Below are 57,671 nucleotides of genomic sequence, written 5' to 3' on the forward strand. Positions count from 1 at the left end.
CGCTACCAGTGGATCTTCATTGATGAATGCCAGGACCTCAGCAAAGCGCAGTTTGCCATCGCGGCCAAGTACGGCAAGAAGGGCAGCCGCATCCTGGCCGTTGGAGACCCACGCCAAAGTATCTACGGGTTTACGGGCGCTGACGCGGAGAGCTTTGACCGGATCAAGCGGATGACCAAAGCGACCCAACTACCCCTTACGCTCTCCTTCCGCTGCCCTAAGGCCGTGATTGAATTAGCCCAGACCATCCGGCCAGACATACGGGGTTCCAAACGGCGAAAGGGAAAGGTGAGTGAGATCCTACGCTCCAACATTCTGCGCCACCTGAAGCAGGAGGATATGGTGATCAGCCGTTTGCGGGCACCGCTATTACTGTTGGCCTTCGACCTCATCGACAAAAACGCCCGCGTACAACTGGCGCCAGATGAAGTCAACGAAGTGATGAGCGAACTCAAGAGCCTGTTCAAACCCGCTGAACGACAGGCGACCATCAAAAGGCAGTACAAGTCCTTCAAGGCCTTCGCCGAGCAGGTAGAAAGCCGCAACCTCTGGGTAATCCGCCAGGACGGTGGCCAAATGCCCAACCCGGACGCCCGGGAAAAGTACCTGGAAGCCGAAGCCGAATACCTCAAACGGCGGCTTGAGTTTTTGGGTAGAAAGTACCGGCAGTGGTCCGCCGAATGCCGTAGCATCGATGCGGTACTGGACCGGATCAAGGAATACCTCTCTTCAAAAAAAGACGCCATTCGGCTATCGACCATCCACCGGGCGAAAGGCCTGGAAGAGAAGCGGGTCTTTATTTTGGACTACGACAAGATGCCCCTGCACCGCCACGGGCAGAAAGATTGGGAGATGGTGCAGGAAGAGAATCTGCAGTACGTGGCCATTACGCGCGCGGAAGAATCGCTTTACCTGGTGCTGTCCACCGAAGCGGAGGAGGAACTCATTAAGGAGGGACAGGCCAAATAACGGACCACCAACAAATCGCACAATAGGGACTCCCCCCGAACAACCTTACTTTTGCGCGTTCGTTACTTTACAGCAGGTTCCATTCTAGGGCCTCGCCCTAAAATCGTCTATGGATCTTTTAGTCACAATCGGCCAGCTCGTTCTCAGTTTGTCCATCCTCATCGTGCTGCACGAATTTGGCCATTTCCTGCCCGCCCGGCTTTTCGGGACGCGGGTAGAGAAGTTCTACCTTTTCTTCGACCCCTACTTCAGTCTCTTCAAGAAGCAGATTGGTGAGACGGAGTACGGCATCGGCTGGTTACCCCTCGGTGGATACGTCAAGATCAGCGGCATGATCGACGAGAGCTTCGATAAGGAGCAGATGGCGCAAGAACCCCAACCCTGGGAGTTTCGCAGCAAACCGGCGTGGCAACGGCTCATCATCATGCTGGGTGGGGTGACGGTCAACTTCATCCTCGGCTTCCTCCTCTTTGCGATGACGCTCTTCGTCTGGGGGGAGCAGTACCTACCCAATGAAAACGTGACGGCGGGCATCTACGCCGATTCCCTCGGCCGCGATATGGGGCTGCAAACGGGAGATAAGATCCTCTACGTCGGCGACCGTGAACTAGAACGGTTCAGTGACCGGGAACTGCTGCGGGATATCGCCATCAACAACGTGCGTGAGGTGACCGTCGAACGCAACGGTGCCCAACAGAAGATAGAGATTGGTAACGAGTGGGCGGATATCCTTACCCGCCGGGAGAACAAGAAACGGCGCATTTTTACCGCCAGGCTTCCCTTCGTCGTCAGCACCGTCGTGGAAGAGAGCCCCGCCGAGGAGGCCGGTTTGAAAGTATTTGATCAGATCGTCAGCGTAGATGGTACCCCGACGCCCTACTACGACCAGTTTGTTGAGGCCGTCGACGGTAAGAATGCCACCGAGATTACGCTGGGGGTTAAGAGCAAGGATTCCGAAGCTGTACGGCCAGTAAAGCTCACTACTTCGGATAAAGGGAAGATCGGTGTACTGGCTGCTCCGGCTGATTACTTCTACGATATGGAGACCATTGAGTACGGGTTTGCGGAGGCCTTCCCCGCCGGCATCAAAAAAGGTACCGGTTTCATCAGCGATCAGCTTAGTGCCTTTGGAGAGATTGGCAAGGGTAATATCTCCTTCAAGGAAAGCATTGGCGGCTTCGGTAGCATTGCTGGCATGTACGGTACCACCTGGATCTGGGAGCGTTTCTGGATCATGACGGCATCCCTTTCCCTGATTCTGGCGATCATGAACCTCTTGCCCATCCCCGCACTGGACGGAGGCCACGTCATGTTCTTACTCTACGAAGTCATCACGGGCAACAAACCTAGCGATGCATTCATGGAGAAGGCCACCATGGTTGGCTTCGTACTCGTACTTGGCTTACTCCTCACCGCTAATGGCCTGGATGCCTGGTACTGGTTGAAGGGGCTCTTCGGCGGCTAGGGCGACGGAATGGCGTAAGGATTTTCTTCCGCTATTGACATCAAACGATTTACTACCCAAGCTTTAAGCATTTACCCGTGCAGAACTATTTCGACTTCTTCGGCCTTCCCGTTTCTCCCAGCGTCGACCGCGCGCAACTTAAGCGGACCTTTCTGGCTAACAGTAAACGCTTTCACCCAGACTTCCACACGCTGAGTGATGAAGCAACCCAGGAAGACGCTCTGGAACAGAGTACAACGAATAACCGGGGCTACAAGGTCCTCAACAACGAAGACCAACGCCTGAAGCACTTTCTGGACGTCCACGGCGCCCTGGGTGAGGAAGGCACGAATACCGTTCCTCAAGACTTCCTGATGGAGATCATGGAAGTCAACGAAGCCCTGATGGAATTGGAGTTTGACGATGACCCGATGGCCCGCCTGAAAGTGGAAGGCCTCATTGCCCAACTGGAGAAAGATTTGCAAGGCGAAGTGGCGCCGGTGTTAGCTGCCTACGACCCCGAACAGCCCGACGAAAGCTCCATCAATGCACTCCGGGATTATTATTTAAAACAGCGCTACCTGATGCGTCTACGCCAAAAGATTTAACCCATGCTCCTGCTATTATCCCCTGCCAAAACGCTGGATATGCAACCGCAGCCGCGTAAGTCGACCCAACCCCGGTTGCAAAATGACACGGCTGAATTGGCCACCCTACTGCGAGGCAAATCAAGTGCGGACCTACAAAAACTCATGCACATCAGCGAAAAGCTGGGTGATCTCAACTTCCAGCGCTTTCAGGATTACAAGACACCCTTTACGCCGGAGAATGCTGCCGCCGCTGGATTCGCCTTCCGGGGTGACGTCTACCAAGACCTAGACTATTCCAGCTTAACGGAAACGCAGAAAGACTTGGCCGACCAGCAGATCCGTATCCTCAGTGGATTCTACGGCCTCCTGCGCCCCAGTGACCTCATGCAGGCCTACCGGTTGGAGATGGGTACCCGCCTGGAGAATGAGCGGGGCAAGAACCTCTACGAGTTTTGGGGCGATCGCATTACGGGCCTCATCAACGAAGACCTGGCGGAAACGGATGACGACACTATCGTCAACCTCGCCAGCCAGGAATACTTCAAGAGCGTCAAAGCGGACCAATTAGAGGGCCGGCTCCTCAACGTACATTTTAAGGAAGAACGGAACGGTAAACTGAAAGTGATCGCCTTCAACGCTAAAAAGGCCCGTGGCCGGCTCGCTCGCCTGGCTATAATTGAAAACCTCACCTCACCCGCAGGCATGAAGGAATTGGTCGTAAATGACTACATCTACAATGATACGTTGAGTACGGAGACGGATTGGTACTGGATCAAGGAATAACAAACAATCGGTAACCGCTGGTGCTATCCGTAGCAAAGACTAAGTGCTGATTAAGCAGTCTTGATCTTTCGCTTTAGCCGTACTGAGCCCGGAATACAAGCACCGTAGGCACTCTCGCCCCACCAGGGGCCGGTAAGCACCATCCCCTCCGCGGTGTACTCCGCGCGGAGTTCGTACTCCTTCATGCACCAGGATAGATCGTTCGGCTTCTGGCTACGCAGGATCTCAGTTTCCGTAATTACGATAACTCCATTCTCTTTTTGGTACCCGCTGAAACGCATCTCAGCCCAGATGCCTTGGTGGCTAACGTAGGAAGTGCCCCGCACAAAAATGCCGTTGTGGGCGATCTCCATCGTGAAGGCAAATTCCGGTGCAATCCCTCCTTCGTTTTGTAATAACTTCCCCGTCCAGGTACCACTAACGTTGGGTTGCGGGATAAACTGTGCCTGAGCATCTAAGGTCCTAACACCATCAGTCTGCCGTTCATGAATAGCTTCCACCGTCCCCTGCGCCCGGCTCTCTGCCTCAGTGCGGGCGACGGATGTAGCTATAGCAACGGCCAACAAAGCAGTCGTCAGTAAGCTGAGCGCCGAGGCGTAGTGCTGGATTTGAGATAAGGTGTCAGAAAGGGTTTTAGGCATGGCGTAAAGATAATTGGGAAATCAGTCAAAATATTTCGTCAAGCGGGCCACGAATTTTTCCCGGCGAGTATCTAGTGGGTGTATTGAGTTGATTTCAGAGCGATTAATCTTCAAACGCCCGGCCCGCACTTCGCGGACCGGGCGTTTTTTCTTTAACGAAAACGCCCCTCCGTACCGATTGTACGAAGGGGCGTTTGTCCATCACCGCGAAGGGTGGTCAGTCATTTGACTTAGTAACCACGACGGTTGGAGGAACCGGCGGGGGCACCATCTTCGCGGGCACCAGCCTCAGCGGAAAGGAACTCGACGCGGCGGTTCACTACGGAACGATCTTGCGGTACGAGGTTTTCGTCTTCGCCACGGTACTGAAGGATCAGGCGATCGCGGCTGATACCGTGCTGGTTTACCAGGTGAGAAATCACGTTGCTGGCGCGGCGGTAAGATAGCTCCCGGTTGTAAGAATCGGAACCTACTTTATCGGTGTAACCGCGGACGATCAAGCGCATGTCGGGGTTACCCTTCATTACGCGCGCTACGCTGGAGAGCGTACCGTAGTCAGCGTACTTCACGGTAGCCTGGTTGAGGGGGAAGTAGATGATCGGCAGGTACATCTCACCGCGGTTAGTGACTACCGTAGTGGAAGTTGGGCCGAGGTCAGCCTTGATCTTCGAGATTGAAGCGTCGATCATTTCTTGAATGCGGTCTTCCGTTATGGGCTTGTCGATGCGGTTGGTTACTACACCATTAGCGTCAACTGTTTCACCGGCGCGGGGTGGGAAGAAAGGCTCGAGGTCTTTATAATCAGCTACACCGTCACCGTCAGAGTCCAACAGGCGACCTTTCGTATCTACCGGCGCACCCATGGGGGTGTTAGCTTCCTGATCGATGGCATCCACTACACCGTCGCCGTCAGCGTCGTTGGTAGCGGCGTTCACCTTACCGTCCATATCTACGAGGTCTTTCTTGACGCCGTTGAAGGGGTTCTCCCAGTAACGTGGCTCCATCTGCGTGGCGGCGTTACCAATGTTGAAGTTGAGCGAGAGGGAAGCAGCGTTCTGTACGTCGCGGAAGTTGGAAGCTTTGTAACCGTCGATGAGGTCAGCCCGCTTACCCAGAGGGATCAAGGCCTGGTACTCCAAACCGACGTTGAAGCGGGAGCTGATGCGGAAAGCGACACCGGCACCGGCGGCCCAGTGGGCACCGAATTCGCGATCGAGGATGTCGTTACGCTCGTTGTCCAGCGGCTCGTCCTCGGCGAAGTTATCGGCGTTGGCTTTTTGAGAGGCTACTTTAAAGGTGTTACCACCGGCACCACCCATCAGGTAGATATTGGTGTTGCGCTGGCCACCTTCGTACTTCAGGTTGTTCAGCGTAGCGACGGCGAACACAGTACCGCTCGTCCAACGGGATTCAAAGCGGCGGTTGCCACGGCGGCCGGACTCATTATCACCACTGGTCGCGGCGTAGAGACCGTCAAGGCGGACGGAGAAGATGTGGTCGAAAGCCTTGCGGGCGTGGATGCCGAGGCCGTAGCCACCGGTTGCGTCCACGTCACCGGCTACCCAACTGTAGGTAGGGCGGAGGCCGAACTCAAACATGGAGCCGGTCTTCTTGCCTTCCATAGCAGCAACGTCGGCGAGTTCTTCGATGGTCATGTCCGTAGTCTCCATCTTGGAGTCATCGGTAGCGGGAACGGGCGTTCCCTGGGCTTGAACGCCGTAGCTGAGGGGTAACAGGACAGCCAGGCTAAGAGTGTGCAATAATTTCATAAGTCGATGTGAGAATGTTGTGAATGAAAACTAGGGATCAGTTCTTTAGGGTGGCCAAAGGCGAGCGCCATTCAGCCGCAATTTCTGCTGCCAACCAGCGTAGAAACGTCAGGGCGCCGTTGGTTTAAGAGGCGCTGAAAGACAAACGTTTACGAGGTTGGGGAGGGAAGACTGCAGGCGCAAAGGTAGACCTTCTTAGTAATACGTGCTACTTCTGCCCCCTGGTAACTGATTTTTTAGTCTTTACTTCGGGTGGTTGGGGAGGATTAGTTGGTTAGAATTAGTGTTAGTATTTGGCCAGGCATTAACTTACCAGGTGTAAATCGGTCCGGCAGTGGTCCGGCTAGGACAATATTTTGTTCCAGCAAGCGCACCAGGCTATCACCGCTCCAGAAAATAGTTGATCTTCGCAGCGATGACCGGACCGTTAACGCGGTAAACCCATTGATTATGTACGAGAATTGGTTAAAACCTGCTAAAATTTCTACGGAGGATTGCGTTCCGTACCAATTGGGAAGCCATTTGAAGAAGAACCCGCGCAAGTGCCCGGTTGTCATTATTGGGCTGGATGAACGCGTGGCTAACGAAACCAGGAAGGCACTTTACAAAACCGCTTTCGATTTTGATCAGCTTAACATTGCCGACCTGGGAGACATCCGTAAATCAACGGCAGCTTCCCTTATTCCGCTGCTCCGTGAGCTTTATACGTCCGGTATAACTCCAATATTGCTGGGATGTTCGACGAAGCTCTTTGAGGCACAGTACCTGGCCTTCAACGAAATTCGCCGCCAGGTAAGTCTGCTGAATATTGATAGTGAGGTGGAACTCGACGTAACGGACGAAGGAAATTACTCCCTCAATGCCGCCGTCCACCGCAAGGGGAAACGGCAGTTCCACCTTACCCACATCGGCAGCCAACAACACTTGGTAGACCCCGCCATCTGGAAACTTTTCGACGGTGCTGGTTACGAAGCCGTCCGCCTGGGCATCGCTCGCAAGGACGTTACCGAGTTGGAGCCACAGATCCGCGACGCTGATCTCGTTGGTTTAAACATCCGGGCCATTAACCACATCGACGCACCCGCTCGGCCGCAACGCCAACCCAGTGGCCTCGACCTGCAGGAGGCCAGCCAATTGGCCTACTACGCCGGGAACAGCGATAAGCTGAGCAGTTTTGGCCTCTTCGGCTTCAACCCGGAAGGTGCTTCCCCTCAGGATGTGGAACTTACCGGAGCAACCTACGCCCAACTTATTTGGTACTTCCTCCAGGGGTTCGCCCGCCGCGCCGGCGACTTCCCGGCCGCCAAGGAAGAAATGCAGAGTTACGTAGTAGCCATTGATGGGAGCCCCGACCTTACTTTCCGCCGCTCAAAGATCACCAACCGGTGGTGGGTAGAAATGACTTCCCCCGTCTCCCGGGGGAGCGAACGCCACCGCCTCATCGCCTGCTCCTACCAAGATTACAAAAATGCCCGCCACGAACAGATCGTGCCCGACCGATTGATCCTGGCCTTTAAGCGGTTTACGCAGTAGGGTAAATTTAAAACCTCACGAGCGCCACCTCTGCGGGCAATCACTTTTTCTTCTTCGTCGTCCACGCAGGAATCACGGTAATGACTGCCGGCACCTCGTCGTCCGCATCACGGATATCCACTTCGATGACAACCTCTCCCTTCGGTTCGGTTTGGATCTGATGCAGTTGCTCATCCGTCAGGCGGGCAATGGCGCGAATGCGGCCACTGGAACGGCGGACAAATTGGGCGTTTACGCTTTTTACTAGTGGGAGACGGTCCGCCGGCAAGTTCATCGCCATCATGGTAACGGCTACGGATTCCGCCAGCGTCATCATCGCACCAGCGTGGACTTGCTGCAGGTGGTTATGTACTTCAGGCTCGTTCGGCACGTGGGCGATCCACTCCTGGCTCGTCACCTTTTCGTAGTGCACCTTACTCGTCGCTACGAAAGGCACCGCCATTTGGAAGGCCATATTCGTTGCCGCGTTCTGGCTTTCTTCGGGCATTTCGGCGATCTGCCGGAGGGCCTCCGCAATAATGTTTGCCATGATCTTTATCGTTTTTAATCGGGAGAATTGCCCCGCGATTAGTCTTTAATCTTTCGTTGTGGTCTGACCGCTAGATTACCACCAGCCGTTACTCTTCCGGCTACGGCTGCGGGATTTGATCCCTAACATTCCAAGGAGCCCCCGTGTGAGTTCCCGGGCCACCGTATTACCAATCTGCCGCGTAGTGGTACTGTTCAGGACCTTATCGAAGGTCGATTTCTCTTTGCTGGAACGGCGGCGCGTACTGGTTTTCTTCCCCTTCTCCCGCTGGGCTTCCATCTCCGCCTGGTGCTCGGCCTCGTTGGCCGCTTTGATCTTTTCTTCCAGGATCTCGTAAGCGCTCTCCCGGTCCACCACCTTATTGTACTTCTTAGCCAGCGGGCTGCGCGCTACGATGGATTTGATCTCCTTATCCGTCAGCACGTCCATGCGGCTGGCGGGTGCGCGGAGGAGGGTACGAACGAGTGCCGTCGGTCTACCCTTCCGGTCCAGGGCCGTGACGAAGGCTTCACCGGTGCCCAGTTCGGTAAGGGTTTGGTCGATATCGTAGTAATCCGAAAGCGGATAATTTTCGCTGGCTAGTTTGATGGCCTTGCGGTCCTTCGCCGTAAAGGCACGGAGGGCGTGCTGCACCTTCAAACCAAGCTGGCCCAGGATGTCACTGGGAATGTCCGCTGGGTTCTGGGTAACGAAGAAGATGCCGACGCCCTTCGAACGAATCAGCTTGATGATGGCTTCCAGTTGGTCCAATAGCGCATCGGTGGCCTCCTCGAAAATGAGGTGAGCCTCATCGATAAAGATGACCAACTTCGGCCGGTCCAGATCACCCTCTTCGGGGAAGGTGGCGTAGATCTCGGCCAGCATCTGCAGCATGAAGGTGCTGAACAACTTGGGCCGGTCCTGCACGTCCGTCAGTCGTAGGATGGATACGATGCCGCGGCCGAGTTCATCCAGTCGGGTGAGGTCGTTCACGTCGAAGCTGACCTCGCCGAAAAAGGCTTCCGCGCCCTGGGTTTCCAGCTCCACGATCCGGCGCATGATCGCACCCGTGCTCGCCGTAGAGATGCGGCCATATTCCTTGCTCACTTCTGCTTTCCCTTCGCCGGTCATGTACTGAAGGATCTTCCGGAAATCCTTCAGGTCCAGTAGCGGTAACGCGTTTTGTTCGGCGTAGCGGAAGGCGACGGCGACGATCCCCGACTGCGCGTCGTTCAACGCCAGCATCTTGGAGAAGAGCACCGGGCCAAACTCCAACACCGTGGCGCGGAGGCGGGCGCCGGGTTCATCGCTCAGGGAAAGCAATTCCACGGGGCTACCGGTCGCTTCGAAGGGGATACCGATTGCGGCGTGGCGCTCATCAATTTTGGGGTGGCCGGGGCTCGGCATCGCAATGCCGGAGAGGTCACCCTTAATGTCCATCAACAAACTCGGCACGCCTTCCTGACTGAGTTGCTCAGCGATGATCTGCAGCGTCTTCGTCTTACCCGTACCGGTGGCTCCGGCGATGAGGCCGTGGCGGTTCAGCGTGCCGAGAGGGAGCTTTACGAGGGCATCCGACACGGCTTCGTCGCCAAGCATGGCGCCGCCGAGCACGAAACTCGGGCCCTTGAATGTATAGGCTTCGTTGATGTGTTCGCGAAAAGCATCAGTCGTTGACATTATTCCAATTTTTAATGCGCTTATCAAATTTTTTCTTGCTGAAGGGCCACAGATCGGGGTTCCCGATGGACTCCAGGGCGGCCTCTACGTCGGCGGCCATAAGCTCGGGAAAAAAGTCGATACCGGCGATGGCTTCCACTTCATCGATACTCATGGCGTACTTCGGCAGGGGTTCGAAGCTGATCTCGTTGGGGATCACAAAGCCAATTCCTTTTTGTTCCGGGTCGTCGAGATCCAGCAACACCTTATAGTAGGCCGTCGGGATGGCCACCTTGTTTTTGCGGCCAATCGTTCCTTTCGGGTCGCTCGTCATCACCGGGCCGGTTACAACGTACAAGCGTTTGAAGCGTTTTGCCCAGTCCCTCGTCAGTTCTTCCAGTTCCCGCCACACGCCCTGGTTAAATTGCCGGGCCTGGGGGCTGATGTTGCTCATGTAAAAAGTTTCACGCGCCAAGTCGGCGTTCCAGGCGAAGTCCGCAAAGGGGGCCAGGTGGCCGCGGTCGTAGCCGGAGCCCCGGTAATCGTAGTCGTCCGCGCTGCCGGTCCGGACGTCTGGATCGGGCCCAAAACGGTCGTTGCGTTTGCTCCATTTCTGGTTCAGGTTGTCGCGTTCCAGCGTGTAGGCGACCCAGTTCGCTTGCTCCCATTCTTCGTTGTAGGAGAGGGTGAAACCTCCGTGTCGCACGATCTCCCCGTCTCCGGCGGCGGGTAAGAATCCGCCCGGTTCAGTAGCCGTTGCGGTCGGTCCGTCCGTCCCCACCTCTGCATCTACGTAAGCGCCAAACAGGTAAACGAGGGCGGCGAGAATGGCTCCGAAAATACTGATCTTGGTGATGGCGCCCCCGGAGACACCGGTGCCTTTGGAAACGTGATTGCGGCGGAGTTTGGCCATGAAGAAGAGAGAGATTTAAAGACGTTTCATGCGGAAGACCAAGGTATAACCAAAACGGTCGTCGATGGAGATTTCCCCGCCAAGTCTTGCGGCGCGCATCTTCATATTATCACGGCCCTGCCCGGTTTTTTCCCGCCGGACGCGCTGCCGTTGCTGGGCGCTGTCGCTGGTGCCGGGTAATGGGTCCGGGGTCTCCTCTTTCTTTTCGCCGTTATCCCGGATGAAGAGTTGGAACTGGTTAGCCGTTTGGGTGAGCTCAATGTCAACGTGGGTGGCGTTGGAATGGCGCGCAATGTTGTTGATGGCTTCTTTATAAATGAAGTACAGATCCTGGCGGATGTTGCCAGAAAGCTCGTTCTCCTCGTCCAGCCCCACGGCCTTGAATTGGTAACGAATCTCGATGGGTAACAGCACCTCATCCGCGTGCTCCTGCATCCGTTGGAGGAGATTGCCAATGGTATCCCGCCGGGAATCGATGCTCCAGATGACGTCGCTCATCTTGGAGAGGGCAGTGCGGCCGGCCTCCCCCACCCGGTCGAGTTTGCCCTGCATTACCTCGTCTTCGGTGCGCCCCTTCAGCAGTTCAGCCTGGAGGGTAATACCGGCGAGCAAGCCGGAAACTTCGTCGTGGATGTCACTACTGAGCTGGGTCCGCAGTTGCTCATTACGAAGCCGCTCCTTCAACTTGGATTGCAGGATGACCAGGACGAGGGACGCAAAACAGAAAAGCACGAGCGCCTGAAACCACAATTTCTCGTAGAGGTACTGACGGACGTTGATGCGTAGGGTGGTTTCCTCCGTACCAAAGTTCCCGTTGGCGCCCGCGCCCTGGATGCGCAGGGTATACTTCCCCGAGCCGAGATTGTTGAAGCGAATGGTCCGTTCATTCGTGAGGGGTACCCAGTCGTCATTGAACCCTTCCAGACGGTAACGGAATTGGGTGGAACTCGGCAAATGACCGGCGGGCAGTGCGAAGGAAATGGCCACTGATTTTTCAGCGGCGAAGACAGTCACCTGCCGCAACTCATCGAGGTTGGTATTGATGATACGCACGTCGTTCCGCCCGTAGACGGTTACTTCGGTGATCATCACCCGGCCTTCGTAGGCCTGGGTACTGAAGTCGCCTTCCCGAAAGACTGTGAGGCCATTCGTTCCCCCGAAGAAGAATCGCCCGTCGGTTGCGCGGTGGTGGCTGAGGGGCGTGAATACGTCGCCGGCCAGCCCGTCCTCCCGGTAGAATCGGCGGAAGTCGTCCGGGTTGAAGGACCGGGTGAGGTGGGTCAACCCGTTATTGCTGGAGAGCCACAGGCCGCCGCTCGTATCCGGCGTGATGCCAACGATCTGGTTGCTACTCAGCCCGTCCACCCGGGAATAATCTTTGAGGGATTTTCCATCCAAGCCGTACGTTTTCAGGCCGGATGTCGTGGCCAGGTAGTAAACGTTGTTGAGCTCAAGGATGCTGGTGATGGGTTCGGAAAAAGCACCAAGGGCGACCTCTTCCGGAGAGGAGGTGAGGTAGGTGAGGTTTCGCGTTTCCGGCTCGAATCGCAGTAGGCCCCGATCCGCCGTTCCGAGTAGAAGTTCTCCCTTCGCCGCGCGGGTGAGCGACTCAATGGCGAAGCCGCTGATGGGCTTGGGGGCGTCTTCCCCCTTCGCTTCCACTACGGTGAACAAATTGGTGGTCTCGTTAAATTCCAGCAACATGCCGACTTCACTTGCGTCGGAGGCGGCGATGTACGTCTTTCCCCTGGCATCCTGCGCCAGCGCCCCTAATGGATAAAGACTGGGGAATACTTGTGCACGTAGGGTTGCCAAATCGACTTGGATGAGAATACCGCCCTTCTTGCGGTCGGCGGATTTGGCCGTGGCCCAAAGGGCGTTGTATTCCGGGTCGTAGAGCAGGCCGTAACCGGCGCGAAAATTGAGCAGTTCCGTAGTGTCCGCGGCGAGGGTAATTTGTAAGGTATCGGGTTGCTCCGCACCGGCGGGAAAGGCGTAGATGTGGCCCTCTTTTTCGATGACGTAGACGGTTCCGTTGTCGTCTTCGCAGATACCGTGGAGGGTGTTCTGGCCAAGTTTATCCTCCGCCCGGGTGGTGAGAAAGGTGCGGACGGAATTGGAGTAGCGCTCGATGACGCCGAGCCCCTCCCGCAGGCCGAGGTAAACCGTTTCGTTGAAATCGAGTGCGGTAGCAGCGGTCACGGCCCGCCCGGTGGGAAGTGATTTTTCGAAGAGGGTGAAGTCTCCGGTGGTGTCCACCAGGTAGTACTCGCTGGGGAAGGCATCGCCAAGAATATCCTCCGTGGCCTGAATGAGCAGTTGCCCTTTTTCGTCGTGAGAAACGGCCGGGTAGCGCAAACCATCATCAAGTTGTGACACTGGGAAGGGAGGTTGATCGCCACCGGGCTGCCAGTTGAAGAGCGGATAACCATCGCGAAAGCTGAAATACACCCCGCCATCGGCCGCTTCGGCAAAGAAATAAAAACGCCGTTGCCCGGCGGTGGATTCGAAGGGCGTACTCAAGATCTCACCAGTAGCGCTAAGATGGCGGAAGCCGTGCTCCTCATCGTAAAGCACGAATTGGCCGTTGGTAAGGGGCAGTAGTTCGACGCGGGGCGCAAGCGTCGTCCAGGCATCGTTGGGCTCGTGAAAGATGGGGGTGAATTGCCGCGCCGGATCCTGCACGTATGGGGTATACTCGTAAATGAAGGTCCCTTCACTGCCGATCGTTACTACGAAGACTCGCCCAAGCGCATCCGTCGTAATCGCCCGCGGATAGCCGAGGACGCCCGTGCTGGGGACGAGTGCTACCTGCCGCACTTCCTTCGTGACGGGGTTGAAGCGGTCGAAGTAGCCGTAGAAACCGCCGGGGGTAAGGACGAACCAGCCTTCATTATCCAGCGAGATATTGCTGATGGCGCCTTCGGAAAGTTGTTGATCTTCCGCCGGTCCGACGCCGAAGCGGGTGAAGCGCTGGCCGTCAAAGCGGTTAAGGCCGTCCATGGTCGCGACCCATAAGAAGCCGTCCTCGCTGATGTAGAAGTCATTGATCTCCCGCTCACTCAGGCCGTCATTGACGGTGAAGTACTCGATGCGGAGTTGCTGAGCGATCCCAATATTGGGAAGGCAGCAGCTGGCAAGGAGGAGTAGGAGGAGAGGGCGAAGCAAGGGGGGATGATCTAATTAAGGATACACTGGTGGCAGGAGCGTGTTATGAGGCCCTCTCCCCCAGCCCCTCTCCAGGGGAGAGGGGAGCAATAATCTACTTGTTATCAGACAATTTAGTTTTGATCTCTTAATACACTGTTTATAACAACTGCACCATCAAAGATATTCACCGGGCACTAGGTATTCGCTGACGTACTCCCCCACCCCTTCTTCGAGGGAGCGGAAGGGAGCGTCGTAACCGGCGGCGCGAAGTTTGCCCATTTCTGCCTGGGTGTAGTACTGGTACTTATCGCGGATATCGGCCGGAGTGTCGATGAAGCTGATGGCTTCTTCTTTACCCATGGCCCGGAAGGTGGCGCGGGCGAGATCGAGGAAGGTGCGGGCTTCGCCGGTGCCGAGGTTGTAGAGGCCGTGGTTCTCCGGTTGCTCGCTCATGAGCCAGATCATGACGTTGCAGAGATCCTTGACGTAGATGAAATCGCGCTGCTGGTGGCCGTCCGCAATGTCATCCCGGTGGCTGCGGAAGAGCTTCATCGCGCCGGTGGCCCGGACCTGACGGTAGGTGTGCCAGACGACGCTGGCCATGCGGCCCTTGTGGTATTCGTTGGGGCCGTAAACGTTGAAAAATTTGAGGCCATACCAGGACGGTGGCGTGGCGGATTCCGCGAGGGCCCAGGCATCGAAGTCGTTCTTACTACGGCCGTATTCGTTGAGGGGCTCGAGGTCACTTACGATGTCGTGGCGGTCTTCGTAGCCCAATTCCCCCAAGCCGTAGGTGGCACCAGAAGAGGCATAAATGAGGGGGATGGACCACTGGGTGCAACGCTTCCATACCTCTTTGGAATAGTTGCGGTTTAGGCGGTCGAACAGTGGTTTGTTGGTTTCGGTAGTGTCCGTCCGGGCACCCAGGTGGAAGACGCCTTTCAGGGGCCACTGCTTTTCGTCCCAGACGGTGAAGAAGTCATCCCGCTCGATCTTTTCGGTGAATTGCTTACCGAGGAGGTTGGGCGTCTTATCGTGGTAGTGGACGAAATCGTCGACCAAAATGAGGTCGGTGACGTTTTGCTGGTTAAGGAGGCCAACGAGGGCACTCCCGATGAACCCGGCCGCTCCGGTGATGACGTACATACGTTGCTATTTAGGGGCACAAAGATACTTGAGGTAACGTTCCTTGTTGGTTTTAGGTCGCCGTGCATTACATTACCTTCCGCAACCAATTGCCCTACTATGATCCACCTCGGAATGATTGAAGACGAACCCATCATGCTGGCCAGCATCGGGGAATGTTTTGAGGGCAACCGGGATGTAGAGATCGTCCTGGCCGCCACCTCTGTGGAGGATTTCCTCGCCAATGCGCCCGAAGATGGCAAGCTCAACACCTTACTACTGGACATCATGCTACCCGGAATGTCGGGCATCGCGGGCATCCCCCGGTTACTGGACCTGGCGCCGGAGTTGGATATCATCATGCTTACGAACTCCGATGATTCGGATAATATCTTCCAGGCCCTGCAGGCGGGAGCCGTTGGGTACATCTCAAAGAAGCGGATCAACCCAAGTATCATCCAGGATGCCGTCTATACGGTACACCGGGGTGGTTCTTACATGAGCCCTAGTATTGCGCGCAAGGTGGTGGCCTTTCACAACCAGCAGAACCGCCGCCCGACGATGGACCCCGCCAACCGCCTCACCCCAAGGCAACTGGACATCGTTCAGGGATTGGTCGACAACCTGAGCTACCGGGAAATTGGGGAACGCCTCAACATCAGCATCGAAACCGTGCGGGACCACATCAAGAACATTTACCGGAAACTACGCGTCAACTCCAAGATGGAGGTGGTGCATAAGAAATTGAAAGGAGAAATATAGTCAGGTAGTAGCGTAGTCGGGTAGTGCCGCACTACCCAACTACCCGACTAAAATCTTCCCGACTAAGAAACTAACAAACATGAACTCCAGCACACTAGGCGAATTCCTCCTCGGCCGGCCCGGCGATTTTCAGTACGAGAACGCGGAGCTGGGTCGCCTCCTAAATGCCATCCGCCTGGCGGGTAAGGTCGTTTCCCACGAGATCCGCAAGGCTGGACTAGTAGACATTACCGGTACGGTGGGTTCCACCAACGTGCAGGGGGAAGAGCAGCAGAAATTGGACATCTTCGCCAACGACGCTTTTATCAACACCCTGACCAACCGGGAGATCGTGTGTGGGATTGTTTCCGAAGAGAATGAGGACATCATCGAGATCCACGGCGCGGATAATCGCAATCGAAATAAGTACGTCGTGGTGATGGACCCGCTGGATGGCAGCTCGAACATCGACGCCAACATTACGGTGGGGACGATCTTTGGTATCTACCACCGGATCTCCCCCATCGGTACGCCGGTGACGATGGAGGACTTCCTGCAGAGTGGCAACAATCAAGTAGCGGCAGGTTTCATCGCTTACGGTACGTCCACGATGATGGTATATACTACCGGCAACGGGGTGAACGGTTTCACGCTGAACCCGGCTATCGGCACCTATTACCTCTCCCACCCTAACGTGACCATCCCGAAAGACGGCGGCATCTTTAGTGTGAATGAGGGCGGCTACGTCCACTTCCCGCAGGGCGTAAAAAACTACATTAAGTACTGCCAGAAGGAAGAGGGGGACCGCCCCTACAAAGGCCGTTACGTAGGTTCCATGGTCGCCGACGTCTGGCGGACGATGCTCCAGGGCGGGATCTACTTTTACCCCGAAAGCACGGGCAAACCCCACGGCAAGTTGCGTCTACTCTACGAGTGCAATCCCCTGGCCTTCCTGATGGAACAAGCCGGCGGTAAAGCCACCAACGGCCACATGCGCATCATGGACATCAAGCCGACGGATATCCACCAACGGATGCCCTTCTTTGGAGGGGATGCGAAGATGGTGGATAAAGCGATGGAGTTTATACGGTTGGCTGGGGAGTAAGGGCATAATGGCGAGAATTGTCTACCGCCGCGGGTGAGTTAGCGGTGGCCATCAGGAATTTAATCCGGGCGTTATGCCTACCTTTCTTTTATGGGCATTCAATATTCTGGCGACGATACGGCTAAGACCGCTCAACCCTGGTTGACGATCGGCTACCGAATATTCAGCCAGGAAGGACCCGGTGCGCTGCACATTGAACGCCTGGCAAAACAGCTGGGCAAGAGTAAATCTTCCTTTTACCACCATTTTTCCGATCGAGAGATCTTCATTTCCAAGCTTCTCGATTTACACTTTAACCGAGCAGTTGCCATCGCTGTTAAGGAAAAGGATTGCGAGAATGCAGAGGGTTTAATTAGCATTCTCCTGGAGCACCGTCAGGATATGTTCTTTCACCGTGCGTTACGGTACCACGCCAAAGAAGAAATGTTTGCTAAATGCATCGAGGCCGTTGATGACGTTACCACCACCGCCGTTAGCGGTGTATGGGCTCGAATCACCGGCCTTGAAATGAATTCATTTCTGGCTACCCGGCTATACCAGCTCCAGGTAGATAGCTTTTTCCTGCGCCTGGACTCCGAAGACTTTACCGCTCGCTGGTTAGCGGCCTACTTTAAAGAAGTAGCGCAGATGGTACTGGAGATACGACGGCTGTCTGCTTAGTCCCAGTAGAATAAGTAGGGCTTATATACCTGAATTATAGTATTTTGGGTATAGCTGTGGAAGGTAGAAGAGAATAATTAGACGCTACCGTCTAATCAGCACTACTTACCGGCCTGATCTTGCGGATAAATTAATCCATAACAATGAAAAGTGCTGCTACTTTTACTTCAACTCCTTTTTTTCGCACGCCTACTGGTCACCGATTTTGGTTAAGAATATCGGCAATCGTTATTGGATCATTCGGTCCGATTTTTATGCTTGGAGCCTGGCTACCTACGGCCGAGGCAGCCCGCTGGTCGCTGGACCTACTGTCATGGCCACTCGATGGAGACACTCGGTACACAGACCCGGACACTCGGTTTCTCTCTGCGCTTACCGGCGGGTTCTTAATGGGCTGGGGAATGATGGTTTGGGGCATTTCCCGGTGGGTGCCCAACGAAGGGCTCAATGCTGCACGTAGGAGCCTGGTCCTTGGGTTTCTGGCGTGGTTTATAACGGATAGTGTGGGCTCCGTGCTAGCCGGAGCAGCATCTAATGTTGGGTTCAACATCTTGATCCTACTGATTGGAGTAGGGCCGCTTTGGTGGAGGGCTCGTGTCTAGAGTTAAATACTCTAGGGGAATCGTGGACTTTCTCCTGGCAGTCAATTTCCCCGTCTGCAATCCCGTCAAGTCGAAAGCGAAATCGTCAGCGTATGCCGTTCGTATCAAGAAGGTATTTCCGACACGGCGGCGACCAATCACGGCGACCATCTCGGGTTGGTCGGATTCTAAGTCTTGCTGGAGAATAACCAAAGGCTGCTCTCTACCAATGAACTGATGCATGACTCATACTTCCCGCCAATTATAACTCCATATCTGGCGTAAAGTCCTTTCCAGACCCCACTTCCCGCCAATTATAGCACCAAAACTAACGTGAACCCACCAACGACAACCCCCGCGTAACCTCCCGAATCACCCCCTTCCGCGCCGGGTCGTAGATCCAATTGGTATCAAAACGGCCGAGGAGGTCGCCGTTGGCCTCCGTGCTGAGGGCGAGGCTGTGGAATTCGGTATTCTTATTCTGCTGGAAGTAGGCCACCTCGTTCAGGACGTCCTGGTCGATCTTGTACATCACGAAGTCGGAGATCATGAGCACGTCCGCATCCTCGTAGTCGTGGGACTTTAGTTGGCGGAGGGCTTCGTAGAGCGCGAGCGTCGCGTCCGTCCCGCCGTAGAAGGACATTTGGAGGAACTTGGCCAACTCATCGATGCTGTTGGCGATATCGTAGAGGTCGATGGTTTGAATGCCGGTACTGAAGTTGATCAGGTAGGCCCGCCGGCTGGAGTTGATGGCCATCTTCAGGATGCCCAAGGTCAGCACTTTGGCGATCTCTTCGGGGCGGCCCATCATGGATTGCGAGGTGTCCACGCAAACGATGAACGGACCCTTCTCACGCTGCTTTACGCGCTGGTGGACTTCCATAATCTGGTCCTCACTCCGCACCAATTTCCGGTCTTCGTAGCGAAGGGTGATCAGACGTTCATCGGCGAATTTCTTCAGGAAGGCCGTCTCCGTTGCCGCGTCGCTCAATAGTGCGGTTTCGGAACTGAGGAGGTGATTCAGGTCATTGGATTCCCGCACGCCTACAATCTCGGTTTTGGCCAGTTCGTCCGTTACCCATTCCTGGCGGACGATCGTTTTCTCGAAGGTCTCCTCCTCAATCTCGATCTCGGCTTCCCGCAATTGGCCCAACAAATCGGCGAGGCGGCGGAGGGATTCTTCGTCGGCCAGTAGGTCATTGTATTGTGCCAGGGCATCGAAGCTGGTGGATTGCCAGAGGTCGCGGCTCATGTCCCACCCCAGGTAGTCGGTAAAGGGGTTGATGATGGACTTTAGCCGGCGGTATTCCTCCACCTTATTGGTGAGGAGATCCACGAAGTTTTCCTTCGCTTCGCTGAATTTTTGGAGTTGGTAGGCCAGGATCTTCGCCTGGAGGAGGGCATCCCACTGCCCCAACAGATCGGTCAGGATGCGTTCGAAGTTTTGGCGGTCTTCGGCCGTCCACTCCGTCACCTCCTTTTCGAAATAAGTATCCAGCCGATTGCGGTAGAACTCAACGTCCAGTTCTTCCCTGGTATAAAAAGTGGTGAGGTTTTGCAGCAGATACGGGTAGCGCGTACTGAAGGCTTTCACTGGCGTGACGCTCCAACCGGATAGTAGGTCCACCTCCTTCACGTAGGGGTGCTTACTCTCCACTTTCGCAAAGGTCTTTTTAATCCAGTAAAGCGTATCCAGCACGATCTGCTGGGTGATGCTTTCGTTGTCCTTACAGACAAACAGCAGTTGGTCAATAGCAAACACTTCGTCTAGGGCGCGGACAAAGTAGCGGGCGTACTGGTCGTTGAGCTCCTCCCCTTCGTAGTCGCGACCCGTCACCTTGGCGCGTAGGTACTCTACGAGGTAGCGGCGGGTGCGCCGGTCCAGGAGTTGGCCGAATTCGATGAAGCGTTGGTATTCTTGTTCTAGGAGGGAGATTATTGGGGGACTTTGGAGGTTAGATTTTGGATTTTAGAGTCGGTGTGTTTTCGACAAGAGGGAAAAGGAGATAAGGGAGGATAGGGAGTTTGCTCCTGCGGAGCTTTCATCTCTTTCTTCTCTACCGTCTTAAACTTCTTTGCGAAACCTGAGGAGCTTTGTAAAACCTTGCTGCGCATATTTCGCAAAGATGAATAAGGAGATTGAGGCGAATGAGAAGATGCCACGCGAGTTTCTTCTCAATCCTCTCTACCGCCTTAAACTCCTTTGCGAAGCCTGAGGAGCATTGCAAAACCTTGCTGCGCATATTTCGCAAAGATGTCCAAGGAGTTTAAGGCGAATGAGAAGAGGCCATGCGTACTTAACTCCAATCTTCCGTAAAGGTTAGCGCTTCTTCTGAAAGTTTACCTTTAGCGCCATAGGGCCGGCTATTCTACTCATTCCGAATTTTGCACCCGCGGCAGCGCCCAAATGGCAGAACAGCGGAAACCAATTATCTTCAAGGCTCATAGATTACACCCATGTTTAGACCTTTACTACTTGGCTTTTTGGCCTCACTACTGTTTACTTCCTGCAGCGAAAAGCCCATCGTCGACGAAGGCAATGACGAACCCGCCTACTCCGGCAACCCCATTTTCGAGGGCTGGTACGCGGACCCCGAAGGCATCCGTTTCGGCGATGAATACTGGATCTTTCCTACATATTCGGACGACTTCGACAAGCAACTCCATTTTGATGCCTTTTCCTCAACCGATCTGGTGAATTGGGAGAAACACCCGAACGTGCTGGACACGACGATCGTGCCGTGGGTGAAGCAAGCCTTGTGGGCACCTTCGGTTATTGAACATAAGGGAAAGTATTACTTATTCTTCGGCGCGAACGATATCCAAAACCCGGAGCGACCTGGGTACCGGCCGGAATATGATAAATATAAGGATGGGGGGATTGGCGTAGCCGTTGCCGACCAACCCGGCGGGCCTTACGTAGATCACCTCGGTGGGCCGCTAGTGGATAAATTTTATAATATGGCCCAGCCCATCGATCAGTTCGTTTATCGAGATGATGATGGTACGGTCTACTTCTTCTACGGCGGTTGGGGCCGGTGTAACCTCGGGCGATTGAATGATGACTTTACCGGATTTATTCCCTGGGAGGATGGCGAATTATTTCATGAAATTACCCAGGAAGGCTACGTGGAAGGGCCCTTCATGTTTAAGCGCAATGGTATCTATTATTTTATGTGGAGTGAAGGTGGCTGGACGAACGGCAGCTACAAAGTGGCCTACGCCACGGCGCCCGCCGTCACCGGACCCTACACCCGCCGGGGCACGATTTTGGAAAGCCAGGAAGGCATTGCGACCGGCGCTGGCCACCATTCGGTCATCAAAGTAAAAGATGAGGACCGCTACCTGATGGTCTACCACCGCCGCCCCATCCCCAACGAGGACCGCGACCACCGGGTGACCTGCCTGGACGAAATGTACTTTAATGCGGACGGGACGATCAAACCCGTCGTGATGACCTTCGAAGGCGTTCGGGGGATCTGACAGCGATAGGTTTGCAGGCTTCGGGGTCTTGACATTATGCTGAACATTGCTAACGCCGGCGGCTTTAACTTGCGCGACTGCCCCAAGCCCCGCCTCCGCCCATGCTACTATCCCTGCACGACCGCCTGAAAAAGGACATTTTATCGCTGGATTACGACGATTTCGTCCACCTCGTCGCCATCATGCTGCAGGGTTACGAAGTGAGTATTTACGATCTATTTCAGACAGCTTTTGTCGTCACTGGCCAGCGTAGTTCGAGCTATACGGAACGGTCGGTGGAGAAGCTATTAAAGCGAGAATTGGTCTACACGACTTGGCGCACCGTGGCCATTTCGGCGCAGTACCGCGTGCCTACCGTATTCGCCGCTCAGCAGTTGCGGCCGGGGCATTTGAAGGCTTTGATTGCGCAAGTGAACCAGCAACGCTCCTTCCCTTCGGGCGATTCACCGCACAGCCGGATGGGCCGCCGGTATGCGGATATCGGTCTGCGGGCCATCCATAAAATTCTGTTGGATAAGTCGCGTGAATTCCGCTCGCTCTACCGCGAGCTCGAGCAACAGACGCCGTACCTGATGTACGAGCGCACGGGCGCGCTCTCCCGCGTAGATGCCGTGCTGGGCACCATCGACTGGCCATTTTGGGACGAGCGGGACGCGGTCTTCCAGGAATTAACCTGGATATCCATTCAAAAAAATTACCGCAACTGGGATGAAGCCACGGCGCAGCGCATGGAGGTTGGGTTTCAGCGCCTTTTCGTCGGGAACCAGCGGCTGCCGGAAATTGCCAGGGCTGGCTTGGTCCTGGCCTGGGGACACTTCCGTGAGCGTACTGATTTATTTAGTGGCGACGACGGTCTGCAATTTTTAGCCGCCATCACCTCGGGCCGCCAACCCGACGCCTTTTCGGTAGAAAGTATTAATCCTACCGGCACCCAATCCGTAGGTTTCGTGGCCGCAGCGCAGCTACTTTATCTATATGGTAAAAAATTAATTGATGCAACTACGCTTTCCACTACGGCGAATACTTTTAAATACAGCAACTACCCTATTTTAGTTAATTGCATCATTGCGCTATCACTCGTTGAAAACGAGCGCCCGGTAGAAGGCGAAAATTTATACGAAGCCCAATTAAAAAGTGATATCCGCCACCCGCTCGATTGGCTCATTGCGCTGCTCTGCGCCGGGTGGATGGGGTACAAACTGCGTACTTCCCAACTCAGCCCCCTCCTTACCATCCTGGAAGCGGGTGAATTTGATAACGTCCCCTGGCTACACGGCGAGATCCTCTTTGCCCTGCGCGCTGTTTCTCCGGCGACCTTCACGGCTCACCAAACTAAGATCGGGGCGCTGACGCAGGTGCCAGCTGAGTCGGGACTTTACGGACTCCTCCCCCAAAAACCAACCTGGGCCTATACCTTAAGACAGCTCCAAAAAGCAACCGCCGCCAGCGCCACCGAAGCGACGGACCCCGAGTTCCGGACCATCTGGATCGTCGATTTCGACAACCAGGAAGTGATGTGCAAGGAACAAAAAATGGGCAAGAAAGGCTGGAGCAAGGGCCGCCGCGTAAAGTGGATGGAACTCATCAACCCCAAAGCCAGCGCCAACCTGGAAGAAGCCGACCAACGCGCCGTGCAGGGCATCTCCATGACGGACGGCCGCATCGTGAGAGCCGGAGGCTACTATTCCGAGGATATGCTCCACGCCAGCTTCGGCCGCATCCTCTACGAAATTGCGGACCACCCCCGCATCTACCTAGGCGACAAACAACGAATCCCCCTCGAACTGAAACGGGCTGAAGCGGAACTGCAAGTCTCCGAAACCGCCGCCGGCCTCAAACTGAGTTTTGACCCACCCGTAGAGCGCGCCGGCTACGTCTGGCGGAAGGATACCCCTACCCGCTACAAAGTGTACCACCTGACGGAAGAACAAGCCCAGATCGCTTTCTCAGTCGGCGAAGGCGTGGAGATCCCCAATACGGAGCGGGATAAAGTGGAGACCGTCGTCGAACAAATCCGCCCCCGCATTCACGTGCAGTCAACGCTGGACCTCATCGACGAAGATCTGGAATCCATCAGCGGTAGTACTAAGCCCTGCTTTCACCTGCTGCCCTTCGGGGAAGGGTACAAAGTGGAACTTTACGTAAAGCCCGTCCCGGAACATTCCATCTACTTTAAACCGGGTGATGGTTTGCCGCGGTCCATCGTCGTCCTGGAAGAAGGCCGTCGCTTGCTGGAACGCAACCTCGAAGAAGAGCGCAACGAAGCCGCAGAGGCCATCCTTAGTTGCCCCACCCTGGCGCGGACGCCGCAGGACAATTACGAATGGGCGATCGGTGAAACCCAAACCGCCCTCCGCATCCTCCTCGAACTGCGCAAACTCGTGCAGGACGATCTCATTTACATCGAACACCCGAAGGGCGAAAAACTGAAGATCGTGGCTCAGGCCGGACAGGACACCCTTGCCCTCAAAGTCGGCAAGAGCCGCGATTGGTTTGAGGTGGATGGGCAACTGACCGTCAACGAAGAACGGGTGGCGAGCCTCCAATCTTTGCTTGAGCACCTTAAAGAACAGCGGGAAAACCCCTTCATCGAATTGGGCGAAGGCGAATTCCTCGCCATCACGGATGAGCTGCGCGATAAAGTCCTAGAAATGGAAGGCCTCCTCCACCAACGGGGCAAAGGACTACAACTTCCCACCCTCGCGGCGGGTGCCTTCGACGCTATCGCCGAGGACCTCGAGGACGTAGAGTTCGACGACAACTGGCGGGGTGCCCTCGACCGGATTAAACTGGCCGAAAGCATCCGCCCCCGCGTGCCCCGCAACTTCAATGCGGAACTGCGCGACTACCAGGTAGAAGGCTACAAGTGGATGATGCGCCTCGCCGAATGGGGCGTCGGTGGCTGCCTGGCTGATGACATGGGCCTGGGTAAAACCGTCCAGTCACTCGCCATGCTGACTGCCAGGGCGGATAAGGGGCCGGCACTCGTCATTGCCCCGGCCTCCGTTACCCGTAACTGGGCCAGGGAAACGGAAAAGTTTGCCCCGGCGCTGCTGCCCGTTCTCATCGCCTCCCGCACCGACGCCCAGCACCTGTCGGACCTTGGGAATGGCGACCTGGCGCTGGTCAGCTACGGGCTACTCCCATTCATCGGGGAAGAATTGGAAGCCAAGGAGTGGGCCACGATCGTCATCGACGAAGCCCAGGCCATCAAAAATGCAGTGACCAAACGCGCTAAAATTGTGCAAAACCTGAGTGCCGACTTCAAACTGGCCACCACCGGTACGCCGATTGAGAATCATTTAGGTGAATTGTGGAGCCTCTTCCGTTTCCTCAACCCCGGCCTACTCGGAGGGAAGAAAGCGTTTAACGAAAAGTACAACCGCCCCATCGCGGTACACGGCGACGAACAGATGCGGGAGGCGCTGAAACGCCTGGTGCAACCCTTTATTCTGCGCCGTCGTAAGGATGAAGTCCTTACTGAACTGCCGCCCAAAACGGAGATCATTCTCGAGGTAGCCCTCAGCGAGGAAGAGACGGCACTCTACGAAGCCATGCGCCGCCAGGCCCTCAAAGAAATTGCGGAAGCCGGCGAGCAGGAACGGCGGTTCAAGGTCCTCGCTCAACTCACCAAACTGCGGCAGGCGGCGTGCCACCCCCGGCTCGTCCGCCCAACTTCCAAGATCGGTTCCGCCAAGCTGGAGCTGGTCGGAGAAACCATCCTGGAGATCCTAGATAATGGCCACAAGGCTCTCATTTTTTCTCAGTTCGTCAAGCACCTGAAAATTGTCGAAAATTGGGTCAAAGGCCAGGGCATCGCCTACCAATACCTCGACGGATCGACGCCGGGCAAGCAGCGGGAGACCGCCGTCAATAAATTCCAGGCCGGCGAGGGCGATGTATTTCTCATCAGCCTTAAGGCGGGCGGCACGGGCCTCAACCTCACTGAAGCCGACTACGTCCTCCATCTCGACCCCTGGTGGAACCCGGCCGCCGAAGACCAGGCCAGCGACCGCGCCCATCGCATCGGCCAGCAACGCCCGGTGACGGTTTACCGCTTCGTCAGCCAGGGCACGATCGAGGAGCAGATCATTGCTCTCCACTCAGAAAAAAGGGACCTTGCGGACCAAATTTTGTCCGGCACCGGGAACGCGGGTAAACTTGGGGTGGATGAGATTTTGACCTTGATTGCGGAGGGGTAAAGGTTTTCGACAAGAAGCCAAAGAGGGGAAAGAGGAATAAGAAGTTTGCTTCCGGGCCATGCCCCTTATCCTTCTTTTCCTCCTTATTCCCCTTGTCGAAAACTATCACGTGCAGCGTCTACTTACCTTTCCAACGAAAATCAGCCCATGACCATCAACGCCACCACCGCCACCGCCAAAGAACTCTACCGCATCATGTCCACCGCCGTTATTTTGACCTTGATTGCGGAGGGGTAAAGGTTTTCGACAAGAAGCTAAAGAGGGAAAAGAGGAATAAGAAGTTTGCTTCCGGGCCATGCCCCTTATCCTTCTTTTCCTCCTTATTCCCCTTGTCGAAAACTATCACGGGCAGCGTCTACTTACCTTTCCAACGAAAATCAGCCCATGACCATCAACGCCACCACCGCTACCGCCAAAGAACTCTACCGCATCATGTCCACCGCCGTCGCGCCGCGGCCCATTTGCTTTGCGAGCACGGTCAGTGCGGCGGGTGCGGTCAACCTCAGCCCCTACAGTTTTTTCAACGTCATGAGCGTCAATCCCCCCATCCTCGGCTTTGCCGTTACGCGGCGGGGGGCGGATAATTCTACCAAGGATACGCTCAATAATGTCCTGGAAGTCCCGGAGGTCTGCATCAACATCGTCGAGCACCGTTACGTCGAGCAGATGTCGCTAGCCAGCACTCAGTATCCACCCGGCGTCAACGAGTTTGAGAAGGCGGCGCTGTCGCAGGTGCCAAGTGAAGGGATCAGGCCGCCCCGGCTGGGGGAAGCCTCCATCAGCTTTGAATGTACCGTAGACCAAGTAATCGCCCTCGGTGACGGACCGATCGCCGGCAACCTGGTACTAGCCAGAATAAAGACCATCCACCTGGCCGATGACATCCTCGGTAATGACGGCAAAGTGGACAGCGAAAAGCTGGACCTGGTCGGCAGGATGGGCGGCAACCATTACGTCCGCGCGACGGAGGCGGCGAAGTTCCTCGTCGCTAAACCCACCGGCCAGCCCGGCCTGGGCATCGACGGATTACCGGAACGCGTCCGCTTCAGTGAAGAACTATCTGGGAATGAGCTCGGCAGACTGGGTAACCTCACCACCCTTCCAACGCCGGAGGAGCTGGCTGCCACCCGTGAAGAAGCCCGCGTGCAGTACGCTTTACTTGATGGGGAGGAGGCATTGGTTACTTTAGCGAAGGAGAGCTTGGCGGTGGGGGATACGGAATTTGCTTTGCGGGTTTTGTTGGTGGAGTGATTAGCAAAGAAGTCTAATTCTCATCCAACTTCAATTTGAAAGTAATTAATTGATATATCATGAAATACCCACACGCTACTGATCCCAATAAAGTGGGCACTTATCCTGCATCAGTGAAGTCTGGTGGGGGTTATGTGTGGGATACAGTCTTGGAATACAGAGTATGGCTTCATCCAGAATTAGGGGCAGAGGATATTTTTGACGGTGATGATTACTTCTACGCATTTGAAAGCCACAAAGAGGCACTGAAATTTTCGTCTTCCGTAAAGGGTACCGAACAGCCTTTAGTACTAGTTTTTCAACAAGAATACATTGACGAACCCGAGCCGGAAACCTATCAGCTTGTTAGACAAGAAAGGATTACAGAATGGGATCCTGCGTGGTTATCGAGAAGCAAAAGAGATGAAAAAACGGTAACCCTATTTTTTGAGAATCCAATTCCTGACAGATTAGACCTGCTCCGACAATAGCGGTATTTACTTAATTTTTCATCCTTTACGTGACTCTTCCACAAACCAACTCGCATACTTAGGGTAAGCCGCCGCAATCCGTTCAATCGTATCCTCTCGCTGCGCCGGGTCGAGGTCTTTAATCTTCTTGGCGGGGATGCCGGCGTAGACGGAATTGGCTTCGCAGTGCATACCCGCCGGCACCACCGCCCCGGCTCCGATGATGACGTTGGACTCAATCACCGCCCCATCCATAATGATCGCACCCATCCCAATCAGGACGCTATCGTGGATGGTACACCCGTGTACGCAGGCCCGGTGGCCGATGCTCACGTCATTTCCAATCGTCGTTCCAGCCCGTTCGTAGGTGCCGTGGATGATTACTCCATCCTGAATGTTGACGCGGTCGCCACAAGTGATGTGGTTAACGTCTCCACGAACCACGGCGTTAAACCATACCGAGCAGTCATCACCCAGGGTTACTTCTCCAATGATGGTGGCAGTTTGGGCCAGAAAAGTGCGGGCACCAATTAAAGGATCGTGACCGCGGACGGGGATGAAGAGAGCCATGGGTGTATAGTCTTTAGTCTGTAGTTTATAGTCTGTAGTCTTCGGTCATCAGCCTGTTGATCTCAGGTTCTCCAGGCGGCCTCAAATCCGAGCGCAGCGACCATTTAAGGTTCCTGGAGCGGCCGGTTTTTAGTCTATAGTCTGCAGTCTATAGTCTGTAGTTTCCGAGTCCACTCCGTCCGCCAAAGACAAGTTTGGCTCAAGGTACGAGTGAAAGCGTGCATCTTATCACCACGCTTTTTGTAGAATCTCGAAGCCGTCGCCGACTAACCGTTTGTTGCCTCAACACTTCTCTTTGTGCTTTGGGCAACCATTCGCTAGATCGTTCATCAGGGGAAAAAACAACCGAACCGTGTTGCCCAGATTACGCTACCTACTGCTATTATTGGTTTTGACGCCGTTCGCCACGATGACGGCCCAAACCGAGGCGGAACTTCTACAGTACGCCGCTACCTTCCCCCCCATGCCCCGCGGCGCTACGCAACTAGCCACCGTGACGACTTCGGAAGATGACCTCTTCACCACCTCCGCCGGCTCGCCCGCCAGCGACCTGGAGTGGTGCGTTTTTGATTCCGACTATATGGACGGAGAGACGGATGGCTACGATACTTTTTACCCCGTGGACCCCTCCGAAGATTTCCCCGGTCAGGACCGGGTGAAGATCGTTGAGACCGTTAGCCAACTACAGACCTCCGAGACCTACGGTGGGGCCAATGGTTCCCGCATCGTTCTGGGCATTGCCGAAAAACCCTTCCCCTTCTTTTACCGGGGTGACGATGGCATCGATAATGATTACTACGTTATCCAGCACTTCGACTACCGCAACGGCCACATCCAACTTAGTGGTGAGGCGAGCGATTACCGCTTGGTTCAGGCCTCCGCAGCCGACGGGGTGCGTACCCCCGGTTGGTACCTTTTTTATACGGCCGACGGTGAAATTGACCTGATCGCCTTTATCCACAACTGTGACGACCCAGCTGCTGACCAACCGGCGCAGTTGGCGGCTGCTTTTTGTAATGCCGGTCGCCAGCTGAGTTTGACCAATCCGGTACAGTTTCGGTTCGCTACACCCGTCTCCGCAACGCCGGAATTCCCCATTGCCGTGGGGGCACAAATTGGTGGGGCAGGCAAGGAGGTCATTAGCGGCTCCTGTACTGACCCCTCCGGTAACGTATTCGTCTTTGGCCTGACGGATAGTGACCTTGATCCCACCTCCGTAAAAGTGCGTAACGAATTTTTCGTCGCGAAGATGAATGAAGATGGTACCGTAGCCTGGACCACCGAATTCCCCGCCAGCGAAAGCAGCCTGATCTTCGACGCTACGGCAGATGACGACTACGTTTACGCCGCAGGCCGCACTTTTGGGAACCTTCCCGGATTTACCAACGCTGGGCGCTGGGATGGCATCATTCTCAAGATCGACAACCAAACCGGAGAGGTAGTGGACTGGACGCAGTTTGGCACTTCCGTCATTGATGGCTTTGGTAACATCACTTTGGACGACGCCGGGAACCTCTTCGTATCCGGCGCCGGTGCTCCCCAGGTCTTGATGGGCATTGGTGATCCTTATTTCCTCGTTGCCAAGTTCGATGCTGCTACCCTTGATCTGATTTGGGAGAGCCCCGAAACCGTCCTCCCTAATACCCAACGGGCCGCCGAAAGCTGGGGCGGTATCACCTACCTTCCCGGGGCAACGCCGGGGAATGGCAAGCTCCTACTGGGCGGTTGGTTCATCGATAATACGGCCGGCCCGGTCGGCGCTCAGGGTTTCCTGGCCCTCTACGATCAACTGGGTGGCAACGGCCCCCGACGGATCGAAACGGCCACCATCGGGAGCCCCGGTTTCCGAGCGGACTGGGTCTGGGGCAGTACGGCCGACGCTGACGGCAATATTTACGCCGCTGGGTACACGACCGGCAACCTGGCCGGCGCTCCAGGTGGGGAAGGCGACGCCTTTATTGTTAAGTATAATCCCGATTTAGGGAACCCCCGCTTCGTCCAAATCGGATCGGACAAATCCGAACGCTTCCGCTCCATTGAAATAGATGATCTTGGGAATATCTTCGTCAGTGGCCACACCTACGGCGACCTGGCTGGCACCAATTTGGACGACAGTGGACTTACCGCGGACGTCGTCATTTACAAGTTCGATTCCGACCTTCAGGAACTGGAGCGCCGGCAATTCGGTACCGACCGTGAAGAACGCGGTTTCCTCTCCCTCTTTGCCGACCGCGTCTACGTAGGCGGAATGACCGAAGGCAGTATGCGCGACGGTAATCTTGGTAGTTTCGACGCCTTTATCGTTACCCTTTCCACTGATGACCTCACCACGGTAGAAGACATCACGCTAAATATTGGTGAGGAGGTAAGCCTGAACGATGAGGAAGATCCGGTTGCGACTCCGCTAAAAGCCTTCCCCAACCCCAGTTCGGGCGCATATCAACTCGGCGCCTTCCCCTACCGGATCGCCACCCTCGAAGCCATCAGTTTTACGGGCACCGCCGCGCGCCGCTTTTCCGGCTTCGATCTGACCAATTTCGACCTCTCCGGTCTGACCCCGGGCATCTACCAGATTAAAGCTACCACGGACCGCGGCAAAGTATTTTTCACCAAAGTGATGCTGCGCTAAAGAACTGCCTCTTGTTCAAAGAAGTAGCAGATTATCCCAAATACTGAGGTAGCAAGCCCGACTAAGCTACTACCCGACTACCCGACTAAAATACTACCAGACTAAATCACGCTACCTCAAAACCCCGCGCCGCTTCCAAAACCGCAAACCAGTCCTGCCGGTCCAAATCAATTGCCAGGGCAGACTTAGCTTCGATCAAGCGCTCCGCTTTGGTGGTGCCGACTACGGGGACGAGGCCAGCCGGATGCTTCAGTAGCCAGGCCAGCAGGATGACGTTCTCCGATACGCCGTACTTCTCGCCCAGGGTCTTGACCATATCGCGAAGACGGAGCACATTGGTGCCTTCCCCTTTGAAGTAGGCATTACCGCCAATGGGGCTCCAGATCATGGGTTTAACTTGCTTCCGCAGTAACTCATCAAAGGTGCCATCGAATAATAGGTCCGGGTGCAAAGGATTACACTCCACCTGGTTCGTGACGAGTGGAAAACAATCATTGATCAGGTCAAACTGCGCCGTCGTGAAATTGCTCACGCCGAAGTGGCGGACCTTTCCCGCGTCCTTCAGCTCCTGAAAGGCTTCTCCAACTTCGGCCGGATCCATGAGTGGATCGGGGCGGTGGATCAGGAAGAGGTCCAGGTAGTCCGTCCGCAAATTTTGGAGGGATCGTTCCGCGCTCTCGATGATGTAGGTTTTGCTCGTGTCGTAGCTCTTGATACGGTTTTCCGGCCGGCGGTGGGTCGTCATCCGAATGCCACACTTTGAGACAAGCTGGATCTGCTGGCGCACGCCGGGACTGAGTTCGGAAAGCGCTTCCCCGAAATCCGATTCGTTGGAGTAGTGCCCGTAGATATCCGCGTGGTCGAAGGTCGTGATGCCGTTTTCGAGGCAGGTCATGATGAGTTCCGCCATTTGGTGGGCGGAGTGTTCAGCGCCCCATTCTCCCCAGGTCATGGTTCCGGCGACGATGCGGGAGATGATAGGGCCGGCGGGGGCGAGTTGGATCTGGTCAGCGTGCATAGGTTGGCAAGATAGACAGCCCACGGATTCCTGCAACGGATTTGCCATCGCAATACCGATATTGTTGCCCCAATCAGCCAACCCATGAAATACTTCTCCCTTGCCATTGCCGTTCTCTTCAGTCTCGCAGCCTACTGGCAACTGAACGACCCGGACCCCGGGCAGTGGGTAGCCGTCTACGGCATGGTGGCTTACGTTTCCGTTCGCTACTTTTTTGGTGGATTGCGGCCCATCGTAGCCTTGTTACCGGCCGTGGCCATCTTCGTTTGGTGGTGTACCTACATCCCTGCCTTCGCCGATTGGGTAAGCCAGGGGATGCCCACCATCACCGGTTCAATGAAGGCGGAGAACGAATACATCGAGTTGACGCGAGAATTTTTGGGTCTATTACTGGCTTGGGTTGCACTAGCCACCTACGCTTATCTTTCTCGTCCGGGACGCACCAAGGATGCCTCCCTGCTCGACGCAGCCTGAGGGGAACACCGGCCGGCGGCACCGCGTTAGCCCAGTAAATCAACGTTCCCCATGCCCAGTAGAACCGAAGAACTTCGCCCGGTGATCAAACGCGACGATCGCCTGCTCCTGAAAGTCGTCATCGGTTTATTCCTCACCTACGCCATCCTGGCCATCATCGTCGTTTCCGCTGGCCTGGACCGCTGGACGACGCTCGACCGAACCTTTACGCTCGCCCTACAACGAGCTTCCTCCCCCACTATGGACGCCATCATGGAGTTCATCAGTTGGTGGGCATCCGTCCCCGGTGCCTGCATCGTGATCCTCGGTATGGGCTTACTCTTCGCCCTCCGCAAGCGATGGGTTGAAGTAGGGTTTATGTTCCTTCCGTTGCTAGTCGTCCCCATTGTTTCGGTCGTTAAGCGCCTCTTCAATCGGGCCCGCCCCACGGCGGATACCGTCCGGGTAATCCGTGATTTCAACCACGAGAGTTTTCCCAGTGGCCACGTCGTTTTCTACGTCGTCCTGTTCGGCTTGGTGACCTATTTGCTATACCGCCACTGGCGCATCTCCAACTGGCTGCGTTTCCCCATCATCGCTTTCAGCATCTTCCTCATCGCTACGGTGCCCTTTTCCCGGATGTACCTCGGTGCCCACTGGTTCACGGACGTTACGGCGGGTTTTGTGCTGGGGGCGATGCTGCTGATTGGGTTGGTGGTTTGGTATAATCGAGTTTTGCGGAATAGGAATAAGGGCGCTGCCGCGGGTGCGGTGTGAAGGGGGGGGTACTGTACCTCGTCGGACGAATTCCGCGAAGCGGTTCGTCCGACGAGTGAAATACGCTGACATTGTAGTCCCCTGCATCCGAATGCAATTGTGAAAGCATTTGGGATTCATGAATTTAAACCATAGTGCTTTCCACTCGTCAGACGAAAATTTGCCTGCGCTATCGCTTGAGGCAAATTGATTCGTCGGACGAGGTTTTGCCGGGCGACCACCCCCGCTCTTCCATCCCCAGAAACCTCGCACCTGCGTCAGCGCCCAAATAATCCACGAAAACCAGTTGGCTAGCGCAACCTTACGTAGCTTTGCTCGCCCAATTGAAAAGTATGAAGACTTCCGCCCAGATTCGCCAGGATTTCCTGGACTTTTTCCGCAGCAAAGAACACAAGATCGTGCCCTCCGCACCCATCGTGAATAAGGACGACCCGAGCCTGATGTTTACCAACGCGGGGATGAACCAATTCAAGGATTTCTTCCTGGGTGATAAGACCCCGGACCGGCGGCGGATCGCCGATACGCAGAAGTGTATGCGCGTCTCCGGCAAGCACAATGACTTGGAGGACGTGGGCCGCGACGGTACCCACCACACCATGTTCGAGATGCTGGGCAACTGGTCGATTGGCGACTATTTCAAGCCCGAAGCAATTGCCTGGAGCTTTGAATTCCTGACCGAAAAAATGGGTATCGACCCGGAACGTCTCTACGCCACCGTCTTCGAAGGCGCCCCCGACGAAGGCGTGCCCCGCGACGACGAAGCGGACGCCGAGTGGCGCAAAGTGCTGCCCGCCAGCCGCATCCTTGAAGGGAATAAAAAAGATAACTTTTGGGAGATGGGCGACACCGGCCCCTGCGGCCCGTGTACCGAGATCCACTACGACATGCGCCCCGCCGAAGAACGGCTGAAGGTGAATGGCGCCGACCTCGTCAACGTCGACGACTCCGGCGTGGTGGAGATCTGGAACAACGTTTTCATCCAGTTCAACCGCAAGGCCGACGGCAGTCTCGAAAACCTGCCCGAACAGCACGTCGATACCGGAATGGGTTTCGAACGCCTCTGCATGGTGATGCAGGATAAGGAAGCCACCTACGATACGGACGTCTTTACGCCCATCATCGCCGAGATCGAGCGCCTGACCGGCCACACCTACGGAGGTTCTTACGCCGCCGACGCCAAGGCCGACATGGCCACCCGCGTGATCGCCGATCACCTCCGCGCCGTGGCCTTCACCATTGCCGACGGACAGCTACCTGGCTCCGGTGGGGCGGGTTACGTCGTGCGCCGGATTTTGCGCCGGGCCGTTCGTTACGCCTACTCCTTCCTGGACCAGAAGGACCCCTTCATCAACAAATTGATGCCCGTGCTCGTGCGGGAAATGGGCGACGCCTTCCCCGAACTCAAGCAACAGGAAGGGCAGATCACGAAGATCATTGAGAGCGAGGAGAAATCCTTCCTCAACACGCTGGAAAATGGACTCACGCGCTTCGCCGGGCTGGAAGTGAAGAACGGCAAGATCAGCGGTAAGGACGCCTTTGAACTGTACGACACCTTCGGCTTCCCGATCGATCTCACCCAACTCCTCGCTACGGAAGCGGGCCACGAGGTGGACATCGAAGGCTTCGAAGCCGGCCTCGCCGCCCAGAAAGCCCGGGGCCGCGCCGACGCCGCCAAAGTGGTGGGGGACTGGACGGTGCTCTCCGACGAAGACTCAACCTTCATCGGTTACGACTACCTCTCCGACGCCGGCGCCCGCATCACCAAGTACCGGACGGTGGAAGTCAAAAAGAAACCGCAGTACCAAGTGGTCCTGGACCGCACCCCCTTCTACGGTGAAAGCGGTGGGCAGGCCGGGGATACGGGCAGTATCCGCGTGGGTGATGAGACGATCTACGTCGTCGATACCCAGAAGGAAAATGACCTGACCGTCCACACCGTCAACAAATTACCGGAGGACCCAACGGCCGACGTCATCACCCAGGTGGACGAACGGAAGCGTCAGGCGACCAGCGCTAACCACACGGCGGCCCACCTCATTCACGCGGCACTACACCAGGTGCTGGGTAGCCACGCCATCCAGAAGGGGCAGGACGTACAGGCCAAACGAATGCGCTTCGATTTCAGCCACTACGAAGCGATGACGGCCGAGGAGGTCGCCCAAACGGAAAAATTGGTCAACGAAAAAATCCGCCAAAACATCGCGCTGCTGGAGCAACGGGACGTCCCCATCGCCGAGGCCAAAAACTCCGGCGCGATGATGCTCTTCGGCGAGAAGTACGGCGATGCGGTGCGGATCATCACTTTTGATCCTGACTTCAGCTCGGAGTTGTGTGGGGGTACCCACGTCCGCCATACCGGCGAACTGGGTTTCTGTAAGATCACCGCCGAATCCGGGGTTGCCGCGGGCGTCCGCCGCATTGAGGCCGTTACCGGTGAAGGGGCGACGGCTTACGTCAACGAGCGGCTCGCGACCTTGGCGGAGATCCGGGGTTTGGTGAAAGGTTCCAGCAACCCAGTGAAATCCGTAGCCGATCTGCAGGAGGAGAACCGCCAATTGAAAAAGGAGATCGACAAGATGCAGGCCGCCGCGGCGGGAGACATCAAAGGTGACCTCCAGAAGGCTTTTGCGGAAGTCAACGGCATCAACTTCGTAGCCGCCAAGGTGGCGCTGACGGACAAAGCCGCCATCAAAAACCTCGCCTTCCAACTGACGGGAGAGCAGCATAATTCTATCGTCCTCCTGGCCAGCGAGAAGGAAGGTAAGCCATCATTAGCCCTCGCCTTAAGCAAAGATCTCGCAGATAAAGGAGCGTACAACGCCGGCAAGATGATCCGGGGCATCGCCAAGCACATCCGTGGCGGTGGAGGCGGCCAACCCTTCTACGCCGAAGCCGGTGGCGCCGATGCCTCGGGAATCGATGCGGCCCTTGAGGCAGCCCGCGAAGCCGTAGCGAACCCGAGCAAATAATGCGTCGGACCCTGAAGGGGCCCCCGTAGCCCAGCGTCCCAAGGCCAAATAAATGTACTGGACTCTGAAGGAGTCCCCCGTAGCCCAGCGTCCCAAGGCGAAAGGCCGACGACGCTGGGTTTCCCCACCAAGCGAATTTTCGCTACCTTGCCCACCAACCAAAAATTCCCCCACCATGACCTTCGAAGAATTCAAAGCCGGCGTAGAAAAAGCGGGCGCCAAAGCACCTAACCTCGGCAAATCCCTCAAACTCAACCTCGACGAAGGGACCATCCACATCGACATGACGGGCGACAATGGTGCCGTCGTAACCGAGGAGGATAAGGAAGCCGATACCGTTGTTACCACCAACGTCGACACCCTCGACCAACTCCGCACTGGACAGCTTAACCCCATGATGGCGATGATGGGAGGTAAGGTGAAGATCAAGGGCGATATGGGCTTGGCGATGAAATTGCAGGGGTTGCTTAGTTAGTATCGAGTTGCGAGAGACAAGTATCGAGTTACGAGTGGCAAGTATCGAGTTACGAGTGTCGCAACTTGCAACTCGCTACTTGATACTCGCAACTCGTTACTCGCAACTCTACACCCGTTCATATTTCGCCCGCACGAACATAAAAATCCCGTAGGCGAGCAGCCCCGTCCCTACAACCGCGAGGACGGCGTTGCCCCATCCGTCGCCCAGGTATTCGAGGGCGCCCTGGATGCCACGGAACTCTCCGGCGTCATTCTGCATGGCGGCCTGGTAGAGGAAATAGGCGATGATTCCGTAAACGATGGATCGGGCCACGAGACCGATGCGGCCCGTGGTGCGGAAAGCCTCTTCCGTTTCGTCGGAGAGTTGTTGGTCTTTTACGCCTTCCATGTGCTTATCCGCGACGCCGCGGTACACCTGGTAGATGGCTACGCCCACCATGATGGCGGCGATGGCGTAGACGGCGAATTGCCCCCAGCTGTATTCGAGAATTTTGGCGATCATGGTTTCCTTCCCCCCGGTGCTACCGCCGCCGGCGAAAGCCTCCTTGAAGGCAAAGACGGCCAGCACGCCGTAAGCCGTTCCGCTCACGGCCCACCCCACTCGTTTTACGCTTCCCGAGGCATCGTGCCCTTCATTTTCCGTGTCCTTCACGGCGGTGTACCAGCGGTAGCTACAATAGCAAAGCAGCCCCAGCCCGATGGCCGTCAGCAGGATCTGCCCGGCCGGGTTATTTCCTAACCAGGCGATGACGTCCTTGGGGCCGGTGGCACCCCGCGAGATCCCGATCAGGGTAGCCACGGCGAAGAAGCCAATTAGTGAGTACACGACGCCCTTGGCCGTATAGCCCCATTCGAATAAGGTTTGTTGTTTACTTTTTGATAGTCCCATGCTGGATGCTTTTTAAATAAAGCACGATTCCCGCCCCACTAGTTCGTTTCGGGGCTTACGCGTGCGGGCCATTCCTCCAATTTTGGGATTATATAGAGGAATAGGGCGCTGCCGCGGGTGCCAGGTTAAGGGGCAAGAAATCAGGGCGGGGCTCATCCGAAGGACCGACAGGCTTATTTTCGGACCGAAAATCCACAAAATACTGGCCGGCCGACAGCAAGATTGAAAGCAAAAGGAGGATTAGTGCGTTAGACATCCACGCCAGCTTGCTACCTTAAGCCTTACAACACTGCGGACCATGCGCCACCTTTTACTCCTACTCACCTTACTAATCCTCCCCCTAGCCGCCGGGGCGACGCACAACCGGGCGGGAGAGATCATCGTGCGCAAGGCGGGAGACTGCGGTAGCATCAACGATCAGCTAAGGATTGAGGCCACCATCATCACCTATACCGAAACCATCCAAACGGAGGTGGACAGGGATAGCCTGATCATCTCCTGGGGCATCGGCCAGCCTTCGGAGACAATCGCACGGACGGCACGGATCTCGTTGGGGAACGGTATTCAACGCAACGAGTATACGCAAACTCATACTTACAGTGGGCCGGGCACTTATTTCATCAGCTTTCAGGATCAGAACCGTGTGGCCAATGTGCTCAATATTGATGGAGGTTCGTCGGTAAATATTCCCTTTAGCGTTTATACCGTTTACACGCTAATTAATCCTTTATTTGGAGGGTGCAACTCTTCACCGGAGATGACCCAAATCCCCATTGAAAACGCGTGTAGCGGTTCCGTGTGGACGCACAATCCCGGCGCCTTCGACGTAGATGGAGACTCACTCGCATTTGAGTTCACGATTCCGCAACGGGCACCGAATATTCCAATTGCGGACTACGTTTTACCCAATCGCTTTGGCGGCACAACGGGGTCATTAACGATTGACGAAGAGTCCGGACAGATCACCTGGAATACGCCAGTTACTCCCGGAGAATACAACCTTGCCTTCCTCATCAAATCCTTCCGAAACGGCCTCCCGCTGGACACCGTGGTCCGCGATATGCAGATCTTCGTGGAGGAGTGCAGCAACGACCCACCGACGCTGGACATTCCCGTAGAAGAGATCTGCGTAGTGGCGGGTGAACTCATCGAGTTCGACGTAATCGCCGGAGCGCCAATTGAGGACGATCCACAACTCGTACGGTTGGAAGCCAGCGGCCGGCCTTTTGACCTGCCGGATAATCCCGCCACCTTTACGCCAAATGATTCGCTCTATAACGAAGATCCGTTTCAGCGCACTTTCCGGTGGCGACCTACCTGTTCGGAAGTAAGTAATCAGCCGTACTTCGTTGTATTCCGGGCGGAAGATGACTTTTTCCAGCGTTCCAACGTTGGCGACCGTCAGGGTGGTTTGGCGACTCTGAGGTCGGTCTCCATCAAAGTAGTTGCCCCACCACCGGAGGACCTACAGACGGTAGCGGACAACGAATCCGTATTGCTCTCCTGGGAGAAACCTTACGCATGCGAGGACCAGGACAATCCGCGTTTTCGTGGTTTTAGCGTATGGCGGCGCATTGGAAGCAATCCCTTCGTGGTCGACACGTGTGAGACCGGGCTACAGGGGCGCGGCTACACCGAGATCACCGACCAACCGACCATGGAAATGGATAATGGGCGGTACGTGTTTTTAGACCTTGACATTACTCCTGGCCGCACGTATTGTTACCGGGTGGTCGCGGATTTTGGAAGACCCGTCGCAGGTAGCAATGCCTTCTTTGGCCTCCTGGAGTCCATCCCCTCCGAAGAGATCTGCGTCCAATTAGAAAGGGATTTACCGTTACTGACGAAGGTGGACGTCACGGAAACAGATGATTCGGATGGTGAAATCGACGTCTGTTGGGTATTGCCCAATGCCGACGCCCTGGATACTCTCCTGAATGAAGGCCCCTACCGCTACGTCCTTAGCCGCGCGACGGGGCAGACGACAGACCCCGGGAGCTTCTCCCCCATCGCTACCTTTGAAACGGAGTTCTTCGGGGAGGAGGTAGATACTTGCTTCACTGATACGGGCCTGAACACGACCGACGATGCCTATACCTACCGCATCGAATTATTCGTAGCGGTTGAAACCGAGCCAGTTGGCGAACCCCAACCCGGCAGCAGCGTCCGCCTGGAGGGGAGCCCCACGGATGAAGCCAACGTGTTGAATTGGTCCTTCACCGTACCGTGGACGAACTTCAGCTACGACGTACTTCGCCGCGGCCCGGGTGAAGCCGACTTTACGTTGCGGGCGACTACGCAAGAACAAACCTTCCGCGATGAGAACCTGACCAACGGTGAGGAATACTGTTACATCATCCTGGCATCCGGCACCTACAACGTTGAAGGCCTGCCGGAACTACTGCTGAACAATAGCCAGGAGCTGTGTCTGGTCCCGGAGGATAATGTCCCCCCGTGTCCACCGACCCTTTCCATTACCAGCCCTTGTGATCGAGGGGTAGATTGTACGGATGCGAATAACTTGTTTAACACCCTGAATTGGGTGCGGCCAATCGACGTGTGTGGTGATGGTGACGTCGCCGGCTACCGCATCTACTTCGCGGCCGGCCCCGACGCGGAATTCAACCAGATCGTCGAACTCAACGGAGAACGGACGAATACGTACGATGACTTCCCAATGAACGGTATTACCGGTTGCTACGCCATCACAGCCTTCGACCAGAACGGTAACGAAAGCGAGTTCAGCGAGGTGATTTGTGTGACGAATTGCCCAATCTATGATCTCCCCAACACCTTCACCCCGAACGGTGACGGGCAGAACGAAGTATTTGTACCCATCAGCCGTTGTTTTGTGGACCGGGTTGACTTCCAGATCTTCAACCGCTGGGGCCAATTGGTCTTCGAGACGGAGGACCCGGCTTTGAACTGGACCGGCGTTAATCAGTCGGGTGATGCATTAGCTTCGGGGACTTACTACTACGTGGCGACGATCTTTGAAGAGCGGTTGGAGGGGGTTACGGCTTCTTCGGAGCAGTTGTCTGGGTATATTGAATTGATTCGGGGGGAGTGACGGTTTCGACCTGGTTCAGTATCTGATCAACTTCTCTATTTTGGTATGGCTTCGCCATACTTTTTCCGGAAGAAGATTAAGGCGGAAGAGAGGGATAAGAGGAGAGAGTTGGTAGACCATGAGAATTTGGTGCTGACCTAGGTGACTTAACTAGACTCACGGCTTACTGTAACTCCTTCGTTACCTAGCAACAATTGGCGAAAAACAGTCTGATGCGGTCGCGGTAAGTGTTGGCGATGCAATACTTCATGCTATTGCCGTCTACCGTTCCGCTGATCAGTCCGGCGGCCCTGAGTTCCTTTAGGTGGCGGGCGATGGTGGGTTGGGAGAGGTCCATATCCTCGGTGAATTCCCGGCCGATGCAGCAGTTGATGTCCATCAGCTTTTGGAGGATGGCAATGCGGGCGGGGTGGCCCAGTGCCTTGAACAGGGCCGCGTACTGCAGTTGCTCGGCGGTGTAGGCGGGGGTTTTAGTAAGGCCCATTCGGAAGGGATTAATTCCAGATGAAAAAAAGGGGTAGCCTGACAATTCTTTAGCAGCAGCCGCTTCCCGGTTTACAGGTGGATTCCGCTTTGGCTTTCGAGAAACTACTAGCGAGACTCACCATCGTCTTCTTGACTTTTCCGGGGATGATACCGCAGGCGTCCAGGGCAAGGCAGTCTGTTTGTTTGCCGGTGAGTTGAAGGGCGCCGTCGCGGGCTTCCAGACCAAATTTCTGGATGGTGTCCTTCCCCTGATATTCCACCTCCAGCGGGAGGTTGCCGAGGCCTAGTTGGGTCTCCGCCATTTCAATGATCTTCCGCAAGCCGGCTACGGATAGCCGGTGATCTAAGTCATTCGCGACCCAGAGTTGGAGGTTGGCGGTTCGTTCGTCGCGAAGGGTGCCGCCGCAATCGATGAAGCGCTTCGTCACTTCCCCTAATTCCGTGACGTGAAAGTGGGCGGGTACTGGGGTACCGTCCGGCAACAGGATGCTTAGGGTATCGCCGGTAGGTTGGAAGGCTTTGAGTTCGGAAAGGAGCATGGAGATTTAATTTTAGTGGGGTTTGATACTTCGGTGAGTCAGACATCTACAACTCACCACAAAGCTATATAGCAATATTACTATTAACTACCGAGATCTGCAATTGTTGTTGGGGAAACTTTAAAACAGTAGACATCAGTGCCGGGCCCGTGGCCGACAAAACCTGGCTCCCCCTACGGAGGTTATGAAATACTGAACGGCTATATTTGAACGTTCACGTGGTCACCCGTCCGTTGTTGAGTTATTCGACCGATTCATGCGGGCCGGTCTTATTCGCTTTCCAGAATGAAATACGTCTTCCTTTTCGTCGTCCTGTTACCCCTCTGCATGAGTGGGACCGTCCTGGGCCAGGAGGTGGGGAGATCGTCCTTACCCGGCACCCGCGGCAGCGCCCAGCTATTTGAGCAACGGATAGAGCCCGACAAACTGGTGCCGCAAGATCGCTACCCGACCTACCAGGAATACGAGGAATTGATGTACACGCTGGCGCGGACCTACCCCGATCGGTGTGCGCTGGAAAGATGGGGCACCCTACCCTCCGGCAAACAGATTCTGACACTGCGCCTGAGCGAAAATGTGCGCCACCGGCAGGGAAAGCCCCAGGTATTGCTCACCGCCGCGATGCACGGTGACGAACTCGCCGGCTACTGGCTGCTGCTGAATATGGCCGAAAAAATGCTGCGGGGTGACCACGCCTTTTTGCTGGGTGATCTCGAGGTATTCATCAATCCACTGGCCAATCCCGACGGCGCTTACTACTCCAGTGACCAACACCTGCTCAGCAGCCGGCGGGGCAACCGCAACGGCGTGGACCTGAACCGGAACTACCCCGACCCCGACGACGGCGCCCACCCCGATAACCGAACGTACCAGCCGGAAACGGAGATCTTCATGCGGGCCGCCGCCGACCATAGTTTTGACCTCGCGCTCAATATCCACGGTGGCGCGGAGGTGTTTAATTACCCCTGGGATACCTACCGGAACCGCCACCCCGACAACGTTTGGTGGCGCCGCATCAGCCGGGAATTTGCCCAACGTGCGCAAATCAGCAGTGGCCGCGATGGTTACTTTGAGGACCGGCAAAACGGCGTAACGAACGGTCACGATTGGTACCCCATCTCAGGATCCCGCCAGGATTACATGAACTATTACCACCGTTGCCGCGAAGCGACGCTGGAGGTGAGTGACGCCAAACGCTTCCCCGCCGACGACCTTACCCAGCTGTGGGACTACGTAAGTGGCCCCATCTACGGCTACGTGAATGAGGCCCGCAACGGCCTCCACGGCGAGGTGGTGGACGACCTGACCGGTGACCCTATCCCCGCCCGCATCTACATCCCGGGCCACGATAAGGATAACTCCGACGTGTTTGCGGACGGCGATTTTGGTGACTTCCAGCGCTACCTAGCCGACGGCGAATACGAGGTGGAAGTCAGCGCTAAGGGCTATCTGCCCCAACGCCACCGGGTGATCGTCCGGAAAGACCGACGCACGAAGCTTGAAGTGCGAATGCGCCGCCGTAGCGAGATCAGCCGGTAGGCGGCACAACCTGGCATTGAGCGCGCCGAAAACCCCGGCGGGTCGCTGCTCCTGATTACCTTTGCGGGCATCCCGATGCACCGGCCTAACCAGCCACTAAAACCAAGCCAGAGATGTCCAACGCGATCTTCCACATTGACGTGCCCGCCAACGAGCCCGTACTGAATTACGCCCCCGGCAGCCCGGAGCGCGCCAACCTTAAAGCAGCCCTGAAAGCGGCGAAAGCCAAGGCCGTAGAACTACCCGCCTTCATCAACGGCGAGCGCATTCTGGAAGGCGAGAAAGTGAGCGTCCACCCGCCCCACGAACGGGACCACCTCCTTGGTCATTTCTACCGGGGCACGGAGGACCACGTACACCAGGCTATCGATGCCGCGTTGGCCGCCAAGGAATCCTGGGCCGCAACGCCCTGGCACGAACGTGCCGCCGTTTTTCTGCGGGCAGCCGACCTTCTGAGTGGGCCCTTCCGCGCGCGGATGAACGCGGCAACAATGCTCGGCCAGTCCAAAAATGCTTACCAGGCGGAGATCGACGCGGTTGCCGAACTGTGTGACTTCTTCCGCTTCAACGCCTACTTCTACCAGGAGATCATCAAGGAGCAGCCCTTGCACTCCCCCAAACCGACCTGGAATAAGGTGGAGTACCGCCCCCTCGAAGGTTTCGTAGTGGCCATCACGCCCTTCAATTTCACCTCCATCGCGGCGAACCTGCCCGCGGCGCCCGCGCTTTGTGGCAACGTTTGCGTGTGGAAACCCTCCGAAACGCAGATCTACTCCGCCGTCGTGATCATGGAGCTGTTTGAAGCGGCCGGATTGCCCAAGGGCGTCATCAACCTGATCTACACGGACGGGCCGAAGATGGGCGACATCGTCTTCAAACACCGCGAATTTGCCGGTCTTCACTTCACCGGCTCTACCGGTGTCTTCCAGCATTTGTGGAAGGAAATTGGCAACAACATCAGCAGCTACCGGAGCTACCCACGGGTCGTGGGCGAGACGGGTGGTAAGGATTTCATTGCGGTCCACCCCTCTTCCAATCCAGACCAGGTGGCCGTGGCCTGCCTGCGGGGTGCCTTTGAGTTCCAGGGCCAGAAGTGTTCGGCGGCCAGCCGGGCTTACCTGCCTGCTTCGCTGTGGCCCGCCATCAAGGAACGCTTGCTCGCGGACATGAAGACCCTCAAGATGGGCACCGTCGAAGATTTCGGCAACTTCATCAACGCCGTGATCGACGAGCGGGCCTTCGACAAGATCGCCGGCTACATCGACGGCGAAAAGGATAAGGCAACCAGCGAGATCATTGCCGGTGGCGGCTACGATAAATCCAAAGGCTTCTTCATCGAGCCCACCGTGATCGTGACGACCGACCCGCGTTCCACTACGATGGAAGAAGAGATCTTTGGCCCCGTCCTGACCATCTACGTTTACGAAGACGACCAGTGGGAAGAAACGCTGAAGTTGGTGGACACCACTTCACCCTACGCCCTCACCGGCGCCATTTTTGCTCAGGACCGGATCGTGATCAACCACGCCACCCGCGCCCTCGAGAACGCCGCCGGCAACTTCTACGTGAACGATAAGCCCACGGGCGCCGTCGTTGGCCAGCAGCCCTTCGGTGGTGCGCGCGGTAGTGGTACGAACGATAAAGCCGGCTCCGCCCTCAACCTGCAGCGGTGGATCTCTCCACGGTTGATCAAAGAGAACTTTGCGGCGCCGCTGGATTACCGGTATGCGTTTTTGGGGGAGGAGTAGGGTGACCCGAATCAATTCACCTCACTTTTACTAAAAGCGGAGTCAATGGATCACCCAGTGGCTCCGCTTTTTTCGATTATAAGAGTAACTAATCAATAAACCATCTTGAAATATGCGATTTTATTTACTACTTATGATGATGCATTGTTCAATGCTGTATTGTCAACACAATAGTATCAGTAACATCGTTTGGTCTGCTACAGTCGAGGTAAACACTGGCTGGGAAAGCGAGGGCGAGTTGAATCATCGTTCAAAAGTGGTAAAGTATGTATCAAATACAGACGATCAGGCTCACATGATTGGCGTTAATGACTTTGACTTACAGCACAGTATTGTAAGTGCGATTGTTCGTAAAGAGCTATCCGTATACCGGGATGAAGATTTGACCTCCCCTTTAACCGATAGTGAAGTTGACCAAATATTCATTCGGACAGGCCTAGTAGATAACAACAATAGATACTTAAATTCATCTGGCACAGATATAGTAACGACTTCACTAAACAGGATAAAGGGTAGCATAGGCCTAGTCTTAGATATAGAGTTGTCTGAAATGGGAGACTTAAATCAGGAGGTACGAGCGGGGCATTTAACATGGGAAGCATTGAATATTCGATATAATCTATATTTCAAGATTCATCCCTTAAATGATAAGATCGCATTGACGGATGAATACACGTACGTTGAAAGGAAATATTTCCAAATGCCCTTTATCGCAATGAAAGAATCATTTTCTTCCAAACAAGAAAAGGAACAAGTACTCATTCAGCTGTCTAATGCTATTGCTAGTAATATTAATGCATTCAATAACACGCTAGATTGGGGCGAACCATATCCATCTACAATCGCAAGTTTGGACGGGGGTGTGGACACAGTAGAAGTTATTGATGAAAACTTTAATGTTACTTATGTACCTTTTATTAGAGAGGCATTTTCTAAGCGCGTAAGTGGGTTACGTTTTTATCAGTTCTGGGCTTGGGATAGCAACACAAACAGATTGTATGTGGATCCAATAGGTTATGCTCCCTTGCATAGCGTAAGCGAACAGGATGGCTCATTCATCTATTGGCAACCAGAAATAAACTGGGTTCGACCAAAGTATAGAAATTGACGATATACAAATCCATGGTCATCTCCTATTTAAAATCGACTTTCGCTTTTCTAATAAATGTCCTCATGAAAAAAGAAGAAAAATACACCACCATCCACTACCAGAATTACCTGGAGCTGGACAAGCTATTATCCATCCAAAACAACCGGAGTGCGGCGTTGGGGGAGAATGCGCACGACGAGACGCTCTTCATCATCATGCACCAGGTGTACGAGTTGTGGTTCAAGCAGATCATGACGGAGCTGGATAGCGTTTGCGCCCTTTTCCGGGAAGAGCGGGTGGACGAGGACAACATGAATACCGTACTCCTTCGGCTCAAACGGATCTCTACCATCATTGATCTGATGATCGAGCAGATTAAGGTGATGGAGACAATGACACCGCTGGATTTTCTGGACTTTCGGGATTACCTCTTCCCCGCCTCCGGCTTCCAGAGTATGCAATTCCGGATGATTGAATCTACCCTCGGCCTGCGGGAGGGGGACCGGATGACTTACCACGGAAAATCGTACAAGATCGCCTTTACGGAACCGCAGCAGGCCCGGCTGGAGGACATCGAAAATAACGGCAGCCTTTTTGAATTGGTGGAACGGTGGCTGGAGCGCACGCCTTTCCTTCAACTGGAAGGTTTCGATTTTTTGAGTGAATACCGGCAATCCGTTCACCACATGATTGAACGGGAGCGGAAAAACATTCAGGAGAGCGAGTACCTGACCGACCGGATGAAGGAAATTCGGCTGAAAATGCTGGGGGATAGCAACAGTTACTTCAAGCACGTCCTTTCCCGCGAAGAACACGAGCGGCTCATTGCGGAAGGCCAGAACCGGCTCTCCTACGATGCGACGATTGCGGCGCTCCTCATCAATCTCTACCGGGATAAACCCATCCTCAACATCCCCTTCAACCTGCTGACGGAGCTCACGAACATCGATGAGTTACTCACTACTTGGCGCTACCGCCACGCCCAAATGGTGATGCGGATGATCGGCAACAAGATCGGTACCGGCGGCTCCTCCGGCCACGATTACCTGGCGGCAACGGCGGAGAAGCACAAGATCTTTAAGGATCTGCATAATATTTCTTCGTTGTTAATCTCCCGCTCGGAGTTGCCGCAACTGCCGGAGGACGTAGCGAAAAAGCTAGGATTTTACTTTTCTACCGGGCGGGCATAGCGCTCAACGGCTGGCTTACAGCGACAACAAAAACTCCATCGTATCCACCCCGTCCGCATAATCAGTCAGGCCTGGCTGCTGCGCCTCGCCGAAGGCAAAGGTGGGCTGCTGCAGAACGCCCGGTGAGGCCACGACGAGTTGGATGGCCTCCGCCTTTTCGAGTAGCTCTTGCGCTACCGTCTCAATACCGTCGTAGTAACTAAAGTGCAGCGTAGCGATGCGCGAGATAATCGCCTCTTCCTCCAGAACCATCAGCGGCCCGGTGAGGTGGAAGGATTCTTTGTTCAGCGTCGTCAGAGCGTAATTGTAGTCGAAATTATTCTTCCACTTGGTGTGGTTCTGCAGTTGCTTCCACTCGTGGAAGATTTCGAGCAATGGTTGAAAATCGTAGCCCCGCGGCACGTAGAGTTTGGATACGTTGCGGCAACCCAGGCCGTAGTAGGTAAATACGTCGCGGCCGAGTGCGCGCATCTCCTCCTCGGTTTCCCTACCGTTCAGTACCGCCACGGCGTTCCGGTTCCGGCGGATGATGTGGGGCACCTTTCCGAAGTACGCCTTGAAGTAGCGCGCGGTATTGTCGGAGCCAGTGGCGATCACCGCGTCGTAATTCTTCAGGTTTTCAACGATAGAAAAGTAGTCGGCGGCTCGCTCGTCAAATTTCCCCAGCAGTTTGATCAAATAGGGCAGCACGTAGGGGTCCTTACTACTCAGTTTGATCTGTGCTCGGTGGCCGGCCACGTACACACAAAGCATATCGTGAAAGCCCACCAGTGGAATATTCCCCGCGAGGACGAGACCTACCGTCTTCCTCTCACTGGGCGCTGCCGCAGGTGCGAGGGAAGGATAGGCGGCTACCCAAGCACGCAGTTTGTTGGCGTCCAAAAATTCGTCCCGGATGGCAGAAAGGGAGGCTCGTTGCCCGGCGATGTCGAACCACTCGTTGTTGAAGGCCGTCCTTTTTTGGAGAGCGGTGAGGAATTCATCCTCGGGGCCGGATAGGTGGGTGGCTAGTTGTTGGAGGGTGTGGAGGCGGTCTTGGAGGGTCATACCGCAAAGGTAATATCCCCCTACCGTGAGGTTTGCCCGAAGGCGAACTATCCCAGTAGGTTAACCCAAAGGCGAACTATTCCAGTAGTGTTGCCCGAAGGCGAACTAATCCGGTAGGTTTGCCTTCAGGCGAACCAATCATGTCAACATCAAAATATTAAACACAAAATGTTTATTCACTTCACTTAATGTTTTACCTTGCAAATCCAAAACAGCAGCATGAACTCTTTAAAAAACACCTACCGCACCGGCCAACTCCCCCATCTCCAGCCCAAGCGGGCAACCTATTCAGTAATAATCCTCGTCGACGATGCAGTGCCTAAACCTATTCTTTACAAATTAGCCAACGATCGAAACGAAAAACTTTCGGGTATACTTAGGTTCAAAAAGGCTGACTGGCGTAACGCGTACTTCAAAGCCCGATCCTCTTTCGATCGGCGCTTAGACATTTTACTACAACAGCACGCGAATCAGACACACCCGCTCGCAGATGCACGTGCAGCACAGGTTATCGTGGATACCCTAAAAAAGTATGACGGTGTATACTACGACCTGTACAGTTACTCCGTGATGTCTAATCACGTGCATATAGAAATAGACCTTAGCGTGCAGACCGACGACTTGAACTACGTCCCCCTTAGCAAAGTGATGAATTTGATTAAGGGTGGATCTTCTTTCCGGATCAACCGAATTTTAGGACGACGGGGCAAACCTCTTTGGGCTCGCCGCTACAGGGACCGCTTTATTCGAGGGGAAACGCATTTATACTCCGCCTACCGCTATACTTTAAATAATCCAGTTGCTGCAGGGATTACACAACAAATTGGGGACCATCCATTCACCGGTGGTAAAAGCTGGGAGGAGATTTCTGCGTTAGCGGAGCGGCGGGTTTATCCTTCACCTCAATATTGGTATGATCGGCTTATGGCTTACGACTTGGGGGAAGTTGGGTGAGCTGCTTCTTCCTAATTTCCTATTGGTTCGCCTGAAGGCGAACCTACCGGTTGGGAGCAGGAGTGGCTAAAGCATGGGTTCGCCTGAAGGCAAACCTACCTGTTGGGGTTGGCGTGGCTTAAGCACGGGTTCGCCTGAAGGCGAACCTACCAGTAGAGTTACGGCGCAATGCTCCGCATCCTCGCCACGTTACGCCCCGGTATCCCCTCCACGTCCGGGTGCCCTGCCACCGCCTCCGCTACGCTCTCGACCCGTAACAATTGCACCACCGGCCACGGTGATCGATTCGTCAAATTGGCCTGGTCTTCAAACTCCAGGCCTTCGAACTGGTAATCCGGGTGAAAGTGGGCCAATTGGACCAACTCCGCTGCGCCCGTCTCCGCGAGGGCTTCCTCGAAGGTGAAAACGAAATCTAAAAAGGTCTCAAAATCCGCCAGCAGGTGGGGGACGACTAGGAGAGTGGTTTCTACTTTACTCCGCTCCTTCCCTACGAAACTTTGCACCTGCGACAGCGCCGAATAGAAAAGCGTCTCGATGTCTTCCGCTTCGAGCACTTCTGCACTAACCAGGCCTTTGCGCCAGGGGACGGCGGCGAAGGGGCAGAGGCCATGACGAAGCACGAAGGTCTCGACCCACCGCAAAACGGCATCGGCGGGGCTCACGTAAGGGTATCATTTTGCCGCTTGGAAGTCGCGTAATTGCGCCAGCGATCGAGCATGGTTTGCATGTCTTCGGGGAGGTCGCTGTCGAAGGACATCCGCTCGCCGGTTACGGGGTGGGTGAAGGCAATCGACTTGGCGTGGAGGGCTTGGCGGGGGCACAACTCAAAACAACGCTCGGCGAAAATGCGGTACTTGGAGTAAATGGTACCCTTAACGATCCGGTCGCCACCGTACCGCGCGTCGTTGAACAGCGGGTGACCGATGGACTGCATGTGGACGCGGATCTGGTGCGTCCGCCCCGTCTCCAATTTGAGTTGCAATAGGCTAACGTAGTACAAGCCCTCCAACGTCTCGTAGTGGGTGATGGCGTGCTTGTGCTTCTCTTCCGGATCCGCAAAGACGCGGTATTTCTGGCGGTTTTTTTCGTCGCGGCCGAGGTGGGCCTCGATGGTATCCGCCGGCGGATCGGGTTCCCCCCAACAAATAGCTTGGTAAACGCGGTCGATGCTGTGATCAAAAAACTGTTTCGCCAGGTGCGTCATCACCTCCGCGGATTTGGCGACGAGCAACAAGCCCGACGTATCCTTATCAATCCGGTGTACGAGCCCCGCACGGCTATCATCGTTTCCCTCCAATGTGGGGATATCTTCCCGACCCAGGTAAAATTTGAGGGCGTTCACCAAGGTCCCATCCCGGTGCCCGGGGGCCGGGTGGACGACCATCCCCGCCGGCTTGTGAATCACCATCAGGTGCTCATCTTCGTAGCGCACATCCAGCGGAATATCCTGGGCGATGACGTACTCCTCCCCTTCCGGCCGGTAGCGCGGGATTTGAATGGAGATAACCTCCCCCGGATTGACGAGGTAGTTGGCCTTCACCTGCTTTCCGTCTACCAAAATGGTCCCTTTCTTGAGGCCGTTTTGAATGCGGTTGCGGGAAATCTTCGGAAGGCGCTCGGTGACGAACTTATCGATCCGGACCGGCTGCTGCTTGGGGTCGATGGTGATGGTTTGGGTCTCGAAGTGGTCTACTGGTGGCTTGGGCATAAGAGCGGGATAATATTAAACTCGGAGGGTGCGTGGTTGCGCTACGCGCTATTTCGCAGGAGAGGTAGAGGAAAAGAGTAAAGGAGGTTGCACCACAACACTACCGAAAGAGTTCCTTAGCACTTGATTAGCTGGAGCATGGACGAGGAAATCAAGCCAATTGGTTTCCGAAAAAACTGAAAAACTAAGCAGGATAATCGCCTCTACTTCTCCTCATCTCTACCTCTCCTGCGAACCAAATCACAAAAGCAAACAGAGATGCTCTGACCGCAAAACTAATACCCCCCAAAGTAACGCCGCATAAACCACTCCGCCGCGTAAAGCGTCAGCAGCACGAAGAAGATCCATTTGAGGTGGATGACGGAGCGGGTATTAATCGTCTCCAGCAAGACGGGTTTAACGGTGCCGGCGGCTTCCAACCGGGCGGGCAATTCGGCCAACTGGTTCGGGAAAAGCAGATCGCCACCGTAGCGGGCGGAGAGTTGGCGGAGTAGATCGTGGTCCGCTTCCAGGGCAAAGCGTTCAACTTCTACGGCCTGGACGCTGAAGCGGCCATTGTAGGTTAAATCCTCACCGCCGGCGTTGGTGCGGGCACGGAAGCGGTAATTCCCGACGGGTAAAATTCCCGCGTTAAGGGCGTAGGCGTTACTCGTACGGGTGAAGGTGTAGGGATACTCGCGGCCGTCTTCGCCGGTCACGGTAACGGTGGCTTCGGGGTCGTTGATGAGTTCGTAGTTGCTGTTGTACAATTCGGCGTCGAGCTGGACGGGCTCGTTTTCGTCAAAGATGTTCTCGGAAAGCACCACACGGAAGCGGCGCTTGTCATCCTGCACCGTCAGGTACTGGGTGAGTTGGCTGATGAGCTCATCGAATCGGTCGTGGTTACCCCCGTCCAGAAAATCAAACAGGCGCCATTGCCAGAGGCCGGAGCCGGCCAGTACGCCCGTCCGCACGCCCCGGCTTTCGCCGATCACGACGAGTGGGTAATCCGTATCAACGCTACCGATGCGCTGCCGCAGGAGCGGTGTTCCGCCCGGGTTTACGGTAAATTCCCCAAAGGCCGCGGTGAGGGGCGGGAAATTGGGGATCCCCCGCTTCAGTTCATCCGAAAGCGTAAATAAGTTGAAGCCAGAGGCCAGGCGCGCACTGACGTCGTTCCCCTTCGCGCCAGCTGTTCCTTTAAAACTGACGAGGTCCTGAGCACCATTAAAAGTATTGGATGGAACTTGCTCTCCCAGCACGAACAGCGTCGGCACCTTAGCCTGCGCCAATTGATCGAGGGTACCCTTAATGGAGTTCTTGACCGACGGCAACTGGTGGAGGATCACCAAATCAAAGTCCGCCAGCCGACCACTGAATTTACCTGCGTAGCCAACGGCCACTTCGTTGTTCTGCCCCACGGCCAACGCCTGCTTGAAGGCCGTCAGATCCGGGTGGGGCGCGGCGGCCAGGATGAGGATCTTTTGTCGGGCGTCCAGGACGTCCACGAAAATATCCCGCCGGTTATTGGCCGTGCTGATCTCATCGGGAATCCCCGTCAGCGCAATCCGGTAACGTTGAACGCCCGGCTTATCGGCGGTAAGGATAACTTCCTTCGTCGTGAAGAAATCGTTCCCCTGGATGGGGATGTTTTCGGTGTGCAGGATCTTCCCCCCATCTCCGACGCTGCTGACGGTGAGCTTGGTACTGGAACCAGCCGCACTACGGGCCGCCACGTCGATTTGAATGGAAAACCGATCGTCGAGGTAAGCAATTTTATTGTGGAAGACACGGCGAACGAGCAAATCCCGCCGCACGGTCGTATCCCCCAACCCGACGGTGTAGACGGGAGCTTGCAGTTGGAGGTCGCGGTAGGCGGGGTTCGTCCCTTCGTTGTAGATGCCATCCGTAGCCAGGACGACGGCGCCCAGATTCTGGGTACCGTAAACGTCGCTAATCTCGGTCATGACGGCGTCCAGGTTGGTCCGTTTGTCGGTGAATTGCAGCCCACCATCGGTACGGACGTTCTGGCCGAAGGTGTATTCCACTACCTGGTATTTCTCGGCGAGGGAATTGCGGAGCGCATTCCACTGCTCGCGGTAGGCCGTGGTGTCGACCTCCATACCGATGGATTCGGATACGTCCTGGGCCAGGACGACGACGGGCTCCTGCTGGTCCTGATCCACGTAGCGCAGCAGGGGCGAGAGCAACAGGGCGGCCAGTAAGCTGTAGCCCAGCCAGCGGAGGATTCCCATCCCCCATACCAGGCCACGCGGCTGCTCGCGGAATTGCTGCTCCCGAAAGTACAGAACGAGGGCAACGACGAGCCCCGCAACGGCGCACAGCAACAGGAACCAGGCGGGGTATTCGAAGGAAAGGTTATCCATTTATAACGTTGGTTGGCGGGGCAGCAAACGGCTACTCCACCGGATAGTCAAAAGTGTCCGGGCCGGCGAGCGCGCGATGATCTTTTGCGCACGGCTGGGCCCTACGCAATATTACGATGGGCAAGTCCTTCGTAGTATGAATACCCACTTAAAGGTGGGCCGTGACCGGGAACTTCGTCACCCGGAATCCCCGAATACCTCCAGCTGCGCAGATGTGGCCTCTGCACGAGTACTGACCAACACCCAAATCAAGGAGATGATTACTTGCCCGAGCTGAACTTGTACCCCACGCCCCGAACACTCAAAAAGTGCTTGGGCGACTTGGGTTCCGCTTCGAAGTACTTCCGGAAAGAGAGGATAAAATTGTCGATCGTCCGGGTGCTCGGGTAAACGTCGTAACCCCACACGGACTGGAGAATTTGCTGGCGGCTGACGACTTCGCCCTCCCGGTCGGTCAGGAGCTTGAGCAGCATGGCTTCCTTTTTGGTGAGGGTAAAATCTCCCTGGTTACCCGTCGCTTCGTAGGTGGCGAAGTTGACCTTGTTGTTGCCAAATTCAAAGAGGTCGGGCTTGACGAGGGGGCTCTTGCTCGTCCGTTCGATGAGGCGGCGAACGCGGAGGTGGAGTTCCTCAAACACGAAAGGCTTGGTGAGGTAATCGTCGGCACCCTTTTTGAGGCCTTCGATCCGGTCCTGGGCCTGGTCTTTAGCCGTGAGGAAGATGATGGGTGTTTCCCGATCGCTGAGGCGTATCTGTTCGACGACCTGGAAGCCGTTGACTTCAGGGAGCATTACGTCCACCACCATCACATCGAAGTGCTGCTCGGCGGCGTGCTTAAGGGCAGTCCGGCCGTCGGCGGCGGTGACGACCTCGTAGTCTTCCATCTCGAAGTTGAGTTTTACGGTTTCGCGGATGTTTTCTTCGTCTTCAACGAGCAGAATTCTAAGCATTGATTACCTGTTGGGTTACCTCGGAGTACGCACGGAAGGCTGGCCTGGTTGCGACGGGAAGGCTAATGTGACCTAAACGTGGCTTTATCAATGAAGCAAGCGCCTTGTTAGGCTATTGAACTACCGTTTTGGGGTGTCAACCGTTCTACCCGGGCCGGGCTTCGTATTTATTGTACCTTGTCCTTCTATCCACCTACTTAAGCATGGCACAAAACTGGTTCTTTCTCCGTACGGCCCTGAAAGATTTTCGCTCCACCGGGGCGATTGCCAGCTCCAGCAAAGCGCTCGTTAAAAAGCTCGTGGCGCCGCTGCCGACTGACCGCCCCCTGCGGATCGTCGAGCTCGGCCCGGGCAACGGGTGCGTGACGGAAGCCATCCTCGGCCGCGTCCACGCCGACAGTGAGGTGACGGCTTTCGAGATCAACCCCACCTTCGTGGAAGAACTACGGGGCATCCAGGATCGCCGGCTAACGGTCCGTCCGGTTGGAGCGGAACAGTTGCTACAGTTCTATGCGGAAGGCAGCGTGGACTACGTCATTTCTAGCCTACCCCTCTCGATGATCCCCAAGGAGATCAAATCCGAGATCCTCCGTCAATCCCAATTGGTCCTGGCGGAGCGGGGGCAATTCATCCAGTACCAGTATGCGTTGCAGGACCGGTCCTTACTCAAGCGTTACTTCGGGAAGGTGACGACGAGTTTCACGATGGCCAATTTGCCGCCGGCCTTCATCTATTGTTGCTTCGGTTAGCCCGGGCCACAATTCCCCTACCCTACTTTTTGTATTTGGCCTTCAGCTGAAAGCCGGGCCACTGCACTTCCATTCCGTGGACCATCCCGCCGTGCACCAGCGGGGTGAGGCCGGTGGAGATGATGTTCTCCCCTTCGTTGAGGTACTTGAGTTCCAGCCCGTCGAAGACCGGCGAGTGGGTGGCGAAGACGTAGCAATCCTCGTTCGTATTCCAGATGATGTGGCCATTCAGGTAGACGCCGTTGGCGTAGCAGGGAGACCAGCTTACCCAATTGAGTTGGAGGGCGATGGCGTCTTCCGGGTTGTCGTTTACCGTCACGTTTTGTTCGAATTCTCCCGAGCGCGTAACCCAGTTGCGGGGAGCGGGGCCGGAGGAGTGGGCGACGACGCGGTAGGGGCGGTCAGCCAAACGGAGTCCCTCCCGTACCTCAGATACCCGGTACTTCCCGTCTGCACCGAGCACTCTTGCCTGGACGCCGAAGGACTCCTGATCGGGTAACCATTCCGTATCCCACTTTACGGAGAAGTCATCGTCCGGGTTTGTCGAATATCCCAAGGTGTGGTGGGCTTGTCCCCGATGCGTTTGCCAGTGCTTGCGGTCCTGAATACCGCGGCCGGACCAGTCTACTTCGCGACCCACCAGGATGTAGTCGGCCGCCTTCCCCATTTCCTGGGCACCTGCGGCAGCGCCCGCAATGGATAAGTAGCTGAGCGCGGGTACGGAGGCCGGGATGGGAGCGAGTTGCGGGCCCGGCTCGTCAGCATAGTAGATGCGGAAAGTGAGGCCGTAAAAGACGTTTTGTGGCCAGCCCCAGCGTTGGGCGGTATCGAGTGACATGGCGAAACGGATGCCCTGTCCGTCGGTCAACTGGTCGAGGGGGATGGGCACGGTGCGGTTCGTGTGGTACATGTATTCCGTCTGTGGCGCAGGGATGTAATCGGGCTCGGGAACGGGGATGGGCGCGTGGCCGTTGATGGAGATGCGCAGGTCTCGGCTATCTTCGTGGCTCTGGACTTTTTCCAGGCAAACCTCGGCCCGGGTTGCTCCTCGCATATCGATCGCTGCAGGCATGAGAAGTTGGTTGCCGTCGCGCAATTCGGGCGCAATTTTTTCCGGTTGGGCAGCGTACCCGTAGCGGCCACCGACGCGCAGGAAGGCTTCCCCGCCGGCGGGCATCACCCAGGTATATTCGCGGTAAACGGAATTGGGCGACCACTGGGCGGCGAGAAAAGTAGGAAAGATGAGCAGCCCCAGGAAGTACAGAAATCTATGCATGGCTCCAAGATATTACGCAAAACCCTGGTTTAGTTTATCGTTGCATCCCACAATTGTGTCTCCTTTATTTTTGCTGAATACTATGTACCGCATTCTACCCTTTTTTGTCGTGTTGCTATTTTCTGCTTGCTCGACGTCCGAGCCGGACACCGGTATTTATTACTGGAAATCCACGTGGGAATTAGATGAGGCGGAGCAGCAAAAAATTCAGCAGCACGGCTTGGACCGCGTTTATCTGCGATTATTTGACCTAGACACAAAAGGTACAAATTTCGAGGATCGCGGTCGCATTCTGTTACCAGACAATCCAGACTTTTCGGAGGGGTTAACCTACGTCCCGGTAATATTCATCGTAAATCGCATTTGGAAAAATGGACAGGCGCCGGAATCCGTAGCCAGAGCCTTACTGGCGCGGTTGGATTATTATTTAAATAAATATCCCACGCTCCGAAATTCGGACGAGCTACAAATTGATTGCGACTGGACGGCGCTGACCCGGGATGCCTACTTCGGGATGCTGAGCGAAGTAAAGCGGCAAAGACCGGGCCTCGACCTGAGTGTGACCATCCGCCTCCACCAGTACCGCGAACGAACGGACAACGGCGTACCCCCCGCCGACCGCGGCCTCCTCATGTGCTACAACCTCGCCGCAGCCAACAAATGGGAAACCCGGGACGCCATTTACGACGAGGACCTCCTCCGTGGCTACCTAAAAGCCGACCTCTACCCCCTCCCGCTTGACGTTGCCCTCCCCCTCTTCCGCTGGGGCGCCGCCTTCCGTGGCCGGAAATTCCTGGGGCTAACGGACCACCCCGAGATGATTGACGCCAACCTTTTTGTGACGGAGGAAGACGGACAATTTGCCGTCAAAGGGAAAAGATATACCGTCCAACGTGACACCCTGGTGAATGGCCACTTCCTCCGCCCGGGCGACGTTATCCGAGGCGACGGGATCGTAAATACCGAAGTACTTTCCGCCGCGCGGGAGTTGTTGGTTGAAAAGACGAACCCGCGGTACCTGCTGTACTTTGATTGGCAGGAAGGGGTGCTGGAACGCTTGCCTACTAAAGCAGCGGATTAAAATCGAGATTAAGCATGGGCTAAATAGCAGCACCGGCTATGACTAGGTTACTTTTACCTGACTTCGAAAATCGCCCCATGAAAATGCTCCGTCTTCTTTCCATTGTATCACTGTTTCTCTGTTATGGCCACATAAACGCCTGCGGATTTTCCATCCTGGGCGATGAATACCGCGTAGCCCTCTTCAACCCCTACTTGATTGGGCAGGAATACGAACTATTCTTCTACTCTTCAGAAAAATTCCACCCCGGCACCAACGCTACGGCCGGCAGGGACCGGATGCGCAACGGAGAACAATGGGCCCAGGAACTCGGCGGCGGCGTGACGGCGGAACAGGTCCTTCAACTCGTGTACGATACCGGACTGGACGACTGGCAAAAACTAAAGGCTGGTAAAAAGAACCTTACCCACAAGACCAACCCCGGCTGGGAACGCTTCCGCCAGCGACCGGCTTTGGTGGACTACCTCCTCTACGCCAAGGCCTACGAAAAACCTTCTGACGTTGGTACCTACTGGTGGATGGATGAGGACGAGGCGGACG

General features: G+C 55.6%; 45 protein-coding genes (2 of these 45 only partly in view). 26 read left to right on the top strand and 19 right to left on the bottom strand.

Going from position 1 to position 57,671, the window contains the following annotated elements; genetic code table 11:
- From A3850_RS01245 to yaaA, 4 genes are all read left to right on the top strand, one after another.
- Nucleotides 1–969: the 3' portion of a UvrD-helicase domain-containing protein gene (locus A3850_RS01245; RefSeq protein WP_068213183.1), read on the top strand. It extends 711 nt beyond the left edge of the window; the window shows 969 of its 1,680 coding nt (coding positions 712–1,680); its start codon lies off the left edge, out of view; the stop codon is at nt 967–969.
- 109 nt (nt 970–1,078) lie between these two features.
- A complete protein-coding gene (rseP, locus tag A3850_RS01250; RefSeq protein ID WP_068213186.1) occupies nt 1,079–2,434 on the top strand; it encodes an RIP metalloprotease RseP in 1,356 nt (451 codons plus the stop codon).
- Nucleotides 2,435–2,511: 77 nt separating this feature from the next.
- Nucleotides 2,512–3,021, top strand: a complete 510-nt coding sequence (locus tag A3850_RS01255; protein ID WP_068213189.1) for an iron-sulfur cluster co-chaperone HscB C-terminal domain-containing protein — start codon at nt 2,512–2,514, stop codon at nt 3,019–3,021.
- Between the two features lie 3 nt (nt 3,022–3,024).
- Nucleotides 3,025–3,786, top strand: coding sequence for a peroxide stress protein YaaA (yaaA, locus tag A3850_RS01260; RefSeq protein ID WP_068213192.1), 762 nt, complete (start codon nt 3,025–3,027; stop codon nt 3,784–3,786).
- A gap of 50 nt (nt 3,787–3,836) precedes the next feature.
- Here the strand turns inward: yaaA and A3850_RS01265 are convergent, their stop codons facing one another.
- Entirely contained in the window at nt 3,837–4,427 is a 591-nt protein-coding gene (locus tag A3850_RS01265; protein WP_068213195.1) for a hypothetical protein, read from the bottom strand.
- A 230-nt stretch (nt 4,428–4,657) separates the two neighbouring features.
- A complete protein-coding gene (locus A3850_RS01270; RefSeq protein ID WP_068213199.1) occupies nt 4,658–6,196 on the bottom strand; it encodes an OmpA family protein in 1,539 nt (512 codons plus the stop codon).
- 450 nt (nt 6,197–6,646) lie between these two features.
- On the opposite strand from A3850_RS01270, the gene A3850_RS01275 reads away from it, so the two are divergent.
- Nucleotides 6,647–7,729 carry a hypothetical protein gene (locus A3850_RS01275; RefSeq protein WP_068213201.1) on the top strand — a complete coding sequence of 361 codons (1,083 nt, stop codon included), beginning with the start codon at nt 6,647–6,649 and terminating at the stop codon, nt 7,727–7,729.
- A 40-nt stretch (nt 7,730–7,769) separates the two neighbouring features.
- On the opposite strand, the gene A3850_RS01280 is transcribed toward A3850_RS01275, so the two are convergent.
- The 5 genes from A3850_RS01280 to rfaD all read right to left on the bottom strand — a co-directional run bounded on the left by A3850_RS01280 (nt 7,770) and on the right by rfaD (nt 15,105).
- A complete protein-coding gene (locus A3850_RS01280; RefSeq protein ID WP_068213204.1) occupies nt 7,770–8,258 on the bottom strand; it encodes a DUF4442 domain-containing protein in 489 nt (162 codons plus the stop codon).
- Nucleotides 8,259–8,333: 75 nt separating this feature from the next.
- Entirely contained in the window at nt 8,334–9,917 is a 1,584-nt protein-coding gene (locus A3850_RS01285; RefSeq protein ID WP_068213207.1) for a helicase HerA-like domain-containing protein, read from the bottom strand.
- On the bottom strand, nt 9,904–10,809 hold the full coding sequence (locus A3850_RS01290) for a DNA/RNA non-specific endonuclease (RefSeq protein ID WP_068213210.1): 906 nt from the start codon (nt 10,807–10,809) through the stop codon (nt 9,904–9,906). Before A3850_RS01290 ends, A3850_RS01285 begins: the two co-directional genes overlap by 14 nt.
- A 15-nt stretch (nt 10,810–10,824) precedes the next feature.
- Complete coding sequence (locus A3850_RS01295; RefSeq protein WP_068213213.1) at nt 10,825–13,977, bottom strand: triple tyrosine motif-containing protein; 3,153 nt, start codon at nt 13,975–13,977, stop codon at nt 10,825–10,827.
- Between the two features lie 156 nt (nt 13,978–14,133).
- The gene (gene rfaD, locus A3850_RS01300; RefSeq protein ID WP_068213216.1) at nt 14,134–15,105 is read right to left on the bottom strand and encodes an ADP-glyceromanno-heptose 6-epimerase; all 972 of its coding nucleotides are present in this window, start codon (nt 15,103–15,105) and stop codon (nt 14,134–14,136) included.
- 99 nt (nt 15,106–15,204) lie between these two features.
- Between rfaD and A3850_RS01305 the strand changes: the two genes are divergently transcribed.
- The 3 genes from A3850_RS01305 (at nt 15,205) to A3850_RS01315 (ending at nt 17,590) form a co-directional block, all read left to right on the top strand.
- On the top strand, nt 15,205–15,846 hold the full coding sequence (locus A3850_RS01305; protein ID WP_068213219.1) for a response regulator transcription factor: 642 nt from the start codon (nt 15,205–15,207) through the stop codon (nt 15,844–15,846).
- Between the two features lie 79 nt (nt 15,847–15,925).
- Nucleotides 15,926–16,930, top strand: coding sequence for a class 1 fructose-bisphosphatase (fbp, locus tag A3850_RS01310; protein ID WP_068213222.1), 1,005 nt, complete (start codon nt 15,926–15,928; stop codon nt 16,928–16,930).
- Between the two features lie 90 nt (nt 16,931–17,020).
- Nucleotides 17,021–17,590 (top strand): TetR/AcrR family transcriptional regulator, encoded by a 570-nt coding sequence (locus A3850_RS01315; protein ID WP_068213226.1) that lies wholly within the window; start codon nt 17,021–17,023, stop codon nt 17,588–17,590.
- A 909-nt stretch (nt 17,591–18,499) separates the two neighbouring features.
- On the opposite strand, the gene A3850_RS01325 is transcribed toward A3850_RS01315, so the two are convergent.
- Complete coding sequence (locus A3850_RS01325; protein ID WP_068213231.1) at nt 18,500–20,008, bottom strand: VWA domain-containing protein; 1,509 nt, start codon at nt 20,006–20,008, stop codon at nt 18,500–18,502.
- A 620-nt stretch (nt 20,009–20,628) separates the two neighbouring features.
- Here A3850_RS01325 and A3850_RS01330 point away from each other — a divergent pair.
- From A3850_RS01330 to A3850_RS01345, 4 genes are all read left to right on the top strand, one after another.
- Nucleotides 20,629–21,654 (top strand): glycoside hydrolase family 43 protein, encoded by a 1,026-nt coding sequence (locus A3850_RS01330; RefSeq protein WP_068213234.1) that lies wholly within the window; start codon nt 20,629–20,631, stop codon nt 21,652–21,654.
- A 101-nt stretch (nt 21,655–21,755) separates the two neighbouring features.
- Entirely contained in the window at nt 21,756–25,856 is a 4,101-nt protein-coding gene (locus A3850_RS01335; RefSeq protein ID WP_068213237.1) for a DEAD/DEAH box helicase, read from the top strand.
- A 384-nt stretch (nt 25,857–26,240) separates the two neighbouring features.
- Nucleotides 26,241–27,107 (top strand): flavin reductase family protein, encoded by an 867-nt coding sequence (locus A3850_RS01340; protein ID WP_068213249.1) that lies wholly within the window; start codon nt 26,241–26,243, stop codon nt 27,105–27,107.
- 59 nt (nt 27,108–27,166) lie between these two features.
- Nucleotides 27,167–27,577 carry a GCN5 family acetyltransferase gene (locus tag A3850_RS01345; protein WP_068213253.1) on the top strand — a complete coding sequence of 137 codons (411 nt, stop codon included), beginning with the start codon at nt 27,167–27,169 and terminating at the stop codon, nt 27,575–27,577.
- Nucleotides 27,578–27,595: 18 nt separating this feature from the next.
- Here A3850_RS01345 and A3850_RS01350 read toward each other — a convergent pair whose 3' ends face one another.
- Complete coding sequence (locus A3850_RS01350) at nt 27,596–28,126, bottom strand: gamma carbonic anhydrase family protein (protein ID WP_068213256.1); 531 nt, start codon at nt 28,124–28,126, stop codon at nt 27,596–27,598.
- A gap of 352 nt (nt 28,127–28,478) precedes the next feature.
- Between A3850_RS01350 and A3850_RS01355 the strand changes: the two genes are divergently transcribed.
- Nucleotides 28,479–30,755 (top strand): hypothetical protein, encoded by a 2,277-nt coding sequence (locus A3850_RS01355; RefSeq protein WP_157500801.1) that lies wholly within the window; start codon nt 28,479–28,481, stop codon nt 30,753–30,755.
- A gap of 106 nt (nt 30,756–30,861) precedes the next feature.
- Here the strand turns inward: A3850_RS01355 and A3850_RS01360 are convergent, their stop codons facing one another.
- Nucleotides 30,862–31,773, bottom strand: coding sequence for an aldo/keto reductase family oxidoreductase (locus A3850_RS01360; protein WP_068213262.1), 912 nt, complete (start codon nt 31,771–31,773; stop codon nt 30,862–30,864).
- An 84-nt stretch (nt 31,774–31,857) separates the two neighbouring features.
- On the opposite strand from A3850_RS01360, the gene A3850_RS01365 reads away from it, so the two are divergent.
- The 4 genes from A3850_RS01365 to A3850_RS01380 all read left to right on the top strand — a co-directional run bounded on the left by A3850_RS01365 (nt 31,858) and on the right by A3850_RS01380 (nt 36,447).
- Nucleotides 31,858–32,247, top strand: a complete 390-nt coding sequence (locus A3850_RS01365; protein WP_068213265.1) for a transmembrane 220 family protein — start codon at nt 31,858–31,860, stop codon at nt 32,245–32,247.
- A 51-nt stretch (nt 32,248–32,298) separates the two neighbouring features.
- Entirely contained in the window at nt 32,299–33,003 is a 705-nt protein-coding gene (locus A3850_RS01370; RefSeq protein ID WP_068213268.1) for a phosphatase PAP2 family protein, read from the top strand.
- A 332-nt stretch (nt 33,004–33,335) separates the two neighbouring features.
- Nucleotides 33,336–35,972, top strand: a complete 2,637-nt coding sequence (gene alaS / locus A3850_RS01375) for an alanine--tRNA ligase (RefSeq protein ID WP_068213270.1) — start codon at nt 33,336–33,338, stop codon at nt 35,970–35,972.
- 175 nt (nt 35,973–36,147) lie between these two features.
- Nucleotides 36,148–36,447 (top strand): SCP2 sterol-binding domain-containing protein, encoded by a 300-nt coding sequence (locus A3850_RS01380; protein WP_068213272.1) that lies wholly within the window; start codon nt 36,148–36,150, stop codon nt 36,445–36,447.
- A 108-nt stretch (nt 36,448–36,555) separates the two neighbouring features.
- Here A3850_RS01380 and A3850_RS01385 read toward each other — a convergent pair whose 3' ends face one another.
- Nucleotides 36,556–37,338, bottom strand: coding sequence for a DUF1206 domain-containing protein (locus tag A3850_RS01385; RefSeq protein WP_068213274.1), 783 nt, complete (start codon nt 37,336–37,338; stop codon nt 36,556–36,558).
- Between the two features lie 298 nt (nt 37,339–37,636).
- Here A3850_RS01385 and A3850_RS01390 point away from each other — a divergent pair, with 298 nt between their 5' ends.
- Nucleotides 37,637–40,408 (top strand): gliding motility-associated C-terminal domain-containing protein, encoded by a 2,772-nt coding sequence (locus A3850_RS01390; RefSeq protein ID WP_068213276.1) that lies wholly within the window; start codon nt 37,637–37,639, stop codon nt 40,406–40,408.
- Nucleotides 40,409–40,592: 184 nt separating this feature from the next.
- Here A3850_RS01390 and A3850_RS01395 read toward each other — a convergent pair whose 3' ends face one another.
- Both A3850_RS01395 and A3850_RS01400 read right to left on the bottom strand, forming a co-directional pair.
- Entirely contained in the window at nt 40,593–40,892 is a 300-nt protein-coding gene (locus tag A3850_RS01395) for a helix-turn-helix transcriptional regulator (protein ID WP_068213278.1), read from the bottom strand.
- Nucleotides 40,893–40,941: 49 nt separating this feature from the next.
- Nucleotides 40,942–41,433, bottom strand: coding sequence for a DUF6428 family protein (locus tag A3850_RS01400; RefSeq protein ID WP_068213281.1), 492 nt, complete (start codon nt 41,431–41,433; stop codon nt 40,942–40,944).
- Between the two features lie 285 nt (nt 41,434–41,718).
- Here A3850_RS01400 and A3850_RS01405 point away from each other — a divergent pair, with 285 nt between their 5' ends.
- The 4 genes from A3850_RS01405 (at nt 41,719) to A3850_RS01420 (ending at nt 47,000) form a co-directional block, all read left to right on the top strand.
- A complete protein-coding gene (locus tag A3850_RS01405; RefSeq protein ID WP_068213284.1) occupies nt 41,719–42,972 on the top strand; it encodes a M14 family zinc carboxypeptidase in 1,254 nt (417 codons plus the stop codon).
- A gap of 113 nt (nt 42,973–43,085) precedes the next feature.
- Nucleotides 43,086–44,720 (top strand): L-glutamate gamma-semialdehyde dehydrogenase, encoded by a 1,635-nt coding sequence (gene pruA / locus A3850_RS01410; RefSeq protein WP_068213287.1) that lies wholly within the window; start codon nt 43,086–43,088, stop codon nt 44,718–44,720.
- Nucleotides 44,721–44,832: 112 nt separating this feature from the next.
- Complete coding sequence (locus tag A3850_RS01415; RefSeq protein ID WP_157500803.1) at nt 44,833–45,828, top strand: hypothetical protein; 996 nt, start codon at nt 44,833–44,835, stop codon at nt 45,826–45,828.
- 65 nt (nt 45,829–45,893) lie between these two features.
- Nucleotides 45,894–47,000, top strand: a complete 1,107-nt coding sequence (locus A3850_RS01420) for a tryptophan 2,3-dioxygenase family protein (protein ID WP_068213292.1) — start codon at nt 45,894–45,896, stop codon at nt 46,998–47,000.
- Between the two features lie 15 nt (nt 47,001–47,015).
- Here the strand turns inward: A3850_RS01420 and A3850_RS01425 are convergent, their stop codons facing one another.
- Complete coding sequence (locus A3850_RS01425; protein ID WP_068213294.1) at nt 47,016–48,047, bottom strand: acyl-CoA reductase; 1,032 nt, start codon at nt 48,045–48,047, stop codon at nt 47,016–47,018.
- 219 nt (nt 48,048–48,266) lie between these two features.
- Between A3850_RS01425 and A3850_RS01430 the strand changes: the two genes are divergently transcribed.
- Nucleotides 48,267–49,001 (top strand): transposase, encoded by a 735-nt coding sequence (locus tag A3850_RS01430; protein WP_068213297.1) that lies wholly within the window; start codon nt 48,267–48,269, stop codon nt 48,999–49,001.
- Nucleotides 49,002–49,159: 158 nt separating this feature from the next.
- Here A3850_RS01430 and A3850_RS01435 read toward each other — a convergent pair whose 3' ends face one another.
- The 4 genes from A3850_RS01435 to A3850_RS01450 all read right to left on the bottom strand — a co-directional run bounded on the left by A3850_RS01435 (nt 49,160) and on the right by A3850_RS01450 (nt 54,025).
- On the bottom strand, nt 49,160–49,663 hold the full coding sequence (locus A3850_RS01435) for a DUF1415 family protein (protein WP_068213301.1): 504 nt from the start codon (nt 49,661–49,663) through the stop codon (nt 49,160–49,162).
- Entirely contained in the window at nt 49,660–50,709 is a 1,050-nt protein-coding gene (locus A3850_RS01440) for an RluA family pseudouridine synthase (RefSeq protein WP_068213303.1), read from the bottom strand. Before A3850_RS01440 ends, A3850_RS01435 begins: the two co-directional genes overlap by 4 nt.
- A gap of 275 nt (nt 50,710–50,984) precedes the next feature.
- Nucleotides 50,985–53,075: a hypothetical protein gene (locus tag A3850_RS01445; RefSeq protein WP_068213306.1), complete on the bottom strand. Its 2,091-nt coding sequence runs from the start codon at nt 53,073–53,075 to the stop codon at nt 50,985–50,987.
- Nucleotides 53,076–53,335: 260 nt separating this feature from the next.
- The gene (locus A3850_RS01450; RefSeq protein ID WP_068213309.1) at nt 53,336–54,025 is read right to left on the bottom strand and encodes a response regulator transcription factor; all 690 of its coding nucleotides are present in this window, start codon (nt 54,023–54,025) and stop codon (nt 53,336–53,338) included.
- A gap of 203 nt (nt 54,026–54,228) precedes the next feature.
- On the opposite strand from A3850_RS01450, the gene A3850_RS01455 reads away from it, so the two are divergent.
- Nucleotides 54,229–54,774, top strand: coding sequence for a class I SAM-dependent methyltransferase (locus A3850_RS01455; RefSeq protein WP_068213312.1), 546 nt, complete (start codon nt 54,229–54,231; stop codon nt 54,772–54,774).
- 22 nt (nt 54,775–54,796) lie between these two features.
- On the opposite strand, the gene A3850_RS01460 is transcribed toward A3850_RS01455, so the two are convergent.
- The gene (locus A3850_RS01460) at nt 54,797–56,050 is read right to left on the bottom strand and encodes a hypothetical protein (RefSeq protein ID WP_068213315.1); all 1,254 of its coding nucleotides are present in this window, start codon (nt 56,048–56,050) and stop codon (nt 54,797–54,799) included.
- Nucleotides 56,051–56,132: 82 nt separating this feature from the next.
- On the opposite strand from A3850_RS01460, the gene A3850_RS01465 reads away from it, so the two are divergent.
- Together A3850_RS01465 and A3850_RS01470 are read left to right on the top strand one after the other, a co-directional pair.
- Nucleotides 56,133–57,131 (top strand): hypothetical protein, encoded by a 999-nt coding sequence (locus A3850_RS01465; RefSeq protein WP_068213319.1) that lies wholly within the window; start codon nt 56,133–56,135, stop codon nt 57,129–57,131.
- A gap of 77 nt (nt 57,132–57,208) precedes the next feature.
- Nucleotides 57,209–57,671 carry the start of a hypothetical protein gene (locus tag A3850_RS01470; protein WP_068213322.1) on the top strand. 1,943 nt of this gene lie beyond the right edge of the window, so only the first 463 of its 2,406 coding nucleotides appear in the window; it begins with the start codon at nt 57,209–57,211; its stop codon lies beyond the right edge, outside the window.

This window comes from Lewinella sp. 4G2, assembly GCF_001625015.1.
Lineage (GTDB): Bacteria > Bacteroidota > Bacteroidia > Chitinophagales > Saprospiraceae > Neolewinella.

Bases quoted from the DNA above. Each gene is read 5' to 3' on its own strand.
- rseP (WP_068213186.1), top strand. From the start codon at position 1,079: ATGGATCTTTTAGTCACAATCGGCCAGCTCGTTCTCAGTTTGTCCATC.
- yaaA (WP_068213192.1), top strand. From the start codon at position 3,025: ATGCTCCTGCTATTATCCCCTGCCAAAACGCTGGATATGCAACCGCAG.
- A3850_RS01265 (WP_068213195.1), bottom strand. From the start codon at position 4,427: ATGCCTAAAACCCTTTCTGACACCTTATCTCAAATCCAGCACTACGCC.
- A3850_RS01270 (WP_068213199.1), bottom strand. From the start codon at position 6,196: ATGAAATTATTGCACACTCTTAGCCTGGCTGTCCTGTTACCCCTCAGC.
- A3850_RS01275 (WP_068213201.1), top strand. From the start codon at position 6,647: ATGTACGAGAATTGGTTAAAACCTGCTAAAATTTCTACGGAGGATTGC.
- A3850_RS01280 (WP_068213204.1), bottom strand. From the start codon at position 8,258: ATGGCAAACATTATTGCGGAGGCCCTCCGGCAGATCGCCGAAATGCCC.
- A3850_RS01285 (WP_068213207.1), bottom strand. From the start codon at position 9,917: ATGTCAACGACTGATGCTTTTCGCGAACACATCAACGAAGCCTATACA.
- A3850_RS01290 (WP_068213210.1), bottom strand. From the start codon at position 10,809: ATGGCCAAACTCCGCCGCAATCACGTTTCCAAAGGCACCGGTGTCTCC.
- rfaD (WP_068213216.1), bottom strand. From the start codon at position 15,105: ATGTACGTCATCACCGGAGCGGCCGGGTTCATCGGGAGTGCCCTCGTT.
- A3850_RS01305 (WP_068213219.1), top strand. From the start codon at position 15,205: ATGATCCACCTCGGAATGATTGAAGACGAACCCATCATGCTGGCCAGC.
- fbp (WP_068213222.1), top strand. From the start codon at position 15,926: ATGAACTCCAGCACACTAGGCGAATTCCTCCTCGGCCGGCCCGGCGAT.
- A3850_RS01315 (WP_068213226.1), top strand. From the start codon at position 17,021: ATGGGCATTCAATATTCTGGCGACGATACGGCTAAGACCGCTCAACCC.
- A3850_RS01330 (WP_068213234.1), top strand. From the start codon at position 20,629: ATGTTTAGACCTTTACTACTTGGCTTTTTGGCCTCACTACTGTTTACT.
- A3850_RS01335 (WP_068213237.1), top strand. From the start codon at position 21,756: ATGCTACTATCCCTGCACGACCGCCTGAAAAAGGACATTTTATCGCTG.
- A3850_RS01340 (WP_068213249.1), top strand. From the start codon at position 26,241: ATGACCATCAACGCCACCACCGCTACCGCCAAAGAACTCTACCGCATC.
- A3850_RS01345 (WP_068213253.1), top strand. From the start codon at position 27,167: ATGAAATACCCACACGCTACTGATCCCAATAAAGTGGGCACTTATCCT.
- A3850_RS01350 (WP_068213256.1), bottom strand. From the start codon at position 28,126: ATGGCTCTCTTCATCCCCGTCCGCGGTCACGATCCTTTAATTGGTGCC.
- A3850_RS01360 (WP_068213262.1), bottom strand. From the start codon at position 31,773: ATGCACGCTGACCAGATCCAACTCGCCCCCGCCGGCCCTATCATCTCC.
- A3850_RS01365 (WP_068213265.1), top strand. From the start codon at position 31,858: ATGAAATACTTCTCCCTTGCCATTGCCGTTCTCTTCAGTCTCGCAGCC.
- A3850_RS01370 (WP_068213268.1), top strand. From the start codon at position 32,299: ATGCCCAGTAGAACCGAAGAACTTCGCCCGGTGATCAAACGCGACGAT.
- alaS (WP_068213270.1), top strand. From the start codon at position 33,336: ATGAAGACTTCCGCCCAGATTCGCCAGGATTTCCTGGACTTTTTCCGC.
- A3850_RS01380 (WP_068213272.1), top strand. From the start codon at position 36,148: ATGACCTTCGAAGAATTCAAAGCCGGCGTAGAAAAAGCGGGCGCCAAA.
- A3850_RS01385 (WP_068213274.1), bottom strand. From the start codon at position 37,338: ATGGGACTATCAAAAAGTAAACAACAAACCTTATTCGAATGGGGCTAT.
- A3850_RS01390 (WP_068213276.1), top strand. From the start codon at position 37,637: ATGCGCCACCTTTTACTCCTACTCACCTTACTAATCCTCCCCCTAGCC.
- A3850_RS01395 (WP_068213278.1), bottom strand. From the start codon at position 40,892: ATGGGCCTTACTAAAACCCCCGCCTACACCGCCGAGCAACTGCAGTAC.
- A3850_RS01400 (WP_068213281.1), bottom strand. From the start codon at position 41,433: ATGCTCCTTTCCGAACTCAAAGCCTTCCAACCTACCGGCGATACCCTA.
- A3850_RS01405 (WP_068213284.1), top strand. From the start codon at position 41,719: ATGAAATACGTCTTCCTTTTCGTCGTCCTGTTACCCCTCTGCATGAGT.
- pruA (WP_068213287.1), top strand. From the start codon at position 43,086: ATGTCCAACGCGATCTTCCACATTGACGTGCCCGCCAACGAGCCCGTA.
- A3850_RS01415 (WP_157500803.1), top strand. From the start codon at position 44,833: ATGCGATTTTATTTACTACTTATGATGATGCATTGTTCAATGCTGTAT.
- A3850_RS01420 (WP_068213292.1), top strand. From the start codon at position 45,894: ATGAAAAAAGAAGAAAAATACACCACCATCCACTACCAGAATTACCTG.
- A3850_RS01425 (WP_068213294.1), bottom strand. From the start codon at position 48,047: ATGACCCTCCAAGACCGCCTCCACACCCTCCAACAACTAGCCACCCAC.
- A3850_RS01430 (WP_068213297.1), top strand. From the start codon at position 48,267: ATGAACTCTTTAAAAAACACCTACCGCACCGGCCAACTCCCCCATCTC.
- A3850_RS01440 (WP_068213303.1), bottom strand. From the start codon at position 50,709: ATGCCCAAGCCACCAGTAGACCACTTCGAGACCCAAACCATCACCATC.
- A3850_RS01445 (WP_068213306.1), bottom strand. From the start codon at position 53,075: ATGGATAACCTTTCCTTCGAATACCCCGCCTGGTTCCTGTTGCTGTGC.
- A3850_RS01450 (WP_068213309.1), bottom strand. From the start codon at position 54,025: ATGCTTAGAATTCTGCTCGTTGAAGACGAAGAAAACATCCGCGAAACC.
- A3850_RS01455 (WP_068213312.1), top strand. From the start codon at position 54,229: ATGGCACAAAACTGGTTCTTTCTCCGTACGGCCCTGAAAGATTTTCGC.
- A3850_RS01460 (WP_068213315.1), bottom strand. From the start codon at position 56,050: ATGCATAGATTTCTGTACTTCCTGGGGCTGCTCATCTTTCCTACTTTT.
- A3850_RS01465 (WP_068213319.1), top strand. From the start codon at position 56,133: ATGTACCGCATTCTACCCTTTTTTGTCGTGTTGCTATTTTCTGCTTGC.